At 61.2% G+C, this 57,671-nt stretch carries 48 protein-coding genes and 1 tRNA gene; 25 read left to right on the top strand and 24 right to left on the bottom strand.

Going from position 1 to position 57,671, the window contains the following annotated elements:
- Positions 1-10: 10 nt before the first annotated feature.
- From lpdA to BI343_RS10710, 11 genes are all read right to left on the bottom strand, one after another.
- Positions 11-1,444: a dihydrolipoyl dehydrogenase gene (gene lpdA / locus BI343_RS10760; protein ID WP_071109689.1), complete on the bottom strand. Its 1,434-nt coding sequence runs from the start codon at positions 1,442-1,444 to the stop codon at positions 11-13.
- Positions 1,445-1,460: 16 nt separating this feature from the next.
- On the bottom strand, positions 1,461-1,646 hold the full coding sequence (locus BI343_RS10755; RefSeq protein WP_071109688.1) for a hypothetical protein: 186 nt from the start codon (positions 1,644-1,646) through the stop codon (positions 1,461-1,463).
- A gap of 53 nt (positions 1,647-1,699) precedes the next feature.
- Positions 1,700-2,956 (bottom strand): 2-oxoglutarate dehydrogenase complex dihydrolipoyllysine-residue succinyltransferase, encoded by a 1,257-nt coding sequence (gene odhB / locus BI343_RS10750; protein ID WP_071109716.1) that lies wholly within the window; start codon positions 2,954-2,956, stop codon positions 1,700-1,702.
- Between the two features lie 52 nt (positions 2,957-3,008).
- Positions 3,009-5,837 (bottom strand): 2-oxoglutarate dehydrogenase E1 component, encoded by a 2,829-nt coding sequence (locus BI343_RS10745; RefSeq protein WP_071109687.1) that lies wholly within the window; start codon positions 5,835-5,837, stop codon positions 3,009-3,011.
- Positions 5,838-5,983: 146 nt separating this feature from the next.
- Positions 5,984-7,273, bottom strand: a complete 1,290-nt coding sequence (gene gltA, locus BI343_RS10740) for a citrate synthase (RefSeq protein ID WP_043624892.1) — start codon at positions 7,271-7,273, stop codon at positions 5,984-5,986.
- A 52-nt stretch (positions 7,274-7,325) separates the two neighbouring features.
- Complete coding sequence (locus BI343_RS10735) at positions 7,326-7,574, bottom strand: FAD assembly factor SdhE (protein ID WP_043624895.1); 249 nt, start codon at positions 7,572-7,574, stop codon at positions 7,326-7,328.
- Positions 7,571-8,281 (bottom strand): succinate dehydrogenase iron-sulfur subunit, encoded by a 711-nt coding sequence (locus BI343_RS10730; RefSeq protein ID WP_071109686.1) that lies wholly within the window; start codon positions 8,279-8,281, stop codon positions 7,571-7,573. Before BI343_RS10730 ends, BI343_RS10735 begins: the two co-directional genes overlap by 4 nt.
- Positions 8,282-8,294: 13 nt before the next feature.
- Positions 8,295-10,070 (bottom strand): succinate dehydrogenase flavoprotein subunit, encoded by a 1,776-nt coding sequence (gene sdhA, locus BI343_RS10725; RefSeq protein ID WP_071109685.1) that lies wholly within the window; start codon positions 10,068-10,070, stop codon positions 8,295-8,297.
- The gene (gene sdhD, locus BI343_RS10720; RefSeq protein ID WP_043624902.1) at positions 10,070-10,414 is read right to left on the bottom strand and encodes a succinate dehydrogenase, hydrophobic membrane anchor protein; all 345 of its coding nucleotides are present in this window, start codon (positions 10,412-10,414) and stop codon (positions 10,070-10,072) included. Before sdhD ends, sdhA begins: the two co-directional genes overlap by 1 nt.
- Entirely contained in the window at positions 10,408-10,785 is a 378-nt protein-coding gene (gene sdhC / locus BI343_RS10715) for a succinate dehydrogenase, cytochrome b556 subunit (RefSeq protein ID WP_043624903.1), read from the bottom strand. Before sdhC ends, sdhD begins: the two co-directional genes overlap by 7 nt.
- A gap of 221 nt (positions 10,786-11,006) precedes the next feature.
- Positions 11,007-11,744 (bottom strand): GntR family transcriptional regulator, encoded by a 738-nt coding sequence (locus tag BI343_RS10710; RefSeq protein ID WP_071109684.1) that lies wholly within the window; start codon positions 11,742-11,744, stop codon positions 11,007-11,009.
- Positions 11,745-11,942: 198 nt separating this feature from the next.
- On the opposite strand from BI343_RS10710, the gene BI343_RS10705 reads away from it, so the two are divergent.
- From BI343_RS10705 to BI343_RS10680, 12 genes are all read left to right on the top strand, one after another.
- Positions 11,943-12,923: a malate dehydrogenase gene (locus BI343_RS10705; protein WP_071109683.1), complete on the top strand. Its 981-nt coding sequence runs from the start codon at positions 11,943-11,945 to the stop codon at positions 12,921-12,923.
- Between the two features lie 111 nt (positions 12,924-13,034).
- Positions 13,035-14,142, top strand: a protein-coding gene (prfB, locus tag BI343_RS19680; RefSeq protein WP_106076020.1) for a peptide chain release factor 2 whose coding sequence is annotated in 2 segments (ribosomal slippage) — positions 13,035-13,118 and positions 13,120-14,142 — 1,107 coding nt in all. Because the reading frame shifts where the segments join, the coding sequence is not laid out codon by codon here.
- An 89-nt stretch (positions 14,143-14,231) separates the two neighbouring features.
- Positions 14,232-15,740 (top strand): lysine--tRNA ligase, encoded by a 1,509-nt coding sequence (gene lysS / locus BI343_RS10700; protein WP_071109682.1) that lies wholly within the window; start codon positions 14,232-14,234, stop codon positions 15,738-15,740.
- A 231-nt stretch (positions 15,741-15,971) separates the two neighbouring features.
- Positions 15,972-16,406 carry an EVE domain-containing protein gene (locus tag BI343_RS19320; RefSeq protein ID WP_083340907.1) on the top strand — a complete coding sequence of 145 codons (435 nt, stop codon included), beginning with the start codon at positions 15,972-15,974 and terminating at the stop codon, positions 16,404-16,406.
- A gap of 138 nt (positions 16,407-16,544) precedes the next feature.
- The gene (locus BI343_RS19675) at positions 16,545-16,877 is read left to right on the top strand and encodes a hypothetical protein (RefSeq protein ID WP_139165708.1); all 333 of its coding nucleotides are present in this window, start codon (positions 16,545-16,547) and stop codon (positions 16,875-16,877) included.
- Positions 16,878-16,936: 59 nt separating this feature from the next.
- Positions 16,937-17,332: a hypothetical protein gene (locus BI343_RS19670; RefSeq protein WP_139165707.1), complete on the top strand. Its 396-nt coding sequence runs from the start codon at positions 16,937-16,939 to the stop codon at positions 17,330-17,332.
- Positions 17,320-18,516: a hypothetical protein gene (locus BI343_RS19665; protein ID WP_139165706.1), complete on the top strand. Its 1,197-nt coding sequence runs from the start codon at positions 17,320-17,322 to the stop codon at positions 18,514-18,516. The genes BI343_RS19670 and BI343_RS19665 overlap by 13 nt, the downstream gene beginning before the upstream one ends.
- Before the next feature lie 1,449 nt (positions 18,517-19,965).
- Positions 19,966-20,382, top strand: coding sequence for a DUF1484 domain-containing protein (locus tag BI343_RS10695; protein WP_071109681.1), 417 nt, complete (start codon positions 19,966-19,968; stop codon positions 20,380-20,382).
- Between the two features lie 445 nt (positions 20,383-20,827).
- Positions 20,828-21,253 carry a hypothetical protein gene (locus BI343_RS10690; RefSeq protein ID WP_071109680.1) on the top strand — a complete coding sequence of 142 codons (426 nt, stop codon included), beginning with the start codon at positions 20,828-20,830 and terminating at the stop codon, positions 21,251-21,253.
- 50 nt (positions 21,254-21,303) lie between these two features.
- Positions 21,304-21,429 (top strand): DUF1484 family protein, encoded by a 126-nt coding sequence (locus BI343_RS19315; RefSeq protein WP_244886625.1) that lies wholly within the window; start codon positions 21,304-21,306, stop codon positions 21,427-21,429.
- Between the two features lie 223 nt (positions 21,430-21,652).
- Positions 21,653-22,894: an ABC transporter substrate-binding protein gene (locus tag BI343_RS10685; RefSeq protein WP_083340905.1), complete on the top strand. Its 1,242-nt coding sequence runs from the start codon at positions 21,653-21,655 to the stop codon at positions 22,892-22,894.
- A 308-nt stretch (positions 22,895-23,202) separates the two neighbouring features.
- A complete protein-coding gene (locus tag BI343_RS10680) occupies positions 23,203-23,730 on the top strand; it encodes a lectin (protein WP_211269415.1) in 528 nt (175 codons plus the stop codon).
- A 6-nt stretch (positions 23,731-23,736) separates the two neighbouring features.
- Here the strand turns inward: BI343_RS10680 and BI343_RS20750 are convergent, their stop codons facing one another.
- On the bottom strand, positions 23,737-23,994 hold the full coding sequence (locus BI343_RS20750) for a double zinc ribbon domain-containing protein (protein WP_083340904.1): 258 nt from the start codon (positions 23,992-23,994) through the stop codon (positions 23,737-23,739).
- Between the two features lie 117 nt (positions 23,995-24,111).
- Positions 24,112-24,993 (bottom strand): CRP family carbapenem-hydrolyzing class A beta-lactamase, encoded by an 882-nt coding sequence (blaCRP, locus tag BI343_RS10675; RefSeq protein ID WP_071109677.1) that lies wholly within the window; start codon positions 24,991-24,993, stop codon positions 24,112-24,114.
- A 288-nt stretch (positions 24,994-25,281) separates the two neighbouring features.
- Between blaCRP and BI343_RS10670 the strand changes: the two genes are divergently transcribed.
- The 3 genes from BI343_RS10670 to BI343_RS10660 are packed head-to-tail and all read left to right on the top strand — an operon-like array spanning position 25,282 to position 28,364.
- Positions 25,282-26,400: a hypothetical protein gene (locus BI343_RS10670; RefSeq protein WP_052247043.1), complete on the top strand. Its 1,119-nt coding sequence runs from the start codon at positions 25,282-25,284 to the stop codon at positions 26,398-26,400.
- A gap of 23 nt (positions 26,401-26,423) precedes the next feature.
- Complete coding sequence (locus tag BI343_RS10665) at positions 26,424-27,509, top strand: HBL/NHE enterotoxin family protein (RefSeq protein WP_071109676.1); 1,086 nt, start codon at positions 26,424-26,426, stop codon at positions 27,507-27,509.
- Positions 27,510-27,563: 54 nt separating this feature from the next.
- Positions 27,564-28,364 carry a hypothetical protein gene (locus BI343_RS10660; protein WP_071109675.1) on the top strand — a complete coding sequence of 267 codons (801 nt, stop codon included), beginning with the start codon at positions 27,564-27,566 and terminating at the stop codon, positions 28,362-28,364.
- A gap of 82 nt (positions 28,365-28,446) precedes the next feature.
- Here BI343_RS10660 and BI343_RS10655 read toward each other — a convergent pair whose 3' ends face one another.
- The 5 genes from BI343_RS10655 to BI343_RS10630 form a co-directional block, all read right to left on the bottom strand.
- Positions 28,447-30,423, bottom strand: coding sequence for a flagellar assembly protein A (locus tag BI343_RS10655; RefSeq protein WP_169829003.1), 1,977 nt, complete (start codon positions 30,421-30,423; stop codon positions 28,447-28,449).
- Positions 30,424-30,630: 207 nt separating this feature from the next.
- Complete coding sequence (locus tag BI343_RS10650; RefSeq protein WP_071109673.1) at positions 30,631-32,241, bottom strand: methyl-accepting chemotaxis protein; 1,611 nt, start codon at positions 32,239-32,241, stop codon at positions 30,631-30,633.
- A 561-nt stretch (positions 32,242-32,802) separates the two neighbouring features.
- On the bottom strand, positions 32,803-33,039 hold the full coding sequence (locus BI343_RS10645) for a hypothetical protein (protein ID WP_071109672.1): 237 nt from the start codon (positions 33,037-33,039) through the stop codon (positions 32,803-32,805).
- Positions 33,040-33,307: 268 nt separating this feature from the next.
- A complete protein-coding gene (locus BI343_RS10640; RefSeq protein WP_071109671.1) occupies positions 33,308-34,549 on the bottom strand; it encodes an MFS transporter in 1,242 nt (413 codons plus the stop codon).
- 317 nt (positions 34,550-34,866) lie between these two features.
- A complete protein-coding gene (locus tag BI343_RS10630) occupies positions 34,867-37,092 on the bottom strand; it encodes a putative bifunctional diguanylate cyclase/phosphodiesterase (RefSeq protein ID WP_071109669.1) in 2,226 nt (741 codons plus the stop codon).
- 250 nt (positions 37,093-37,342) lie between these two features.
- On the opposite strand from BI343_RS10630, the gene BI343_RS10625 reads away from it, so the two are divergent.
- From BI343_RS10625 to BI343_RS10615, 3 genes are all read left to right on the top strand, one after another.
- Positions 37,343-38,662, top strand: coding sequence for a TRZ/ATZ family hydrolase (locus BI343_RS10625; RefSeq protein WP_071109668.1), 1,320 nt, complete (start codon positions 37,343-37,345; stop codon positions 38,660-38,662).
- A 4-nt stretch (positions 38,663-38,666) separates the two neighbouring features.
- Positions 38,667-39,368 (top strand): bifunctional 2-polyprenyl-6-hydroxyphenol methylase/3-demethylubiquinol 3-O-methyltransferase UbiG, encoded by a 702-nt coding sequence (gene ubiG / locus BI343_RS10620; RefSeq protein ID WP_071109667.1) that lies wholly within the window; start codon positions 38,667-38,669, stop codon positions 39,366-39,368.
- A 329-nt stretch (positions 39,369-39,697) separates the two neighbouring features.
- Positions 39,698-40,366, top strand: a complete 669-nt coding sequence (locus BI343_RS10615) for a GntR family transcriptional regulator (protein WP_071109666.1) — start codon at positions 39,698-39,700, stop codon at positions 40,364-40,366.
- 78 nt (positions 40,367-40,444) lie between these two features.
- Here the strand turns inward: BI343_RS10615 and BI343_RS10610 are convergent, their stop codons facing one another.
- The 5 genes from BI343_RS10610 to BI343_RS10590 all read right to left on the bottom strand — a co-directional run bounded on the left by BI343_RS10610 (position 40,445) and on the right by BI343_RS10590 (position 48,651).
- Positions 40,445-41,632, bottom strand: coding sequence for a metallophosphoesterase family protein (locus BI343_RS10610; RefSeq protein WP_071109665.1), 1,188 nt, complete (start codon positions 41,630-41,632; stop codon positions 40,445-40,447).
- A gap of 30 nt (positions 41,633-41,662) precedes the next feature.
- Positions 41,663-43,546 carry a c-type cytochrome gene (locus BI343_RS10605; protein ID WP_071109664.1) on the bottom strand — a complete coding sequence of 628 codons (1,884 nt, stop codon included), beginning with the start codon at positions 43,544-43,546 and terminating at the stop codon, positions 41,663-41,665.
- Between the two features lie 75 nt (positions 43,547-43,621).
- On the bottom strand, positions 43,622-47,074 hold the full coding sequence (locus BI343_RS10600) for an alpha/beta fold hydrolase (RefSeq protein WP_071109663.1): 3,453 nt from the start codon (positions 47,072-47,074) through the stop codon (positions 43,622-43,624).
- 288 nt (positions 47,075-47,362) lie between these two features.
- Complete coding sequence (locus BI343_RS10595; protein ID WP_071109662.1) at positions 47,363-47,860, bottom strand: dihydrofolate reductase; 498 nt, start codon at positions 47,858-47,860, stop codon at positions 47,363-47,365.
- The gene (locus tag BI343_RS10590) at positions 47,857-48,651 is read right to left on the bottom strand and encodes a thymidylate synthase (RefSeq protein WP_043623692.1); all 795 of its coding nucleotides are present in this window, start codon (positions 48,649-48,651) and stop codon (positions 47,857-47,859) included. Before BI343_RS10590 ends, BI343_RS10595 begins: the two co-directional genes overlap by 4 nt.
- 137 nt (positions 48,652-48,788) lie before the next feature.
- On the opposite strand from BI343_RS10590, the gene flhB reads away from it, so the two are divergent.
- From flhB to BI343_RS10560, 6 genes are read left to right on the top strand one after another with little or no spacing between them, the layout of a single operon-like run.
- Entirely contained in the window at positions 48,789-49,955 is a 1,167-nt protein-coding gene (flhB, locus tag BI343_RS10585) for a flagellar biosynthesis protein FlhB (protein ID WP_071109661.1), read from the top strand.
- 6 nt (positions 49,956-49,961) lie between these two features.
- Entirely contained in the window at positions 49,962-52,043 is a 2,082-nt protein-coding gene (gene flhA / locus BI343_RS10580; RefSeq protein WP_043623427.1) for a flagellar biosynthesis protein FlhA, read from the top strand.
- Positions 52,044-52,056: 13 nt separating this feature from the next.
- The gene (gene flhF / locus BI343_RS10575; RefSeq protein ID WP_071109660.1) at positions 52,057-53,541 is read left to right on the top strand and encodes a flagellar biosynthesis GTPase FlhF; all 1,485 of its coding nucleotides are present in this window, start codon (positions 52,057-52,059) and stop codon (positions 53,539-53,541) included.
- Positions 53,542-53,544: 3 nt separating this feature from the next.
- On the top strand, positions 53,545-54,414 hold the full coding sequence (locus BI343_RS10570) for a MinD/ParA family ATP-binding protein (protein ID WP_043623432.1): 870 nt from the start codon (positions 53,545-53,547) through the stop codon (positions 54,412-54,414).
- A complete protein-coding gene (locus tag BI343_RS10565; protein WP_071109659.1) occupies positions 54,411-55,154 on the top strand; it encodes an RNA polymerase sigma factor FliA in 744 nt (247 codons plus the stop codon). The genes BI343_RS10570 and BI343_RS10565 overlap by 4 nt, the downstream gene beginning before the upstream one ends.
- A 57-nt stretch (positions 55,155-55,211) precedes the next feature.
- The gene (locus tag BI343_RS10560) at positions 55,212-55,961 is read left to right on the top strand and encodes a flagellar motor protein (protein WP_043623438.1); all 750 of its coding nucleotides are present in this window, start codon (positions 55,212-55,214) and stop codon (positions 55,959-55,961) included.
- A gap of 46 nt (positions 55,962-56,007) precedes the next feature.
- Here BI343_RS10560 and BI343_RS10555 read toward each other — a convergent pair whose 3' ends face one another.
- Positions 56,008-57,408 carry an exonuclease domain-containing protein gene (locus tag BI343_RS10555; protein ID WP_244886624.1) on the bottom strand — a complete coding sequence of 467 codons (1,401 nt, stop codon included), beginning with the start codon at positions 57,406-57,408 and terminating at the stop codon, positions 56,008-56,010.
- A gap of 185 nt (positions 57,409-57,593) precedes the next feature.
- On the opposite strand from BI343_RS10555, the gene BI343_RS10550 reads away from it, so the two are divergent.
- A tRNA-Arg gene (locus BI343_RS10550) sits at positions 57,594-57,670 on the top strand.
- Position 57,671: the final 1 nt, after the last annotated feature.

Below are 57,671 nucleotides of genomic sequence, written 5' to 3'. Positions count from 1 at the left end.
CCGTGTTCACTCAACCGTGCAACGCGCGCTTGTCGGCGGCGAGCGCGGCTTCGTGGATCACTTCGGACAAAGACGGGTGGGCGTGGATGATGCGCGCCAGGTCTTCGCTGGCGGCCTTGAACTCCATCGACACCACGCCCTCGCTCACCAGCTCGGACACCATCGGGCCTATCATGTGCAGGCCCAGGATGCGGTCGGTCTTGGCGTCCGCCAGGATCTTGACCATGCCTTGCGCCTGGCCCAGGCCCAGTGCGCGGCCGTTGGCGCCGAAACCGGAAGTGCCCTTCTTGTACTCGATGCCCTCGGCCTTCAGCTGCTCCTCGGTCTTGCCGACCCAGGCGATTTCCGGCGAGGTGTAGATCACCCACGGAATCACGCCGAAATCGACATGCGGCTTCTGGCCGGCGATGCGCTCGGCCACGGCCACGCCCTCTTCCGACGCCTTGTGCGCCAGCATCGGGCCGCGCACCACGTCGCCGATCGCCCACACATTGGGCAGATTGCTATGGCAGTGCTCGTCCACGGCGACGAAGCCGCGCTCGTCCAGTTGCAGCCCCACCACCTCGGCGCCCAGACCCTGGGTGTTCGGCACGCGGCCGATGGACACGATCAGCTTGTCGAACTCGGCCTTCACCGCTTCGCCGTTCAGTTCGTAATTGACGGTGACGCTCTTCTTGCCGGTCTTGATCTCGCCGATCTTCACGCCCAGCTTGATGTCCAGGCCGGTGTCGCGGGTCAGCGTCTTGAACGCTTCCTTGGCGATCTGTTGGTCGGCAGCAGCCAGGAAGGTCGGCATCGCTTCCAGAATGGTCACTTCGGCGCCCAGGCGCTTCCAGACGCTACCCATTTCCAGGCCGATCACGCCGGCGCCGATCACGCCCAGGCGCTTGGGCACCGCCGTCAGCGCCAGCGCGCCTTCGTTGTCCAGCACCAGCTGGTTGTCGGTGGCCAGGCCCGGCAGCGCGCGCGGGCTGGAGCCGGTGGCCACGATCACGTGGACGGCTTCCAGGGTATCCACCACCGCGCCATTGTCGGTGACTTCGATCAGCCACTTGTCGCCCTGGCGGCCCTTGAAGCTGGCCAGGCCATGGATGTTGGCGACCTTGTTCTTCTTGAACAGGAAGCTGATGCCGGCGGCGTTCTTGGTGATGATCTCGGTCTTGCGGGCCAGCATCTGGCCCACGTCCATCTTGGCGCCGGACACGCTGATGCCGTGCTTGGCGAAATCATGCTGCACGGCGTGGAAGTTTTCCGACGACTGCAGCAGCGCCTTGGACGGAATGCAACCGACGTTCAGGCAGGTGCCGCCGAGGGAAGGCTTGCCTTCCGGGTTCTTGAACAGGTCCACGCAAGCGGTGTTGAAGCCCAGCTGGGCCGCGCGGATGGCCGCGACATAACCGCCGGGACCGCCGCCGATCACTACCACATCAAACTGTTGGCTCATGGGATTTCCCTTGGGGTCAGGCCTTGCCGACTTTGAACAGCAAGGCCCCGAAAGCAATCATGAACAGCGCGATGACGATCTTGCCGAACAGGTTGTAATAGCTCTCCCGCACGCCTTGCTGGCGCTTTTTCCAGGTCAGGAAAAGCAGCGCCACGCCAGCCAGTACCGAGGCGAGTGCGTAAAGCCAATCCGGCAGATTCATGTTTGCTCCGTTCGTGAAATATCAGACAGGCCGGCTTGCGCCGGCCCGGTTCATCACAGGTCGAGCAGCAGACGCGCCGGATCCTCGATGGCGTCCTTGATGGCCACCAGGCTCAGCACCGCTTCGCGACCGTCGATGATGCGGTGGTCGTAGGATTGGGCAAGATACATCATCGGGCGCACCACCACTTGACCGTTCTCAACCACGGCGCGCTCCTTGGTGGCATGCATGCCCAGGATCGCCGATTGCGGCGGGTTGATGATGGGGGTGGACATCATCGAACCGAAGGTGCCGCCGTTGGAGATGGTGTAAGTGCCGCCGGTCAGCTCTTCCACGGTCAGCTTGCCTTCCTGGGCGCGCTTGCCGAAGTCGGCGATCTGCTTCTCGATCTCGGCCAGGGACAGCTGGTCGGCGTTGCGGATCACCGGCACCACCAGGCCGCGCGGGCTGCCCACGGCCACGCCCACGTCGAAGTAGCCGTGGTAGACGATGTCGTTGCCATCCACCGAAGCGTTGACGATGGGGTATTTCTTCAGCGCGGCGACCACGGCCTTGACGAAGAAGCCCATGAAGCCCAGCTTGATGCCGTGCTCTTTCTCGAACTTCTCTTTGTACTTGTTGCGCAGGTCCATCACCGGCTTCATGTTCACTTCATTGAAGGTGGTGAGGATGGCGTTGGTCTGTTGGCTCATGACCAGACGCTCGGCCACGCGCTGGCGCAGGCGGGACATCGGCACGCGCTGCTCCGGACGGCCGGACAGGATGCCGGCGACGTTGACGGCGGACGGCGTGGAAGCCAGGGCGACGCCGGCGCTGGCGGCCGGGGCGATCACCGGGCCGGCCTGCGACGGCGCGGCGGATTTGGCGGCGGCTTGCACGTCTTCCTTCAGCACGCGGCCATCGCGGCCGGAGCCGGCCACTTTGGACAGATCGACGCCGGTTTCGGCGGCCAGCTTGGCGGCGGACGGCATGGCGGCGGCGCCGGCAACCGGGGCGGCGGCCTGAACCGGAGCCGGCGCGGCGGCGGGCGCCGGGGCGGCGGCTGCGGCCGGAGCGGCTGCGCCTGCCTTGGCGGCGGTGTCGATCTTGGCGATCAGCTGGCCAGAGGTCACGGTCGCGCCGTCCTGCTGGACGATTTCCACCAGCACGCCGGCTTGCGGCGCCGGCAGTTCCAGCACCACTTTGTCGGTTTCCAGGTCGATCAGGTTTTCGTCGCGGTTGACGAATTCGCCGACCTTCTTGTGCCAGCTCATCAGCGTGGCTTCGGATACGGATTCCGGCAGTTGCGGAACTTGGACTTCAATCAGCATGTTCTTCTCCATGGAGGAGCGGCCGCGATGCCGCCCCTTTTCTCTCATTGGCTCAGCGGGAAACCGTCATCGCTTCTTCGACGAAGGCCTTCAACTGGGCGACGTGCTTGCTCATATAACCTACGGCCGGCGAGGCGGACGACGGACGGCCGGCGAACGACAGCTGCTGCTTGGCGTTCAGCAGGCCTTCCAGGCGATGGCGGATCTGGTACCAGGCGCCCTGGTTGCGCGGCTCTTCCTGCACCCACATCACTTCCTTGGCCTGGGTGAAGCGCGCCAGCTCGGCGGCCACCTGCTCGGTCGGGAACGGATACAGCTGCTCGATGCGCACGATGGCCACTTCATCCTCCAGCCCGCGTTCCTTGCGGCCGGCGGCGAGGTCGTAATACACCTGGCCGGCGCACAGCACCACGCGCTTGACCTTCTTCGGATCCTTGGCCACGGCATCGCCGATCACCGGGCGGAAGCTGCCGTTGGTCAGGTCCTCGATCGGACTCATGGAGTCCTTGAAGCGCAGCAGGCGCTTGGACAGGAAGATCACCAGCGGCTTGCGGTACGGACGCAGCACCTGGCGGCGCAGCATGTGGAACATCTGCGCGGCTTCGGACGGCATCACCACCTGCATATTGTGCTCGGCGCACAGCTGCAGCCAGCGCTCGACGCGGGCGGACGAGTGTTCCGGGCCCTGGCCGTCGTAGCCGTGCGGCAGGATGGTGGTCAGGCCGCACAGACGGCCCCACTTGGTCTCGCCGGAGGAGATGAACTGGTCGATGGCCACCTGGGCGCCGTTGGCGAAGTCGCCGAACTGCGCTTCCCAGATCACCAGCTGATCCGGCGCGGAGCAGGCGTAGCCGTATTCATAGGCCAGCACCGCTTCTTCGTTCAGGATGGAGTCGATCACCAGGAAATCAGCCTGGTTGTCAGACATATTGCGCAGCGGCACATAGGCGCCCTGGTCCCAGCGCTCGCGGTTCTGGTCGTGCAGCACGGCGTGGCGGTGGCTGAAGGTGCCGCGGCCGGAGTCTTCGCCGGAGATGCGCACGCCGAAGCCATTGGTGACCAGCGAGGCGTAGGCCAGCGTCTCGGCCATGCCCCAGTCCACGTTCTGCTCGCCTGCAGCCATCGCCTTGCGCGCGGCCAGCACCTTCTGCACCGTCGGGTGGAGCTTGAAGCCGTCCGGCAGGGTGGTGAACTTGTCGGTCAGACGCTGGATGTCGGCCAGCGGCAAGGAGGTGTCGGTCGGATGCGCCCAGTGGGTGCCCAGGTACTGGCTGAAGTCCAGCGCATGCTCGCGCTTGTAATTGGACAGCGTGGTCTGCTCCACGTGCTCGCCCTTGTCCAGCGCGTCGCGGTAGGCCTGGATCAGCGCGTCGGCCTCCTCGGCCTTCAGCACGCCTTCCTGCACCAGACGCTCGGCATACATGGCGCGCACGCCCTGATGCTTGGCGATCTTCTTGTACATCATCGGCTGGGTCAGGAACGGGTCGTCGCCCTCGTTGTGGCCGAGCTTGCGGTAGCACACCAAGTCGATGACCACGTCCTTCTTGAAGGTCATGCGGTAGTCCAGCGCGGCCTGCATCACGTAGCACACGGCTTCCGGATCGTCGCCGTTCACGTGCAGGATGGGCGCCTCGATCATCTTGGCCACGTCGGTACAGTACATCGTGGAGCGGATGTCGCGGGTGTCCGAGGTGGTGAAGCCCACCTGGTTGTTGATGACGATGTGGATGGTGCCGCCGGTGCCGTAGCCGCGGGTCTGGGACAGGTTGAAGGTGCCCTGGTTGACGCCCAGGCCGCCGAAGGCGGAGTCGCCGTGAATCAGCACCGGCACCACGGTCTTGCGCTCATTGTCCTTGCGGCGCTGCTGGCGCGCGCGCACCGAGCCTTCCACCACCGGGTTGACGATTTCCAGGTGCGAGGGGTTGAACGCCAGCGATACGTGCATCGGGCCGTTGGCGGTCGGGATGTCGGACGAGAAGCCCATGTGGTACTTCACGTCGCCGGAAGCCATCTGCTGGGCGGCCTTGCCTTCGAATTCCGCGAACAGGTCGCGCGGCTGCTTGCCCAGGGTGTTGACCAGCACGTTCAGGCGGCCGCGGTGGGCCATGCCGATGATCAGCTCCTGCACGCCCTGCTCGGTGGCGTTCTGGATCAGGTGGTCCAGCGCGGCGATGGCGGATTCGCCGCCTTCCAGCGAGAAGCGCTTCTGGCCGACGTACTTGGTGTGCAGATAGCGTTCCAGCGTCTCGGCCGCGGTGATCTGCTTCAGGATGCGCTGCTTCTTGGCCGCGTCGTAGCGCGGCGTGGACAGATCGCCCTCGAAGCGCTTTTGCACCCAGTGCTTCTCGTCGGACTGGGTGATGTGCATATACTCCACGCCGATATTGCCGCAGTAGGTCTGCTTCAGGCGGGACAGGATGTCGGACAGCGGCAGCTTCTGCGCGCCCACCAGCGAACCGGCGTTGAACTGCACCGCCATGTCGGCGTCGGTCAAGCCGTGGGTGGCCGGGTCCAGTTCGCGCACGATGGCCTGGTCCATCCGCTTCAGCGGGTCCAGATTGGCCTGGCGCGAACCCAGCACGCGGTAAGCCGAAATCAGCTTCAGCACGCCCACCTGCTTCTGCATCGCCTCCCAGTCGGCGGCGGCGGCGGTGCGCTGGCCGGTCAAGGGCTTCTTGGCCAGCTGGATGAACGACTCCTGGATCGGCAGGTGCGGCACGTCGCGCTCGGCGGCGCCCGGCGCTTGCGCCAGCTTGTCGAAGTAATCGCGCCATTCGTGCGGCACGGACGTGGCGTCAGCGAGGTACTGTTCGTACAGCTCCTCGATGAACGGGGCATTCCCGCCGAACAGGTAGGAATGGCTGTACATGGATTGCATCATGGTCTGGCTACCCTTTGTCTGGATGTTGCAGCATTTGCGCAAAGCGCTATGGCAAGACGGTCTTGCCGCAGCGCTCTGAGAGCCTTCAGCGGCTCAAAAAAGGGCTGGTCGAAGCCCCCGCTTCAACCAACCCCGATTCAGTCAAATCAACGCTTGGCGATGTCCACGAAATCGCGACGCTCGGCGCCGGTGTACAGCTGGCGCGGACGGCCGATCTTCATGCCCGGATCGCCGATCATTTCGTTCCAGTGCGCGATCCAGCCCACGGTGCGGGCCAGCGCGAAGATCGGCGTGAACATGGAAACCGGAATGCCGATGGCGGACAGCACGATGCCGGAGTAGAAGTCCACGTTCGGGTACAGCTTGCGCTCGATGAAGTACGGGTCGGACAGCGCGATCTTTTCCAGCTCCATGGCCAGCTTGAACTTCGGGCTATCCTGCAGGCCCAGCTCCTTCAGCACTTCGTCGCAGGTCTGCTTCATGATGGCGGCGCGCGGGTCCATGTTCTTGTACACGCGGTGGCCGAAGCCCATCAGCTTGTAGCGCTTGTCCTTCACGCCTTGCATGAAGTCGGCCACGTTGTCCACGGAGCCGATCTCGTCCAGCATCTTCAGCACGGCCTCGTTGGCGCCGCCGTGGGAGGGGCCCCACAGGCAGGCGATGCCGGCGGCGATACATGCGAACGGGTTGGCGCCGGAGGAGCCGGCCAGACGCACGGTGGAGGTGGAGGCGTTCTGCTCGTGGTCGGCGTGCAGGGTGAAGATGCGATCCAGCGCGCGGGCCAGCACCGGGTTCACCTTGTACTCTTCGCACGGGGTGGAGAACATCATGTGCAGGAAGTTTTCCGCGTAGGTCAGGCCGTTTTTCGGATACGAGAACGGCAGGCCCTTGTTGTAGCGGTAAGCCTGGGCGGCGATGGTCGGCAGCTTGGCGATCAGGCGGTGGGCCGAGATGCGGCGGTGTTCCGGATTGGAGATGTCCAGCGAGTCATGGTAGAAGGCGGACAGCGCGCCCACCACGCCCACCATCACGGCCATCGGGTGCGCGTCGCGGCGGAAGCCCTTGAACAGGCTCATCAGCTGGTCGTGCAGCATGTTGTGGCGCATGATGCCGCGCTCGAATTCCTTGCGCTGGGCGGCGGTCGGCAGTTCGCCGTTCAGCAGCAGGTAGCAGACTTCCAGGTAGTCGCTCTTCTCCGCCAGTTGTTCGATCGGGTAGCCACGGTAATACAGCTGGCCCAGATCGCCGTCGATGAAGGTGATCTTGGATTCGCAGCTGGCGGTGGCCAGGAAGCCGGGGTCAAACGTGAACATGCCGGTCTTGCCAAAGGCGCGGATGTCGACGACGTCCGGACCCAGGGTGCCCTCGAGGACCGGCAGGTCCAGCGTTTCCTTACCCTCGTTGTAGCTGAGCGTTACTTTGCGATTCGTTTCCACAGCAATACTCCCAGTCGTTATTTCGTTGTTGTTAGTGTGGTCGTGGCGGCCGTCACAGCGATCGCAGGATCGCGACAATGGCCATTTGTTCCGGATCGTCGAGATCGGCCTTGCCGTTTACGACATCCAGGAAGTCCGTGTCGGGCAGATCAAGCAGGCTCCGGTAGGCGTCGATCTCGGCCGGGGACAGCCGCTCGAACGGGCCGGCGAAGAATTTCTCCAGCACCAGGTCGAGTTCGAGCAGGCCCCGGCGCGAACGCCAGCGGATCCGTTTCAGTTCGATCGGATCGTATCCGGTCATACCGCGCGCCTAACCATCAGATCCTTGATCTTGCCGATGGCCTTGGTCGGGTTCAGACCCTTCGGGCAGACGTCGACACAATTCATGATGGTGTGGCAGCGGAACAGGCGGTACGGGTCTTCCAGATTGTCCAGACGCTCGTTGGTGGCTTCGTCGCGGGTATCGGCGATGAAGCGGTAGGCCGCCAACAGGCCGGCCGGGCCGACGAACTTGTCCGGATTCCACCAGAACGACGGGCAGGACGTGGAGCAGCACGCGCACAGAATGCACTCGTACAGGCCGTCCAGCTCCTTGCGGTCTTCCGGCGACTGGCGGCGCTCGCGTTCCGGCGGCGGCGTGTCGTTGATCACGTACGGCTTGATCGAGTGGTACTGCTTGAAGAACTGCGCCATGTCCACGATCAGGTCGCGCACCACCGGCAGGCCCGGCAGCGGACGCAGCTCGATCGGCTGCTTCAGCGTGCGGAAGTCGGTCAGGCAGGCCAGGCCGTTCTTGCCGTTGATGTTCATGGCGTCGGAGCCGCAGACGCCTTCGCGACAGGAGCGGCGGAAGGACAGCGTGTCGTCCTTGGTCTTCAGCTTGACCAGGGCGTCCAGGAGCTTGTGCTCGGTGGCGTCCATCTCGATGCTGATTTCCTGCATGTACGGCTTGGCATCCTTGTCCGGGTCGTAGCGGTAGATGCTGAATTTGACGGTTTCGGTAGTCATCTCTGTTCAACCCTTAGTAGGAGCGGGCCTTCAACTTGATCGTTTCGACAGTCAGCGGCTGCAGGTTCACCGGCTTGTATTCCAGGCGGTTGCCGTCGCGGAACCACAGGGTGTGCTTCAGCCAGTTCTTGTCGTCGCGGCCGTTCGGGGTGTCCGGGGTGTCCGGCGCGTCGTCGCGCACGTGGGCGCCGCGGCTCTCGGTGCGGGCATTGGCGCTGATCATGGTGGCCTTGGCCACTTCGATCAGGTTTTCCAGCTCCAGCGCCTCGATGCGGGCGGTGTTGAATACCTTCGACTTGTCGCCGATCTCGGTTTTCGCCACCATCTTTTCCACTTCCAGAATCTTGTCCACGCCTTCGGCCAGCATGTCCTTGAAGCGGAACACGCCGCAGTGCGCCTGCATCACGCGTTGCATCTCGGCGCGCGCCTCATGCACCTGCACGCCGTTGGTTTGACCGTCCAGACGCGCCACGCGGGCGACGGAGCGCTCCACGTCGGCCATCGCCAGTTCCGGCAGGTCTTCCGGCTGCTTCTTGATGAAGTCGATCATCGAGTTGGCCGAGCTCTTGCCGAATACCAGCAAGTCCAGCAGCGAGTTGGTGCCCAGGCGGTTGGCGCCGTGCACCGACGCGCAGGCCACTTCGCCGGCGGCATAGAAGCCGTGCACCGGCCGGCCCTGGATCACCACTTCGCCGTGGTAGTTGGTGGGGATGCCGCCCATCTGGTAGTGGCAGGTCGGCACCACCGGGATCGGAGCCTTGATCGGATCCACGCCGGCGAACTTGATGGAGATTTCGCGGATGCCCGGCAGCTTGGACATGATCACCTCGGGGTCGAGGTGGGTGATGTCCAGCAGCACGTGATCCTTGTTCGGGCCGCAGCCGCGGCCTTCGTTGATCTCGGACACCATGGCGCGCGACACCACGTCGCGGGAGGCCAGGTCCTTGGCGTTCGGGGCGTAACGCTCCATGAAGCGCTCGCCGGAGCTGTTGCGCAGAATGCCGCCTTCGCCGCGCACGCCTTCGGTGATCAGCACGCCCGCGCCGGCCACGCCGGTCGGGTGGAACTGCCAGAACTCCATGTCTTCCAGCGGGATGCCGGCGCGGGCGGCCATGCCCAGGCCGTCGCCGGTATTGATGAAGGCGTTGGTGGACGAGGCGAAGATGCGGCCGGCGCCGCCGGTGGCGAACAGGGTGGCCTTGGCCTGGAACACGACGATTTCAGACGTCTCCATTTCCATGGCCACCACGCCCTGCACGCGGCCTTCGGCGTCGCGGATCAGGTCCAGCGCCATCCACTCCACGAAGAAGTGGGTGTTGGCGCGCACATTGCGCTGGTACAGCGCGTGCAGCATCGCGTGGCCGGTGCGGTCGGCGGCGGCGCAGGCGCGGCGGACCGGCTTGCCTTCGCCGAATTCCGACATGTGGCCGCCGAACGGACGCTGGTAGATGGTGCCGTCCGGGTTGCGGTCGAACGGCATGCCGAAGTGTTCCAGCTCCACCACCACCTTCGGCGCTTCGCGGCACATGAATTCGATGGCGTCCTGGTCGCCCAGCCAGTCCGAACCCTTCACGGTGTCGTACATATGCCAGTGCCAGTTGTCCGGCTCGGAGTTGCCGAGCGAAGCGGATACGCCGCCCTGTGCGGCCACGGTGTGGGAGCGGGTCGGGAATACCTTGGACAGCACGGCGGTCTTCAGGCCGGCTTCCGATAGTTGCAGCGCGGCGCGCATGCCGGCGCCGCCGGCGCCCACGACAACCGCATCAAAATGACGAATGGCGATACCCATTACAGCCCCCAAACCACTTTAACGGAATAGATGAAACAGGAAACCAGCCAGACGATGGTGAACACGTGCAGCGCCAGGCGGATGCCCACCGGCTTCACGTAGTCCATCCATACGTCGCGGATGCCTACCCATACGTGCAGGAACAGCGCCAGCAGCGAAACCTGGGTGAACAATTGCACCCAGGTGTGGCTGAACAACTCTTTCCAGCTGTCAAAACCGGACGGCAGCGACAACAGGAACAAGGCCATCGCCACGGTGTAGACCACCATGATCACGGCGGTGACGCGCTGCATCACCCAATCGCGCAGGCCATAGCCGGCGCCGACAACAATGCGGTTTACCATAGAGCGATGCCTCCCAGAACCAAGGTCAGCAACAGGCTGACGGCCAGCACGGTTTTCGCGGTGGCGCGGGCGGTCTCCAGCTCGAGACCCTTGTGAACGTCAAGGAACAGAAAACGGATGCCGGCGCAGAAGTGGTGCATGTACGCCCAGATCAGGCCCAGCAATACCAGTTTCATCAGCGGGTGGGAAACTACGGCGCGGTAAGTTTCGAACGACTCGGCGGAGCTGAGCGAACCGTGCAGCAGATAGATCAACAGCGGGAGGGAAAAGAACAACGCCACACCACTGACCCGGTGCAGGATGGAGACGAAGCCCGGCACGGGCAGTCTGATCCTGGCCAAGTCCAGATGCTTCGGTCTTTGCTTCTGCATAAGGCTTTCCTTGGATGTTTTTGTGACCAAGTGGGTTATCAAACGCCGCGCCCACCCGGACGCGCCGCCAGGCAGACTCGAACCTTTATCTCTGGCCCGATGCCTGCCCTTACCAGGCATGCCGCAAACCATGCGTTTGCGATATGCGCGGGGGATTCTAACAAATGTCGGCCTGGCCCGCTGGCCGCTCGCCGTTTAATCCAAATCAAAAAGCCGGCGCCTCAGCCGTGCTTTACTGTATAAGCCAGCTGGTGCGTCAGGCAGTAACGCTGCCGCCACTCCAGCGGCCGGCCGTCCATGTCCGCCGACAGGCGCAGCAGGCACAGCGCCGGCACGTCGGCCACCATGCCGGTCACGCCGAGCAGGCTGGCCTCCTCGCGCGGCAGCATTTCCGCGCGAAACTGCTCGCTGACAATCTTCATGCGCACGCCGAAGCGCTGCTGCAAAGTGCCGTACAGGCCGGCCGAACCGCGCAGCCAGCGCGCGTCCATGCCTTCAAACGCTTCCGCCGGCAGCAGCACATCGTCCAGCGCCACCGGCGAGCCATGGCGACGCCACAGCTGACGAATCCTCAATAAAGGCGCCAAACGGCGCAACTGCAAGGCCTCCGCGACATCCTCGCTGGCATTCAGCCGCGACAGCCCCAGAAACTCCCGCGCCAGTTCGTCCGGCTGCTCCGTGAACAAGCCCGGCGTCACCAGCCTGGCGTCATCGCCCCAGTCGCCCGGCACCGGCGCCACATAGGTGCCCCTCCCCTGCAGGCGATACAGCAAACCGGCGTCCACCAGCTCAGACAATGCCTTTCTTACCGTGCCCTGGCTGGCCCCCAGCTCGTCGGCCAGCTCCCATTCGCTGGGCAGCGCATCGTGCGTCTGCCACTCCCCGGCGCCTATCCGCTGCTGCAGCAGCTGCTTGACCTGGGCATAAAGCGGCTGTCTTTTCAGCGCATTGACTGTCATGGTCTGTGTTTTAACACCAAACAAATCAAGCGTAAAGGCATGTCTTATATAAGACATAAGACTCAAACGACTGTTTGACGCCATATTCTTGTCTGATTAGTCCAAATCGATAAACAGCCGTGATACACTCTGGCCACATCTATACTGCAGAGCAACATCTGCAGCTCATTATCGGATACGTCAAAGGAGAGTCCGCCAATGAAAGCCCCCGTTCGCGTTGCCGTTACCGGCGCTGCCGGCCAGATCGGCTACAGCCTGCTGTTCCGCATTGCCAGTGGCGAGATGCTGGGCAAGGATCAACCGGTCATTCTGCACCTGCTGGACCTGCCGCAGGCCCAAACCGCGCTGAAGGGCGTGATGATGGAGCTGGAAGACTGTGCCTTCCCGCTGTTGGCCGGCATGGTCGCCACCGACGACCCGAACGTGGCCTTCAAGGATGTCAAGGTCGCGCTGCTGGTGGGCGCCCGCCCGCGCAGCAAGGGCATGGAGCGCAAGGACCTGCTGGAAGCCAACGGCGCCATCTTCACCGTGCAGGGCAAGGCGCTGAACGACCACGCCGCCCGCGACGTCAAGGTGCTGGTGGTGGGCAACCCGGCCAACACCAATGCCTGGATCGCCATGAAGTCCGCGCCGGACCTGGACCCGAAAAACTTTACCGCCATGTTGCGTCTTGACCACAATCGCGCGCTGTCGCAGATCTCCGCCAAGACCGGCAAGCCGGTATCGTCGATTGAAAAGCTGGCCGTGTGGGGCAACCACTCCCCCACCATGTACGCCGACTACCGCTTCGCCACCATCGATGGCCAATCGGTCAAGGCCATGATCAATGACGAAGCCTGGAACCGCGACGTATTCCTGCCCACCGTGGGCAAGCGCGGCGCCGCCATCATCGAAGCGCGCGGCCTGTCCTCCGCCGCCTCCGCCGCCAACGCCGCCATCGACCACATCCACGACTGGGTGCTGGGCAGCAATGGCAAGTGGGTGACCATGGGCGTGCCGTCCGACGGCTCCTACGGCATTCCGGAAGGCGTGATGTACGGCGTGCCGGTAGTATGCGAAAATGGCGAATACAAACGTGTTGAAGGCTTGGAAATCGACGCGTTCAGCCGCGAGCGGATGGACCTGACCCTGGCCGAACTGGAAGAAGAGCGCGCAGCCATCGCTCACCTGTTTGGCTAATTCCCGGCCTGACTGAAGAGAAGCGCACCACTCGGTGCGCTTTTTGTCTTTGGTCAAACCAGAAATTCACATTTGAATTTACTAATACAGACTGCCATTTGGAGCGAAAGCATGATTGAAGTTGAAGTTTTGAACCAAATTGCGGCCAAAATCGAAGACCTGGCCGCCCGCGCCGCCGATATTCGGGGGTATCTTTGACTACGACGGTAAAAAAGACCGTCTGGAAGAAGTCAGCCGCCTGACCGAAGACCCGGATATCTGGAACGACCCGAAAAAGGCGCAGGATCTGGGCCGCGAACGCAAGCAGCTGGAAGACGTGGTGCTGGTGCTGGACAGCATCAACGCCACCATCGCGGACAGCCGCGAACTGTTTGAAATGGGCAAGAGCGAGGAAGACGACGACACCATCCTCGCCGTGCAGGAAGATCTGGTAGGCGTGGAGGAAAAAGTGGCGAAGATGGAGTTCCGCCGCATGTTCCACGACCCGATGGACCCGGCCAACTGCTTCATCGACATCCAGGCCGGCGCCGGCGGCACCGAAGCCCAGGACTGGGCCGGCATGCTGCTGCGCATGTACACCCGCTACGCCGAACGCAAGGGCTTCAAGGTGGACGTGCTGGAAGTGTCCGAAGGCGAAGTGGCCGGCATCACCAGCGCCACGCTGAAGATCGAAGGCGAATACGCCTTTGGCCTGCTGCGCACCGAAGTGGGCGTGCACCGCCTGGTGCGCGTGTCGCCGTTCGACTCCAACGCCCGCCGCCACACCTCGTTCTCGTCCGTCTTCGTCTACCCGGAAGTGGACGACAGCTTCGAGATCGACATCAACCCGGCGGACGTGCGCACCGACACCTACCGCGCCTCCGGCGCCGGCGGCCAGCACATCAACAAAACCGACTCGGCCGTGCGTCTGACCCACGTTCCCACCGGCATCGTCGTGCAGTGCCAGAACGACCGTTCCCAGCACCGCAACCGCGACGAAGCCTGGCAGATGCTGCGCGCCAAGCTGTACGAGCTGGAACTGAAAAAGCGCAACGAAGCCAAGCAGGCGCTGGAAGACACCAAAACCGACGTGGGCTGGGGCCACCAGATCCGCTCCTACGTGTTCGACCAGTCCCGCATCAAGGATTTGCGCACCAGTTATGAAGTGGGCAACATCAAGGGCGTCATGGATGGCGACCTGGACGGCTTCATCGAAGCCAGCCTGAAACAGGGCGTGTAATCGCCATAGACCGGCCGCATGCGGCCGGTTTTTGCCGTTTTTTATAAAGTGTATTTTGCCGAAGGACCCCAACCCGGCACGGAGTCATCATGTCTGATCACGAACAAGCACAGGCGCAAAGCCAAGACGAAAACCAGATCATGGCGGAACGCCGCCTGAAACTGAAGGCGATCCGCGAAAAAGGCATCGCCTACCCCAACGACTTCAAACGCAGCCACTTTGCCAAACCGCTGCAGGACGACCACGCCGCTAAAGAAGCCGAAGCGCTGGAAGCCGAAAAAATCGAAGTCGCCGTCGCCGGCCGCATGATGCTTAAACGTGTGATGGGCAAAGCCAGCTTCGCCACCATCCAAGACGTCAGTGGCCGCATCCAGGCCTTCATCTCCCGCGACAACGTGGGCGAAGACGTCTACGCCGACTTCAAGCGCTGGGACATGGGCGACATCATCGCCGTCAAGGGCGTGCTGTTCAAAACCAAGACCGGCGAACTGACCGTGCAAGCCACGGAAGTGCGCCTGCTGTCCAAGAACATCCGTCCGCTGCCGGAAAAATTCCACGGCATGACCGATCAGGAACAAAAGTACCGCCAGCGCTACGCCGACCTGATCATGAGCGAGGAAAGCCGCGAAACCTTCATCAAGCGCTCCAAGATCATCCAGAAAGTGCGCGACGTGATGGTGGGCGAAGGCTACCTGGAAGTGGAAACCCCGATGATGCACCCGATTCCGGGCGGCGCGTCGGCCAAGCCCTTCGTCACCCACCACAACGCCCTGGACATGCCGCTGTACCTGCGCATCGCCCCTGAGCTGTACCTGAAGCGCCTGGTGGTGGGCGGCCTGGAACGCGTGTTCGAGATCAACCGCAACTTCCGCAACGAGGGGATGAGCACGCGCCACAACCCCGAGTTCACCATGATCGAGTTCTACGAAGCGTACAGCGACTACCAGCGCATGATGGACATGACCGAAACCATCATCCGCGAGTGCGCGCTGGTATCCTGCGGCTCCACCACCGTCACCTACCAAGGCAAGGAAGTGGACCTGGGCAAGCCGTTTGACCGCTTCACCATCGTGGGCGCGATCAAGCACTACAACCCGCAATACACCGACGCCCAGCTGTCCAACGCCGCCTGGGTGGCCAGCGAGATCAAGCGCCTGGGCGGCAAACTGCCCCCGGCCCCAGGTCTGGGCAGCCTGCAGCTGGCGCTGTTCGAGGAATGCGCCGAGTCGCTGCTGTGGAACCCGACCTTCATCATCGACTACCCGGTGGAAGTGTCCCCGCTGGCGCGCGGCTCCGACACCCAGCCGGGCCTGACCGAGCGTTTCGAGCTGTTCATCGTCGGCCGCGAGCACGCCAACGGCTACTCGGAGTTGAACGATCCGGAAGACCAGGCCGCGCGCTTCCAGGCGCAAGTGGCCCAGAAGGACGCCGGCGATGATGAGGCGATGCACTACGACGCCGACTACATCCGCGCGATGGAATACGGCCTGCCGCCGACCGGCGGTTGCGGCATCGGCATCGACCGTTTGGTGATGTTGTTGACGGATGCGCCTTCTATTCGGGATGTGATCTTGTTCCCGCATATGCGTCCGGAGTAAGATTTAGTCCAGACACTGGGCTGATGAGAAAGCCGCTCACTGCGAGGTGGGCGGCTTTTTCATTCCCAATATAATTCACATCAGTATTTATAAAAATTAACTATCGAATTTAATAGTATTTAAAAAATTACTATTTATTGTATTTCTAAGCATTATCAAAACACGCTCAAGCTGTACATCACCCACCCTCTATGATATAAACGTCATATAAATTTCAATCAAAGAATCGTAATGAGTACCTTTGTCTTCCAAAGTAGGCCAGACCGATATGATCTCCGGGATAAAATCATTCCTGACACAATCGCTACTTGGCACGCAACAAGATATCGGTCAGAGATGAAGCTTGGTGATTTGGTCTTGTTCTGGATGTCTGGAGACGAACGTCTACGAGGAATATATGGCTGGGGTGTCATTTCAAGTCAGCCATATGTGAAAGAAGGTTGGGAAAGCCATGGTGTAGATGTGACATACAAAGTGGCTTTTAAAAAACCAATTTTTTCCAAATCAATTCAAGCTGATTCTAGTTTATCATCACTTCTAATTTTCCGTGCCCCTCAGGCAACCAACTTCCTAATCCCATATGATCAAGCAAAAAAATTAGTTAGACTGATAAAATCAAGAGGGGAAGTTATTATTTCGCCGAGGGAATTAATAGATTATGAGTAATAATAATATTGATTCCAAATCCAACATAATAAATTCCGTTAAAACCCCTCTGGGTTTTATCGTGCTTTGCATTCTAATACTAGATGGAACTTTTTCTGCTCTTGTTGTTACTTATGAAAACTCTCGAGAGCCTCTGTTATGGGCCATGCTTGCATTAATTATTTTTTTATTATCATTGTCATTCTGACCGCGCTGTTTAGGCCTGAAGCTTTACGTGGCGAGAGACCTTTACATGAGCATCATGCAAAGCTATTAGCATCAGATATATTCATTGCACTTGATGGATCATTAAGAAATTTACCAGAATTAGAAAGAATCGAAGCTTGGATAAATGTTTCAGATATAATTAAAAGCAATAAAAATCAGGACTCAACATATTCGAAATTTTCTGAAAACTTCTCGCAAAAAATAATTGCTCTAGCTGAAATTAAAAATAAGATGCTACGCCAAAATGGACCAGGTGCACTTTAAGATTACATGCAAAAATATTTTGAATAAAATGGTCACATTATTTAATTTGGAGTTAACCCGTGCCATACACACCAAATCAGTTGCATAGAAATCCAAGTTATGCCAATAAAAAGTCTCAATGGACAATTAATTTACAAGAAGAAGAAAATTGTTACCATGTAGCTTCCTCACGGAACTGGCAGCATGCCAATTCACTGTGGGGTTTAAATATCCAAATTCAAGGCAACCCACCCATTCGCCCACTTGGATTATCTCCTTCACCAAACTGTAGTATCTTACACATAGCCAAATTTGTTAGCGATGCCATTGGAAATTGGCATGGTTATCCTGTCGCTTATTGGCTTTCCCCTTTTGACAAACCAAGCCAAAATATTCTTTCAGACTGGGAAAATCATGGCCTTATATCAAGGCCTCAGAAAGCTAAAATCTATAGGGGAAAGCAATGCAACCTGTAAAGCTTTCAATAGCAGGAAAGTTTTGGGACTCCCAAATATATTCTGGTGAGCTTTTAATCATTGATGAAAATTGCTCACTCCATAGAATTGACTGGAGAGGGGCAATTGATTCAATCGCAAAAAAAAACCAAGATATACAAACTGCATTAAGAGTGGCATTCTCAGATAGTGATTTATTTTACAATGAAAAAGTAAGAAAAATACTGAAAGATCCGCACATAGAATTTCCCATAAAAAAACAGCTTGAAGAGTTTAGCCATCGTGATATAGAAATATCAGATAGCGACTGGAAGAAATTCTGGGATGAAAATGACTCCCCTTTCAATTTTTTGCCAGTAGATACTGAGATATACTACAGTCACCTATTTGCATGTGGTGAAGAAGGCCTTTTTTCAGCACCAAGGTCTGCTAGAGAGACATCCAATAGAAATTTGGAACAAGTAACAAAGAAACACCACGATGCAAGCACCTTACAAATTAAGGCATCAGATCGAAATACAGCAATAGCTACAGCAGCTGGTGCGGATGGCCTATTCGAGTTTTCTCTCAAAAAGGACAGTGATAAAATTCTTGAGAATGAAAAGCAAGTTGCAGAAAGACCATGCAGTGCTTGTGATTGGGCATTTCAAAGTATTCTAGGTTGGACTGCTAATGATGCTTTTTTAGCTAACTATATTGAGAATAAAGATCAACAAACCAATAAGACAATAAGAGCATTTGATAAAATACTCGACCTAAACGATATACTATCCCCTGGCAATATTGGATTAGAATCATCTACGTTCACCTGGGGAAGTAGAGAAAAAGTTTACCGTCTTACTGAGACAGGTATTCTCGTAACCAATTACCAACCCAAAAGCAAGTCAGGTATTGACTCAGATCGCTTTTTGGATCGTGAATATGAGAATATCCGGTTCAAACATGAACCAGTCATTGCAACTGGAACAGCCCCTTTTGGTACAGTCATCGAATTCAATGATCATATAATAGTGCTTCGCAGTGATGGTATTATAAATGACTTCCCGGGAGAAGCCGTTCACTGGAGAATTTTTCCTAGATCAGAGCACTATAGCAATCAACTACATATCATATACGATGATAAGATAGAAATTATATCTTTCACTCATGATTACTTTGTCAATCAAAAAACAAAAAAATATGGATTCTCAAAAGGAGCAATCTAAAGTCAATATGAAGTTTCCAACAATACAAAAAAGACCGTAAGTTGGGCCGAACCATGCGAAGCCCGATGCTACAGTACGATACGGATTGGTTTTGTGTCCGCTCCGCGGACTAATAATTAAGAGCCGGTTCCGCCCGGCTGGACGGGTCCATTTCTTTTGCCTCGCCAAAAGAAATGGACAAAAGAAAAGGCGACCCAACAGCGCTGCGAAACCCCGCCTCCAAAGCCCTTTCCAAGGCGCCGCCGAACTCGCGGGGCGCTAACGTCGCCCCGCTCAAACAGGCGGCGGCTTAAAACCTTGGAAAGGGCTTCGGAGTCGGCTTGCGCTGATGGGATAGGGGCAAGTCGGTTCGACTCTACAACCAGCAAAAAGCAAAGACATTGAGATAATACAACACCAGCATCACTCATTCATCATGTCTGCAAGTTTGAAGCTCTCCATGACATGGACGAAGACAAGCCTGTAGGAATCTTGGTCAGCAGTTTTGAGATATCCACATGGTAGCTTTGACTGGCGGACGAGAAGCAAGCACGTTTGCGACGCGCCCCAATCCCTTCAAGCCTGCCGACGGGTGGCAGGCCCGAGGTTTTAAGCGGCTGCCTGTTTGAGTCCCGCGACGTTAGCGCGGGACGAGTTCAGCCGCGCCTCGGGCCTGACGGGAGCCGGCGGGAAGCCGCAGGCCAGGCTTGCAGGGTGGCCTTTAGGGGTGGAGGGGATATTTGGCCAAGCAAATATCCCCTCCCTGCCGCCGGGCAGCCCCGGCAATCCAAACCATCATCCGCGCAGCGGATTCAACATACGACTTCCAACCGTTAGCACGAGGGAATCAAGATTTTCCACCCTACGTTGCTGCTCATCGCTCACAAAGCGTAAGCACCTTTCCGACCCACCCCATCCCCTTCAAGCCTGCCGCCGGGTGGCAGGCCCGAGGTTTTAAGCGGCTGCATGTTTGAGTCCCGCGACGTTAGCGCGGGACGAGTTCAGCCGCGCCTCGGGCCTGACGGGAACCGGCGGGAAGCCGAAGGCCAGGCTTGCAGGGTAGCCTTTAGGGGTGGAGGGGATATTTGGCCAGGCAAATATCCCCTCCCTGCCGCCGGGCAGCCCCGGCAATCCGAATCATCATCCACGCAACGGATTCTACTTACTGCTTCAAAATACAGCCGGTTTTCCACCCTATTCCCTTGCCTCGCAAGCCATCCCTCCGGATAATCTCATTCGTGCTGTTCAATAGCGGCACCGGGATTGGCGTCCCGCATTCAGGCGGACTTCTGTGCAAGGCTGGGCCTTGTCGCGTCCGTACACCATTGCACGTCCTCTATGGCGGGCCATGGTGGGAGCATCTATAGATGCGCCGCTCCTGGATCGGTACGCCAATCCCGCCATGTGCCTGCCACCCCTACTTGGCGTTGGGGTTGGCAGGGTTAAGCACCTATCCAGGAGGGTTTTGCCATGCCTAGCATCACCCGCAGTTCCCCGCGCCTTGCGCTTTCCCTAAAAAACCGTCACCCCGCCCGCAGCCGTTGGCTGCTGCACAACCAAGTCCCCACGCATCCGCCCAGCCTGTTGGCCATGACCCGGCTGCACGAAGCCTTTGCCGCCTTGCAAGAGCAATTGTCCGGCAAGGACCAAGCAAAGGTCAGAGAACCGGCCGCGCGCGTGGCGCATTTGTGCCACGACATCGAGCAGGCGGTGGTGGAGTCCATCTGCCACCTCGCCCATGGCCAGCTGGGTTTGCAATCCGTGATCGATCTGCTCGCTTGCCTGGGCGACGACGTCCGCCTGCCATCCAGCCGCATCAAGGAGTTGCTGGAACCGCTGGACAAGCGCATGGGCGAATCGCTGACGCTGCTCACCCGCGTGCTGTAAGCCCCGCTCCATAAAAAACTACAGCCTGTCCGCTTCCCAGCGGCAGGCTGTTTTGATTCGGCGGGTTTTGTAGGGTGGAATCCCGGCAAAGCCGGGAGTTCCGCCGCCATGCGCCCCATCGCAATGGCGGATCGCCCCTGCGGGGCATCCGCCCTACAAGGCCACCAGTTGCACAATCATGAAACGAGCACGACGCGTCCCCCTCCCCCTTCAGCGCGCGCCGGGAAAAAAGCGTCGGGCGAGGTTTTAAGACGCCAGCTGATCAACTCCGCGCGCTTGGGCAGTCGAACGGAAAATAATGACAAACAAATTTACATGCAGGTAGAGTAGGATATATCTGCGCAGCTACCTATTCCTCGTGAAATCGTATTCTCAGCCCCTCATGCGGCTATTACATTTGTGACGCGAAATATCGATAAGCACATTTCAAAATACGGGAGAAACAATGAGCAGAAGAGAACGCACGCCACCTGAGTTGAAACTGTTCCAAGTGCTGTTCATCATTTCAGCATTATGGAACTTCGCCGGGGCCATCCCCGGCCTATTCGATAGCGCCGGCATATTCGCCCAAGAGTTTGGGCGCTCATTGACCGATCCCGTGCTAACCGCTGTCTATAGAGGCGCATGGGGCACGGCCTTCCTATATGGCTTCGGCTTCCTGATGGCCGCCTACAATCCCATACGCCACACGGGCATCGTATTGATGGGTGGCATAGGCAAGGCTCTGTTTGCGCTGAACCTCCTGTACATGCTGCTTAATGGCTGGACATCAAGCTTCGCCATACTCGTAATCATTGGCGACGCGCTCTTTGTGGCAGCTTTTGTCGCATACTTCGCCAACTTGAGAAAGCTTGGCCATTCCGCTCTTTAACCGCATTCCAATAAAGCGGCCAAGGACCGTAGGTTGGATTGGATGGGTCGGTGATCCACTTGCTCGCCTGCCTGGGCGACGATGTCCGCCAGCCATCCAGCCGCCTCAAGGAATTGCTGGAGCCGCTGGACAAACGCATGGGCGAATCGCTGACGCTGCTCACCCGCGTGCTGTAAGCCCTGCCCCATAAACGCCAACAGCCAGCCCGCTTCAGCGGACTGGCTGTTTTCGACTTGGCGGATTTTGTAGGGTGGAATCCCGGCCAAGCCGGGAGTTCCACCGCCATGCGCCCATGGCAATGGCAAATCGCCCCTACCCTGCTGGCCTATAGTGAAGCAAACCATTCATCAGGCCGCCCCAGCCCTTGTCCATGCGGCCGGCAATCTGAGAGCTACGCCCATGCGCCTATTTGCCCTCTGCCTAATCCTGTCTGGCCTGCTTGGGCCAGCGGCATCGGCTGCGGAGCTGACAGCCGTGGTGTTATCGGTCAATCCGCAGCAGTACCTGGCTTTTCACAACGCCGCCCAGGAATTTGCCGCCGCCCATCCAGCCATCAAGCTCACGCTGCGCGTGGTCGAAAATGAGCAGTACAAGCGCGAGCTGCCGGCCATGCTGAGCAGCGCCAGCCCGCCCGACGTGCTGTTCATGTTTGGCGGCGTGGCGCTGACCGATGCCGCGCAAAAAGGCCAGCTGGCGATGTTGGACGCATCCGGCCAGGGCAGCGACTGGCCGCGGCACATGCCGCCGGCGCTGCTGCGCTTGGTGACGGTTGACGGCAAGCTGTATGGCCTGCCGCTCAGCTATTACCCTTGGGCCATCTATTACAACAAGCGCGCCCTGGCCAAGGCCGGCGTTGCGCCGCCCGCAAGCTTTGCCGAGCTGCTGGCCAGTTGTGACAAATTGCAGGCCGCCGGCGTGGCGCCCATTGTCATGGCCGCCAAGGATTTATGGCCATTGGCGGGCTGGTTTGACTATCTGGATTTGCGGATCAATGGCCTGGCGTTCCATCAGCAATTATTGCAAGGCAAGCTGTCCTGGCTGCACCCGCAGCTCGCCCAGGTATTCACCGCCTGGCAGCAGCTGCGCGATCATCATTGCTATGGCCATGACAGCGCCGCTCTGGATTGGCGCGCGTCGCTGCCCATGCTCTATAACCAGCGCGCCGGCATGATGTTGATGGGCAGCTTCTGGACCGGGCTGCTGCCCAGCCGGAAAGTGAACGACATAGGCATGATCGCCTTTCCCAAGATTGCCGCCGCGGAAAGCCCCTATGAAGAAGCGCCCGCCGATGTGCTGGCGATAACGGCCAAAGCCGCCCATCGCCAAGAGGCGGAGCAACTTCTGCGCTTTTTTGCCACGCCCGCGGTGCAGGCGGCATTGGCCAGCGCCACTGGGGTTTTGCCGGCCCGGCAGGACGCGTCGGCGGAAAATGCGCCGTTTTTAAAGCAGGAACGGGCCTTGCTCAACCACGCCAGCGGTTTTTCCCAATTTTTTGACCGCGACAGCCATGTCGAATTTGCCGTCCGCGCCATGCCGATCTTGCGCGAGTTTGCCTACGGCCAGCTTCACGCCGCGGAGGCTCAGCGCAAGCTGGAGGCCGAGCGCAATCGCCATTACGGCCCGTTAAGCGGCAAGCCATGATCCGCGGCTAACGTCTTCGCACACGGCGGCCAAGCCCTGCCGCAAAGCGTCAGCCCCCTCGCTTGAGCAAACTGGGTGCTTTGACAATGACGCCCAGCATCGCCGCAGCATGCTCGCTCCCGATTGTAAGTGCCATTTACTCGCAGCCAAGCCTCAGCCTGATTGGCTCCGCGCAACTCATGCCTTTCCCATCGCAGCCAGTCAGTCAAACACGGTTACACAAACGCCAAACAGCGTGGCGGACGCTTGTCATGCCGGGTCTTACACTGCCGCACCTAAAAAATAAATCAGTTCATATGAAAACATCCGTGATCATCATTTTGGGGGCGGCACTGGCAAGCGGCGGCTGCAGCAACATTACCGCCAAAGACGTCTTGATTGGCACCGCCGTAGTCGGCACCGTCGCCGCCGCCGGTTACTACGCCAACAAGCAGAGCAAGAAGCAACGCGAGCAAGAGCAGCAGCCGCGCATGCTGGTGGCTGCCGGCGGCCGCTGCCTGGACCTTGCCGGCGGCGCCAACGCCAACGCGCCGTTGCAACTATGGGACTGCCACGGCAGGGAGAACCAGCGCTTCCGGCTGGACAATGGCCAGCTCAAGTCCGGCAATCTATGCCTGGACGTGGCAGGCGCCGACCCTCGCCGCGGCGCGCGCGTCATCGCCTATACCTGCCACAACGGCAGAAACCAGCAATGGGAATGGGCCAACGGCCAGCTGCGCAGCAAGCTGAATAAGCGCTGCCTGGATGCGGAAGGCGGCAATACCCGCAACGGCACCCGCCTGCTGTTATGGGATTGCCATGGCGGCGCCAACCAGCAATTCATTTGGCGCGCGTAGACACCCTCAGCCCAGGCCAGCCCCGCATTGGCCGCAAAACCTTGCGCCAGGGGCGGACTGTTGCCCGCACTGGCCGCAACGCGGCGGCTGCAGACTGATGCCGCAATGCTGGCAAAACCGCGCATGCGCTGCGTTGCCCTGACGGCAAGAGGGACAGCCCTGCAAGGCCAGGGATGGCGGAGACCCCGCCGACGCTTGGCGATCATGGTGTGTGGATTCGTGATGTCCGTGGCGGCGTCCAAACCATTTGCCAAAATGCCCCATTGCTCATCTCCTTGTTGATTGAAGCCTGGGCACATTGCACAGCCTGTAGCGGCTACAGGGTCAAGCTCCGTTTGGCAGTTTGATGCGTTCAAAGCCTGCCCTGCTGGTCGCCTCGCCTTACCGCGTCATCACCCCTAGCGCTTCCAGCGCGGCCTTGGCCGCATCGGCAATGACGGCATCGCTGTGCTTGATGTCTTTCTTGGACGCGCGGGTATAAACCGCCATCACGATGGGCGCGCGGCCAGTGGGCCAGATCACCGCGTAATCATTGGCCGTGCCGTACACGCCGCAAGTGCCGGTTTTGTCGCCCACCGACCAGCCGGCCGGCACGGCGGCGCGAATGCGCTGGTTGCCGGTAGTGTTCCCCTTGAGCCAATCCACCAGCTGCTGGCGCTGATGCGCCGCCAGCGCCGTGCCAAGGGTCAGTTTTTGCAGGCTTTCCGCCACGGCGCGCGGGGTCGAGGTATCGCGCGCGTCGCCGGGTATGGCCGTGTTCAACTCCGGCTCCCAGCGGTCAAGGCGGAAGGTGCTGTCGCCGATGGCGCGCATGAAGGCCGTCAGCCCGGCCGGGCCATCCAGCTGCTTCATCAAGACATTGGCGGCTGCATTATCGCTGTACTGCACAGTGGCCGCACACAGGCCGGCTACCGTCATGCCGCTGGACTGGTGCTTCTCCGAGATGGGGGACCAGGCTATCAGCTCTTCCTTGCCGTAATGGAGGATTTGATCCAGAAAGCCCGGTTTGCTCTGGCTATGCGCCAGCGCGGAAGCGGCCAGAAAACCCTTGAACGAGCTGCACAGCGGGAAGCGCTCGTCCGCGCGGTAACTCACGGCAGCGCCTGAGCCGGTATCCAGCGCATACACCCCGATCTGGCCGCCAAAAACGCGCTCCAGCCTGGCTATTTTCTGGTCGGCAAGATTGGCAGGCATGGCTGCGGAAAAGCCTGCCTGCGGCAATAGCAGGCAAGACAGCAAAACGAGGCGGCGGGACAGTCTCATCAGGAACACTCCTTCTTGAAGGTGGAAGCGTGATTCTGGCCCCGCAACAAACCGCTTTCACCCCATAAAAGTGTAACTGCCGTAACAGGCTTGTTCTTGCCTCTCCCCCTGTCCGGACTAGCCGCTGCTGTCGGCGCTGGAGTCCTCATGGCAACGGCGATCTTCGAGTATAGGCAGCGAAACCAGTTTCTAAACGGTCCAAACGGCCAAATGCCTCCAGCCCGATTTTTCCCTAGTGTGATGGGGCCGCCAGCCCGTAGCGGCCCACTTCACTCTCAGGGAGCCATCATGCTCAAAACCATCACGCAAGGGGACGCCTCCCAATCGATTGATCTTGGCGATCAGGACATGCTGGTTGCCGTGCTGAGCAGCAGCAACAACGCCCTGCTGACCGAGTCCTACGGCAATCTGTTGCGGCAGCAGCAAGCCCTGGCCGGCACCGGCATTGACAGCGGACTGGCCATCAAAATAGCCGCCTACCAGGGGCAGATGAACCACCAGGCCCAATATTTCCAGCAAAAAAATCTGTCCGGCCTGATCAATCTGATCACCTACGCCTCCAACTTTGCGGCCCTGGTCAGCGCCTTCAACAATGGTTTGTCCGCCGACGATCAACAGCTCTACGCGCTGCGTCAAACTTATGCCCAGCAACTCAACGGCTTGGCCGATCTGGCCGAGGACTACCAAGTGGGCGCCAAGGCAACCAACACCCAGTATCAGGTGACGGTGGATAGCCTGAACCAGCTGATGGCGTCTTATGACCAATCCATGGTTCAACTGATCAATAGCTTGTCCGACGAAGCCAAACAGCTGAACAAGGACATCGACGCGCTGATCCAGGCCATTGCCGCCAATATCCAGGCCATTGTGGATCAGGGCGAAAAGGCCGGCGCCGGCGTGCGCGAGCTGGGCCTGGCGATTTTGTCCAGCCTGACCCTGAAAGAAGAGAAAGACAAAGACGGCAAGCCTGCGGCAAGCAAACCCGGCGACCAGGTGGAGTACATGGTGTCCGGCATCACCGCCCTGACCGGAGGCATTGCCGGCTCCAGCCAGGCCGCCAAGGATCTGCGCAGCAATAACGACAAGCTTGCCACCGCCTACCAGGCGCTGGCGCAGGCCAATGCGATGATCACCGTCGCCAAGTCGGTGCAGGCGCAAACCCAGTTGTTTGTTGAAGCCTATCGCAACACGCAGCAAAAAATCGTCCTGCTGCCCCAATCCTGGGGACAAGTCGCCAGCGCTTTCCGCAAGTCCGCCTTCGTCTGGCAAAACCTCACCCCGGACGACGATCTGGCGCGCATCCGCCGCAATGTATCGCTGTGCAATACCGAATGGCAATTGCTGGCCGGCCAGGTGGCCGACATCAAAGAAAGCTACGCCGGCAACGGCTCGCTTCCGCTTGCTTGACCCTTTATCCAAGGAGAACCAACATGATTCGAGAGAACCTTCCCGTCGACATGGGCCAAGGGATGGCCGGCCAATCTTCGCAATCGCTGCAAATCCAAACTTACTGCAACAGCGTCAAGCAACAGGTGCCGGTGGATTTCAGCCAGTTTCCCAACCTGAAAGACAACCAGGAGCAGATCAATGCCGGCCTGGCCACCGCCAAAGGCCATGCCGATCAATATCTGACGCAAATCCAGCCGCAGATCATCGCCAACATCGCCAATATCGGCAATTACTACGCGCTGCAAAACGCCATCCCGACCGTGCTGCCTCCGGGCACCAGCAAGGCGGAATGGCTCAATACCCTGGCCGCCCTGCGCGACCAGGCCCAGTCATACCAAGCTTTGTCAAACAGCACCCGTCTGATCATCATCAAGCTCAACGACAACCTGATCGTCGACTCTCAGGCCTTCATGAGCATCGTCGCCAATCTCAACACCAAGGTACAGGGCGATAACGGCGTGCTGGCGCAGCTGAACAAGGAAATCGATCAGATCAATTCGGCCATCACCGGCGCCATCGCCGGCATCGTGGCCGGCGGCCTGCTGGTGATTGGCGGCGCTTTCGTCACCGCCGTGGGCGCCGTGGCGGACTTTGTCACTGCCGGCACCTCCACCCCGGTGGTGATAGGCGGCGTGGCCATGATGGTGGCCGGGGCCGGCGGCATCACGGCAGGCGCCATCGTGCTGCACAACTCCTTGAACACCCGTCAGGATCTGTACCAGAAACAAAGCAGCCTGAAGAGCGAAGTCCTCACCGCGACCCAGATTGGCAATGGCTACCAAGGCCTGCAGGTGCAAGCGCAAAACGCCGTGACAGCCGCCACCCAGATGAGCAACGCCTGGGATGCGCTCACGGCTGACCTGGGCAGCCTGATCACCGACATCGACAAGGGCATCACCAGCCCGGATGCGTTGCGCCAACTGTGGCTGACCGCGGCCAACACCACAGTGAAAACCGTCCTGACCGACGTGAACACCATCAAGAGCCAGATGGCCGGCATCACCCCGCTGCCGGTGCCCAAAACCACCACCATCTCCGACTACATCGGCGCGCTGGCCGCCGCCTAAGTCCCCTCGCAGCCGGGCACGTCCCGGCTGTTTTCTCATTTGGAGACCCCTCGCATGGCAAACGGCATTCTCACTCAGGCGCTGAACAACCTGCTGCAAACCGAAGCCACCATCCGCTCTTTCCAAGGCTTGCCGGACAGCGCAGTCAGCATCCAGCGCAACGCGGAACAAGTGGTGGACCAATTGGTGCCGCAAATCAGGACGCTGCAAACCGACACCCAAAGCGTGGGCCAGCGGCTGCAGTCGCAAATCCAGGGCTTGCTGGCCAACTTCGATCAAGCCAGCCCGCAACAGATCAAAGACAGCGTCAGCCAGATGCAGGCTGAGGCGGGTCCGTTGTCGCAACAGCTGCAAACGGTACAGCAAGCCTGCTTTTCCTCCAACAACCAGCTGGCTAACGATAGCCAGCAGCTGCAAGCCATCACCGCTCAACTACAGGCCAACATCGCCGGCTTGCAGTCCAACCTGGCCGGGGCGCAGCAAGAGCTGGACGCGCTGAACAAGAAAAAGCTGTATCTGATCGGCTTGGGCATACTCGGCCTGCCTGGCCTGATCGCCATGGCGGTCTTGTTGAGCCAGGCGCAGGACAAGGTGAATGACCTAGAAGGACAAGTCAAGTCGCTGCAAAGCCAGATCAACCAGCAGCAGAGCTTCCGCGACCAAACCAGCCACTTCAGCGGCGATATGTCGGACCTGATCGACAAAGTCGGCAAGATCAACAACAGCCTGCAGTTTGTATCCAGCGATTTGGTCAATGCGCTCAATGATCTGGACCAAAACAACAAGGCTGCCGCCAAGGTTTTCCTTACCGCCGCATCCATGGAAATCAACACCATGTTGCAGGATGCTTCCTGATGCGGATAGACCGAATGCCACATTAGACGAGGATGGAATGACAGGGCCTGCCCCCATGCCAGCCCTTTGTTGGCTCCATGGCTTAAAGGGGCGTAAAACGGATTGAGTATTGCCAGGAGAAACAGCCGTTCTGATCGGAAAACAAGGTTTTGGTTTGGGCATCCGACGTGCGCAGGCGGGTCCGCAACGCCTCCACGCTCAAGGTAGACAAGCCAGGAGCGCCGCTGGGCAGCGTCAAGGCGCGGACCACGGTTTCGCCGGTGATTTCCTCCAGTTTGCACTGTATCCCGGTAGCGGCCGCTTCGCGCGCCTTGGCAAGCTCCTCAGCCTGGGCGCGGACAAAGGACTGGGCGTCCTGCATCGTCCTCATGCCGGCATTGAGTTGGCTGATTTGTTTGATTTTCGGCGCCAGCTGTTCCGACTTGCGCTTCAAACTGGCTTGCTGCTCCGGCGAAAGCTGCAATTCGCCTTTTTTGACGCGCGCGACGATGCCGAAATAACGCTTGAGTTCGTCTTCTTGGGTCAATAGCGCCAGCGCCTTTTTCACGGTTTCGAGCTTGTGCAGCCCTTCCTGTTCTTGCTGTTGTATCGCCTCCAGACGACGGCCAAAGCCGGACAAATCCGGCAGCAACATGCAAATCGCCGTTTCCTGATCCGCCCGCGCCCCGGCCTTGCCAATATGCACCTGCTTGGCTGCGATGGCGCAGCCGCTTGCCTGCTGGATATCCACTTCATCCGCCAGGATGATGCAGCTCTTGGCTTCGACGATGTTCACGCGCTGGCCAATCACAATCGCGTTTTCCGCGCGCGCGATGGTGACCTCGCCCTGCTCGGCCCGAACCTGGGCGTTGGAAACTAGCCCCTCCACGCAGATCGGTCCGGCGTCATTGTGGGCGGCGCCGCCCACCAGATTCTGCTTCAACAGGATGCGTCCGCCGGTGGAGCGGACCGTGCCGTAAACATTGTTGAGCATGGTCAGATTCTTGCCGGTGACGGTGCGCCGCTCCTGCACCTCGCCATGCTCTTCGTATTCGTCGCCCTGCAAGGCCAAATCGCCGGTCGTACGCACGCTGACGCCTTCGCGGCCGATGATTTTGTCGACAATCGATATCTGATTGGTTTCGCCATCGATATTGAGGAAGCCATCGCGGATGGCAACAATCAGCTCATGCCCCTCTTTGTCTATCTGCACTTCCGTCCCGCTGCCGGCCAAAGTGCCCAGATCGAAGTCAAACGGTTCCGGCACATGGATGATGCCGCCGCTGAGCGTGCGGCCGGGACGGCCGGGACGACAGGGCGTTTTCATCAGCAACACGGTGCGGGCCTTGATCTGCGGATAGCGGTTTTGGAATTGCGTCAGATCGACGCGGCCGCCGGCAAGCTTACGCGGGTGATCGTCGCGATGAATCTCCGCTGTCTGCTCCTGCACGCCTGCGTCCACGCCAGGCACCGGCGCGCGGGGCGTGGCGATCAAATAGCGGCCCGTCTTGTGTTGTTCCAAGATGCTCTTGATCACCGCCTGGTGCAGGCCAAAGCGCACGCCCTGCCGCCACATGAAGGCAACCAGTTCGTCAAATTCCAGCTGGGTGACGATGGTTTGAATTTCTTCACGCCGGCCAACGACGACGGCTTGCCCTGAGGCGTCCCTGCCATAAACCGGCACCTCAACAGTTTGCGTCAGATAGAGCTGCTCAAACAGATACTCGATGCCGGCTTCGGCCCTGATCAGGCCGCGGTAAAGCACTTGCCGCTCGGCAAGAAAAGGCAGGACGCACTGGGCGATGCAATGCGGTTGCGTCACCGCGGGGTGCGCGGGGTCAAAGTCGTATAAGTAATAGCAGAGCAGGTCGTAATCCAGGCCATATAGATAATAGCCTGCGCTGAACAGGTGATCGATCGCCTGGCGGAAGTTAGAGGCCGACCCCACCGCATCCGGCAAAACAAAAAAGCCGTCAGACCGTATCTGCAGAAAATGCGGCAGGGTCAAAGGCTGGCTGTGGTCGGCAGCTTGGCCAGACTCGGCAGGCAAGATGGTCGAGGGCTCTGTGGTATTGGGCATGATCGCTTCTTTTTGAACGTTCGCCGAGTATCCATCGCGGCCTTTGGTGGACACTCTGCTGGCCGCAACCATTTGGGGGCTTTTTGACAGTCCCACACTTGCAAACTAGCAAACTCCCGCCCGATTTGCCGGCTTTACGGCGGCATGCGGCTACAGCCGGCGTGGTGGCAACCCCTCAGTTTCATGCCGCTCCTGCCGCCCCATCGCTCACAAGCGGTATTGCTTGAGCGTGATGATCTGCTGGTTAGCCAAATCATCCAGGCGCACGGCATTGTTGGCCGCCTCCTGCGCGGCGGCGGACGACTCCTCGGTCATCTGCGCGATATCCTCCACCCCTTTGGTGGCGTCGCCCTGCTCTTTGATCGCGCCGGAAATCTCGGCCACCATGTGCACGGTATCGTTCGTCGCCTGGCCTATCTGAGTGATCGCCTTGTCGGCATTGTCCGCCCGCTCCACGCCGTTGCGGACCAACTCTTCCGCGGTATTCATGTGCTCGGTGGCGGTGGCGGAACGGTCCAGCATGGCGGTAATCGTGGAGGAAATTTCCTGGGTGGACAGCGAAGTGCGCTCCGCCAGCTTTCTCACCTCATCCGCCACCACGGCAAAGCCGCGGCCCATCTCTCCGGCCCGCGCCGCTTCGATGGCGGCGTTCAGCGCCAGCAGATTGGTCTGATCGGCGATATCCTTGATCACGCCCACCACGGTATTGACCTGAGTGCTGAAGTTTTCCAGATCGCGGATGCTGCTGCCGGCGCTGGCCACGGCGCGCGAGATTTCGCGGATATCCTGTATCGTCTGGGCGATGGTGCTCGACCCTTGCTGCGCCAGCTCGCCGGCATTCTGCGCCAGCTTGCGCGATTCCTCCGCCCGCTCCGCCACATGATTGACGCTGACTGTCATCTGCTCGATGGTGGCCGCCATATTGGCGGCGGATTCGCTTTGCGCCTCCGCGGCCGACGATACCTGAGTGGCGGTTTGCGACAGGTTTTGCGAGGCGCCCGCCACATCATTGGCGCCTGCCAGAATCGACCGCAGGCTGCTTTGCAGATTCTCCAGCAGGGCGTTGAAGGCGATCGAGGTCTTGGCGATCTCGTCATTGCCGCGCACCGGCGCCCGCTGCGTGAAATCATGGCTGCGGCTCACCGACTCCAACGTGCTTTGGATATCGCTCAAACCGCGGCTGATGGTGGCGTACAGCGACCAAGACAATATCAGCATCACGGCGACCACGACGGCTATCAACAAGCCCATCTGCACCATGACGCCATGGTAAGCCTTGTTATTGGTTTCCAGGGTGTCGAAGGAAAGCTTGATATTGTATTCGATATGGTCGGCCAGGCTTTGGCGCAAGGCGAGAGCGGCGTCCTTGATCGGGCCATTGGTGATCATTTTTGCCGCTTCCGCGCTGCCGCCGGGGGTGCGGTTCATGGCGAAGAAGCTATGCATCGCCGTTACATAGGCGGCCAGATTATTGCGATCAGTAGCCAGCAACTGCCGGTCCTTGTCGTCCGAAATGTCGTTTTTCTCATAGGTGGCAAAAGCATCTTGTGCTTTTTTCACCGCGGCCTCCGCCTCGGCCTCCACCGCCTGCTTGGCGGCCTGATCCGTCAACACCGCATGCTTGGTGACGGCGGACCGCACATCCATGAAGGCATAAGTGGCGGCATTCAGGTCGCGCACGCTGGGGGCCAGATTGCTTACCACATCGTCGAAACGCTGCTTCGACTGCCCCAGCTGGTATACCCCCATCGCGCCCAACGCGCCCAATGCAATCAAGGCCACCAGAATCGTCAGCAGCAATTTACGGATGATGGTCATAGTGCTCTCCACGTCATCATGCCTCGCGCCGGCGAACGCGTGGCGGGGTATGGTTACTCTTAGGTTGCGTTCAATTTATAGAGCATTGTCAATGCCGGCACTAAGCAAATATACGAGGAGGGAGCAGGCGGCCACGCTGGGAAACCGCCCTGCCGCAGATTGAAAATCAATGAATGGCCGGCTAGGTGAGTCGCTTCAGGCTGGCGCGCAGCCAGTTGTTCGATATCATATCCAAGCGCTGCTCGGCTTGCGAAGCCAGCGCCTCGCCCACGCCCGCGAGCAATGCGAGCACTCCAGATTGCGTTTCAGCGTGGCCAACAGTTGCAGCTCGACAGCGCGCCGAAAATGGGCGGTTCGGCGCCTGCCTTCAGAGGGCAGGAATCATGAAAGCGAATAAGCGCGGCCATTACGGAAGAGGCGGTCATATCGATGATCCGGTTGGTGAGGCCGGACTTCTTGCGCCTGGCCAGCCGCTCATCTTTAAGATCTGCGCCAACGTCCTCAGCGTCATATGACAAGTTGCAACTGTATTTTCGGGCTAAGCCGATATGCCAAGGCGGCTCACTGAAACTGCTCGCCATGGTTCTGCAGCGTCTTGCGCCCGCACGACTGGCAAATCACGTAGCGATCCACCAGATCGATGGCGGCCGCGCCGCCTCCGCCCCAGCCGGAAAAGAAGCCATCCAGAAAAGCCTTGAGCTTCTCCTTGCGGCTCGTGCCATACATGGACGGCTTTTGCTGGATCCACTCCCTATGCTCGGTTTGTTTGCCGCATGTCTCGCAAAACTGCTTGGCCATCTCTGCCGCTCCTTATGTGACCCGGACTCGATGCGCGGAAATCGGCAGCGCGCCATCGCCCGGCTGCGACAATGGCTATTCCTGTCCTGCCTTTCCACATAGGCGCGATTACGATTCTTTTGTCATAAAGAATCAATGTAATCGCTTTTGGCATACTGAAACGACAACATCGCCCGTCTCCTCTTTCCATGACGGCGCCGCGCCGCTCAGGCCCCTGTCACTGTGAGCAAACACGCTGCCAAGAAAGCGGTTCAGCTTCCAGATGAAACTAGAGCCTGGCCCCGATGCGGCGCAGGTAGTCGATGAAAGGCAGCCGCCCCTGGCGCTGCTGCAGCGTCCATACGGCCAGCCCCAAGAGCGCGGCTGCCATGGCTGTGGATATGGCGAAATAGCCCGCGGCGCCCAGCGCGCCCATCGCCAGCGAGCACAACAGCGGCCCCAGCGTGCCGCCCAGCGCGTACAGCGTCAGCAAGGCCGCGCTGGTTTCCAGCCGGCGCTCGGCCGGCATGGCATCGTTGGCGATGCCGCTCAAGGTGCCATAGAAAGTAAAAGCCACGCAGACATATACCAGCGCCAAGGGCAGCAGCAGCACCGTGTCCAGCAGCTGGGTCAGCAACAGCGAGGCCACCACCACAGTCAACGCCGTGCGCGACAACAGCAGGCAGCGGTCGCTGCGGTCCGCCCATTTGCCCATGGGCCACTGCAACAGCGGCGCGGCCAGCAGCGCCAGGCCCATGAAATTGCCGATCTGGTGCGGCAGATAACTCAACTGGCTCAGCACCACCGGCAACATGCTGTAAAAAGCGCTGTTGAAACAGCCCGCGATCAACACGCCGTACAGCGCCAACGGCGCCAGCCGCCGCAACTCGCCCACGGTGCGCAATGTCAGCAACACCACGCTGCCGGCCGGCGCGGCCACCAAGGTCAGCGGCCGCTGGCTGGTCAGCGTCACAGGGATGATGGCCAGCGCGAACAACATGGCCACCACGATGAAGGGCCAGCCTGGCTGGGTCAGCGGCAGCTTGAGCAGCCATTGGCCGGCGCTGGCGCCGAGGTAGCTGACCATCATGTACAGCGAGAACAACTGGCCGCGCTGCGCATTGCCGACGCAGCCGTTGAGCCAGCTCTCCACCACCATGAAGATGCCGACGATGGCCAGGCCGTTGACGAAGCGCACCAGCGCCCACAGCAGGGGCGAATGCACCAGCGCCTGCGCCAGCACCACGATGCAGATGATGGCCGCCAGGGCGGCAAAGGCGCGGTGGTGGCCATAGCGGTGCACAATGGCGCTGCAGAAGAAACCGCCGATGAAGAAACCGGCGTAATAGGCCGACTGCACCAGCCCGGCCACCGTCACCGGAACGCCCTGCTGCAGCAAGGCGAGCGAGGTCTGGGTATTGCTCAGCGCATTGCCCACCATCAGCAAGGCATAGCCCAGCAACAGGCTCGCCACCACGCGCAGCAGCCTGCTCCATTTATGCACCTCTACGACTTCGCCATCCCCGGCCATGCTATCCCCTCGTCCGCTCTGCTGTATGGTTACGCCATCCGGATGCTAAGCAATACAGGCCGCCAGCTGGCGGACGGCCTGGATCAGCGGACCGGAATACGCGCGTATCTGGGCGTCGCTGAGCGACTCCGCTCCAATACAGATGCTGACGGCAGCTACGGGTTCCCCGCGCAGGTCCGCCACCGGCAACCGGTTCGGCTGTCTAGCGCGCCGCGGGTGACGACATAACCGTTCCGGCGCGCGCATTTCATTCTGACCGCGCGACAAGAAAAAGGCCCGCGTCTTCTGCGCGGGCCTTGAGCATGCCTGAACGCCTGTCACCCATCCTGCGGCAGCAGGCTGCCCTGGGTCAGCAGCGCGGCGAACTCCTCCGCCGGCAGCGGCTTGGCGATCAAATAGCCCTGGACGAAATCGCAGCCTTCCTGCTCCAGGAACTGCCATTGCTCCATCGTCTCCACCCCTTCCGCCACTACCTGCATGTTCAGGTTCTTGGCCATATTGATGATGGCGCGGGCGATGGCGCTGTCGTCGGCGTCCTGCGGGATGTCGCGCACAAAGGAGCGGTCGATCTTCAGCTTGTCCGCCTTGAAGCGCTTGAGGTAGGACAGGCTGGAGTAGCCGGTGCCGAAGTCGTCGATGGACAGCCGCAGCCCCATGCTCTTCATGGTGTCTATCGCCTGGATCGTGGCCTGCGCGTCCTCCATGATGACGCTCTCGGTCACTTCGATGTCCAGGGCGTGGCCAGGCAGATCATGCGACAACAAGGCCTGCTGCACCTGTTCGGCCAAGTCGGGCTGGCGGAACTGCAAGGCCGACAGGTTGATGGCCAGGGTCACCTCCGGCAAGCCGGCCTGGCGCCACGCCACCATCTGCCGCGTGGCCTCGGCGATCACCCAATTGCCGATCTGCACGATGAAGCCGCGCTCCTCGGCCACCTGGATGAAGCGCACCGGGCCGAGCAGGCCCAGCGACGGGTGGTTCCAGCGGATCAGCGCTTCGGCGCCGATGATGCAGCCGGTTTTCATGTCTACTTGCGGCTGATAGTGCAGCACGAACTCGTCGCGCTCCAGCGCGAAGCGCAGCTGGCTCTCGATGGCCAGGATCTCGCGGGCGCGGGCGTTCAGGTCGGCGGTGTAGAACTTGTAGCTGTTGCGGCCGGAGGATTTGGCGTGGTACATCGCCGCGTCGGCGTTGCGGACCAGGGTTTCGTAGTCGCGGCCGTCGTCCGGGTAGACGCTGATGCCGATGGACGGCGTGATGGTGATCACGTGGTTGTGCAGCTCGATCGGGCTGGCGAACACCTCGCGCACCCGCTCCGCCGCCAGCGCCGCCTCGCCTGGATCGGAAATCAGGGGCAAGAGGATGATGAATTCGTCGCCGCCCTGGCGCGCCAGCATCTCGCCCGGCGCCAGCACCGAGCGGATGCGGTCCGCCGCCACCTGCAGCAGGGTATCGCCGGCCGAGTGGCCCAGCGACTCGTTGACGGTCTTGAAGCGGTCCAGGTCCAGCAGCAGCAGGGCCAGCCGCTGGTTGTCGCGCACCGCGTTGTGAATGGCCAGCTCCACCCGGTCCTGCATGTGCACGCGGTTGGGCAGGCTGGTCAGCACGTCGAAGTGGGCCAGGAACTGGATGCGGTCGTCGGCGGCCTTGCGCTCGGTCAGGTCGCTGAAAATCGCCACATAGTGGGTGATCTCGCCCAGACTGTTGCGCACCGCGTTGATCGCAAGCCACTCCGGATAAACCTCGCCGTTCTTGCGGCGGTTCCACAACTCGCCCTGCCATGAGCCCTGCTCGGAAATGGACTGCCACATCTGCTCGTAGAACGGCTCGTCATGGCGGCCGGAGGACAGAATGCTGGTCTTCTGCCCCAGCACTTCGTGCTGGGTATAGCCGGTGATTTCGGTGAAGGCGCGGTTGACGCTGCGGATGCGCTTGTCGGCATCGGTGATCATGATGCCTTCTACGGTGTTCTCGAACACCTTGGCGGCCAAGCGCATCGGCCGCAGGAAACGCGAGTGCAGGATGCTCATGATCAGCATGATGGACAGCACCAGCTGCGCCGCCAGAATCGTCAGGATGTTCTTGACCTGATTGCTCAACGCGATGGCCAGATTCTCGTTGTCGAATTCCATCGTCACCTGGCCGATGGCCTCGCCGCGATAGATCACCGGCTTTTCCACGTAGGACACGCTGCCTATGCGGCGCTCGCTGTGCACCGCCGACAGAAACACCTGGTTGGATTGGGTGTCGGTGACGCGGATGGAGATCACGCGCGGGTCTTCCATCACCGACGCGATCAAGGGATTGCCTGCCTGGCGGCTGAGGTTCCACAGCGGCTCCTGCATCCCCAGCGCGACGATGTCGAGCAGACGGCGCTGGTCGGTGTCCAGCTGCGCGGTCAGATTGTCTTTCTGGATGTTGAAACTGAGATAGCTGATGATGGAGGCAGGGATCAGCAAGCCGAGTATCACGGCGATGAGAAACACGTCCCTCAGATTCAGGCCAGTGCTGGCAGTGGTTTTATCGTCTGCTTGTTGAGCCATGTCGCGCTAGTCTTTGCTTCGCCGAAGTGTTGGAGTTCGTGCCCGGAGTAGATTTTATATGTGCAATCAGCAGTATACACCGGCGTCGGCCGGCATTTCCTCTATATATCCACAAGTCATCTGCAATTGTCATTTTCACGCATGAGAGCGCCAATACCGCTTGAGATAAAAGAGCGGCGCATTGCCTTGCCGGGCCCGCAGGGCCTAAAATCCACGACACTTTATTGACAACGCGTTCAGGATTCACACCATGCCGCAGTCACGTTATGAAAAGATTATCTCCGCCCGCTGGATCATCACCGTGGAAACGGATGGCGAAATCCTGGAAAACCACGCGCTGGCGATCAAGGATGGCAGGATTGCCGCCATTCTGCCAGCGGCCGACGCCGCCGCGCTGGAAGCCGACGAACGGCTGGACCTGCCCGACCACGTGCTGATGCCCGGCCTGGTCAACCTGCACGGCCACTCCGCCATGACGCTGCTGCGCGGCCTGGCCGACGACAAGGCGCTGATGGACTGGCTGCAAAACCACATCTGGCCGGCCGAAGGCAAGCACGTGCGCGACGATTTCGTGTTCGACGGCGCGCTGCTAGCCATGGGCGAAATGATCCGCGGCGGCACCACCACCATCAACGACATGTATTTCTACAACGCCGCGATGGCGCGCGCCGGCCTGGCTTCCGGCATGCGCACCTTCGTCGGCTGTTCCATCCTGGAATTTCCCACCAACTACGCCACCAACGCCGACGATTACATCGCCAAGGGCATGGCCGAGCGCAGCCAGTTCCTGGGCGAAGAGCTGGTGACCTTCACCCTGGCACCGCACGCGCCCTATACCGTATCGGACGACACTTTCCGCAAGGTTGTGACGCTGGCCGAGCAGGAAGACATGCTAATCCACTGCCACATCCACGAAACCGCCGACGAGGTGAACAACAGCGTCAAGGAGCACGGCCAACGCCCGCTGGCTCGCCTGCAGCAGCTGGGCATGCTGTCGCCGCGGCTGGTGGCCGCGCACATGGTGCATCTGAACGACGCCGAAATCGAGCTGGCGGCGAAATACGGCGTGTCCACCGCCCACAATCCGGCCTCGAATATGAAGCTGGCCTCCGGCATCGCGCCCATCGGCAAGATGCTGGACGCCGGCATCGCCGTGGGCATCGGCACCGACGGCGCCGCCTCCAACAACAAGCTGGACATGCTGGCGGAAACCCGCCTGGCCGCACTGCTGGCCAAGGTGGGCACGCTGGACCCGACCACCGTGCCAGCCGCCGCCGCCATCCGCATGGCCACGCTTAACGGCGCGCGCGCGCTGGGCATCGCCGACAAGACCGGCTCGGTCAAGGTGGGCAAGGATGCCGACCTGATCGCCATCGATCTGTCCGAACTGGAAACCGCGCCGGCCTTCGACCCGATCTCGCACGTGGTGTACGCCGCAGGCCGCGAGCAAGTCAGCCACGTCTGGGTCAAGGGGCGCGCGCTGATGGCCGGCCGCAAGCTGAAGACGCTGGACGAGGCCACTCTGAAAGCCCGCGCCGACGACTGGCGCAACCGCATCCTGGCAAAGTAAAAGCATGAGCAACGTAGACGAACTCGAAATCGACAAATTCAGCCAGCTGGCGCACAAATGGTGGGACAAGGACAGCGAATTCAAGCCGCTGCACGAAATCAACCCGCTGCGTCTGGATTACATCGACCGCCACGCCTCCCTCGCCGGCAAGAAGGTGCTGGACGTGGGCTGCGGCGGCGGCATCCTGGCCGAGAGCATGGCGCTAAAAGGTGCCCAGGTGACCGGCATCGACCTGGCCAAAAAATCGCTGAAGGTCGCCCAGCTACACAGCCTGGAATCCGGCGTGCCCATCGATTACCGCTGCGTGCCGGTGGAAGAGCTGGCGGCGGAGATGCCGGCCAGCTTCGACGTGGTCACCTGCATGGAAATGCTGGAGCACGTGCCGGACCCGCAAAGCGTGGTGCGCGCCTGCGCCACGCTGGTGAAGCCGGGCGGCTGGGTGTTCTTCTCCACGCTGAACCGCAACGCCAAGGCCTATATGCTCGCCGTCGTCGGCGCGGAGTATGTGCTGAACATGCTGCCGCGCGGCACCCATGAATATGCCCGCTTCATCAAACCGTCCGAACTGGGACGCATGGCGCGGCACGCCGGGCTGAATCTGCACGGTCTCAGCGGCATGGGCTACAACCCGCTCACCCGCATCTACGCCTTGAACGACGATACCGACGTCAACTATCTGATGGCCACCCGCCGCTCGGCGGAGTAAGCCCCCCGCGCGCCGCTCCCGCAGTCTTGGGCGGCGCGCATCCCCCTAAGCGCAAGCACTCCGCCCTTCCGCGCTCTTGGCGACAGATAATTCCACGTCTGACTGTCAACAGAAACACAAAACATGCGTTTTAATCGTCTGATTGATATCATGGCCGCCCTCTCTGAAGCAGATGCATGATAATGCGCCGCCGCTGGGTTGCGTCGTTAGGCTAGGCGCCCCGCGCCGGATACAAACCGGCAAACCGACAGGATATTGCCGGACAATCTGGCATCATCATGCCTTACAATACGAACGAGAACGATAACATTCCATTCCGGAGATGACGCATGACATTCAAGGCCAACGACCTGTTGACCGAACAGATCGCCCAATATCTCGGCAGACAGATCATCCAAGGCGAGATGAAACCGGGGGAACGGATACAGGAGCTGCGCATCGCATCCGAGCTGGAAGTCAGCCGCGGCTCGGTGCGCGAGGCCTTGCTGATTCTGCAGCGCCGCCACCTGGTAGACATTTTTCCGCGCCGCGGCGCGGTGGTGGCCAGCATCAGCGCGCGCGACGTGCGCGACTTCTTTGATCTATGGTTTCTGCTGCTGGAGCGAGTGGTGCAAAATCTGGCCGCCGGCTGGCAGAACGACGACCTGGCGCGCTTCATCGAGCTGATGGCGCAGCTGGAAGAAGCCAAACGCCGCGATGACCTGCAAGCCTTCTACGATTACGGCATCGAATTCCTGTCCGCGCTGTACCGCCATGCCGACAACCGTTACCTGACCGACACCCTGAACGACATGCTGCCGCTGACCCAGCGCTGCCTGTACGCCATTCTGCGCGCTGGCCAGAGCCAGATGGAGCGCACCCACCTGTTCCTGGAAAGCCTGCTGAAAACCTTGATCGCGCGCGATACCGCGCGACTGAAGCAAATGGTGGCCGATTTCGGCCGCGATTACAGCCAGCTGGCGCAAAGCGCGGCCGAGGCCTTGGAGGGCCGAGGCTGAGCATGCCAGGCGCTTGCCGAGGCATGGAATGGCAAGGGCTGCCCCAGGCAGCCCTTTGCTTTTGCCCATCGCTGGCCATCACGGCAATGGCCAGCGGCGCTGCCCGTTTTCGTCGTACAGGATTTCCGTCAGCGCCATGCCATTCAGTTCCAGCCGGATGAAGCCGTTCAGCACCCGCTGCGGGTACCGGCTGTCGTCGGCCGAGCGCGTTTCCGCCCATGCCACCTGCGGCTTGCCGTCCAGAATGCTGGCCGGGCCATAGGGAATGGCGCCATGGCCGACGCAGCGGCCCAGCATGCCGTTGCGCGGCTGATAGCAGATCACATTGTGCAGATGTCCCCAGTACCAGTAGTCCGGCGCCCGCCCCAAGGCCGCGGTCACTTCGTCGTACAGCGGGGTGGTCGCCGAACCGTCTATCGAATAGCCCTGGTGGTGCGACAGCAGCATGATCTTGCCCTGCCAGCCGGAGGCAGTGGCCTTCAGCCAAGCCGCCTGCGCGTCGCCCAAGGCGCCGTCCATATACAACTTGTACTTGTCCGACCAATAGGCGGTATCCAGGCCAAGAATCAGCCAATTGGAGTTGCGCAAGCTGAAATAACTGGTGCCTTGCTGCAGCGGGAAGCGCAGCCCCAGCTCCTGGAAATAGCCAAACGCACCGCTGTACATCTCATGGTTGGAGTTCAGCGTGAATTGCCCGCGTCCGCCGGCCGGCCAGTTGGCGAAGTCGCGGCTCTCATCCGGACTAGCGCCGGCGTAATAGACATCCCCCAGGTGGATAGTGTAATCGGTCGGCTGCTTGGCCATCGCCGCCGCCACCTTGCCGGCGATATAGTCGCCGCTGCCCCAATCCCCGGCGATATTGAAGCTGACCTGATCAGGCAGGGTCAGCGCCGCCGGCTGGCTCGCCCACGGCGCGCGGTTCGCCAAGTGCTCGAACCAGGCCACCAGCGACTCGCCCCACAGCGGGTCCAGCAGCTCCCACTTGCGGCAGCCCAGCAGCGTGCCGTCATCCATCACCCGGGTGGGCAGTTCGGCCTCGGTAGTGGGCAGCGGCTTGCCGTCCAGCACGCCCTCAAGGATGGACAGGCCATGGGCAAACTCCCACGGAATGCCGGCCGAAGAGGTGGAGCCGCTATTGATCACCTCCCACACCTGATCATGCGCCTGCTGCAAGCGCGCCAGCATCTGCCGCTTCTGCTGCAGATTCTGTTCGGTCGCCGCCAGATCGCTCTCAATCCTGCTCTTCCAGTCCGCAAACACATCCATCGTCCGCCTCCTTGTTTCGTCGCCGCTGATTTACAGCGTCTTCATGTACTCAATCAGCGCCCATTTATCGCTGTCGCTCAGATGAACGCCGTATTCATGCCCGGTGTTGTGATTGCCCGGCAAGCGCGTGTCGAACTGGAAGTAACCGCCGCCCTTGCTGTCCGGCCCGCCGCTGAGAAAACCCACATTGCGGGTGTCGAACACGCTGGAGCCGCGATAGAACATCTTGGGCCGCTTGTCCGATGGCTGCAGCAGATCCCACAAGGTCGGCACCGAACCGTTGTGCAGATAGGGCGAGCGCAGCCAGATGCCATCGGTGGGCGTATTGCTGTAGCTCTGCGTCTTCCGATAGGCGCCAAAGTCGAACGGCGGTTTCTTGAACTGATGGAATTTGTCCACCAGGCCGACGGTGAAGGAGTTGACGCGGTAAGGATCGGTGCCCAGCTCATCCAGCCCCACCGTCACTTGGCCGGTGTCGGCTTTGCCAAAATCATGGCACTGGGCGCAGTTCTGCCCCCACAGCGTGCGCCCGCGCGCCACCCGCACCTGATCGAGACCGCCGAACGGCCACTTGGGCGGCTCATGCGTCAGCAGCCAGTCGGTCACGCGCTGGAATTCGGCCGGCAGCACCGACTGCGGCGTCGCGCCCACGGCCATGGCCGCGGCATAGTTGCGTTCGTGGATGTCGTTGTTATTTCCGTCCCAGTGCAGGTACATTGATTCGCGCGGCTTCTGGTTCCAGATTTGCGGCAAGTCCACCGTGCCTATGGTGGAGTCGTCCGGGAAGCCGAAGATCGCCATCTTGGTGGGATTGAAGGTGTCGGTGCGCCCCGGCCCCTGCAGCGGCCGCAGCTTTTGCCAGGCGTACTGTTTCTCCTGCTTGAGAAAAGCCTGCTGGGTGGCCGGCACGATCAGGAAACGGTAGAACAGTTTTTCGATAGGCCCCAGATCGTAATGCTGCTCGATGGCGTCCATCACCTTGGGCTTGAAGTCCGGATCGCTGGCGCAGTCGTAGAGGAACCACTGGAACGACTCCAGATCCAGCAGCGCCGCCGGCGCGGTGGGCACCGGCACCGGCACGTCATCCGCGCTCTTGCGGTACTGGCCGGTATGGCACAGGGCGCAATTGGGCTCCACCGACGGGTAACCTATCTGCCGCTTGGCCAGGCCTATCGGCAAATCATGTCCGCCTTCATAGATGAAGCCGAACGCCTGCCAGCCCGTCCCCATTCTCGGCATGCGTTGCGCGCACACCTTCGGCAGCACCGAAAACACATACAAGGGGATGCGGGCATCAGCCCCCAGGCCGATGGCGGCATATTTGAAATGCTCGACATCGGACTGGATGGGCGGCTGCGGCACCTCTCGCAGCAGATTGGCCCAAGCCTCGTAGCCGACGAAAGCCAACACCAGCACCGCGGCGATGGCGATCTTGCGGCGGGCGCCGGAAAAACACTTGGCCGCGCAGCGCCACAAGCCGCACAAACCGGCGCGGATCAGCGGCCATGGGCGCTGGTCCGGCAGGCCGATGTACAACAAGGCGCCCAGGATGACGAACATCGCGGCGTCGGAATACAGCAGCGGCTTGAAGGCGTCCGGATAGCCCGAGGTCTGGATCAGGTAGATCCAGAACACCACCGCGATCAGCCGGGACAGCACGCACAGCCAGGCATACACCGGATAGCGCGTGGCGCAGACGCCGGCCGGCGCATAGAACAGGCTGATCCCCACCAGCAGCATGCCGGCGTTTTGCAGCCAAGGGTAAACCGCCTGGCTTGGCAGGCCGAAGCTACTGTTCAGGAAGTCCGGCCAGAACAGCGCCGGTATCGCGAATACCATGTTCATGGCGATGCCAATCCAGATGAAACGCTGGAACCAGCGCACGCCACACTCCGCGCAACGAGTCTTGTCCATGAAGATGTCCTTGTGAAGACGGTGTCGAATGGTCAGTCGCGGCCGGGACCTGACAGCGGCCCCGGCGCTTCCGCCTCAGCCGCCTGCGGTCTTGTCCAGATGCGCGACGATGGCCGGATAGACATCGGCCGCTGCATCCTTGCCGAACATGCAGTCGATGTGGCCGTAGCCCGGCACCACCAGCCGGCTGTAGCGCTCCGGCCCATAGCGCTGCACCAATTTTTCGTAGGTGCGCTGGGTACTCTCCGGCAGGTAGCACTCGTTATGTTCGCCGCTGATGAACAGAATGGGCAGCTGCAACCGGTCGAAGTGCGGCATGTAGAGGTCGTCGCCGTCGAAGGACACCAGCCGCCCCTCGCGGCACATCCGCGCCAGATGCTCCATGGTGCGCATGTTCGCCACGCCGAACAGTTCGTGCAGATTGTCGTGCAGCGTCTCGTTCAGGGTTTCATGGCGGTACAGCGATGCGTACATGAAGGTGATGCGGTGGCAGACCGGGTTGTTGCAATAGCCCTGCGCCTCCGCCAGCGCGTAACCCTTCAACGCGGTGTCGTACAATTTTTCGAACCAGTTGGAGTCCGACGCGGTGTAGGCGGTCAACGACGACACGCCCAGCTTGTCCAGCACCGTCGGCAGGTGCAGGCCGGTCTTAACCTGGGTGGCGGTCGGCACCACGATGTCGGCGGCGATCTGCGAGCACACCACCGATCTCACGCCCTCCAGGCCGGCCAGCATGGACATGAAGAAGGTGGTGGCACCATAGCAGTGCACCACGCACTGCACCTCGGCCGCGCCGGTGGCCTCGCGTATGCGACGGATCGCCGCCGGATAGTCGTAGCGCGCCACCTGGTCGCCGTCCCACTGCTGCTGGCTGGCCGGCAGCAGGATGCTGACGCGGAAGTCCAGCAGCCATACGTCGTAGCCGTGCTGGTACAGGTACTCCAGCAGATTGGTGGAGATGGTGTCGGTGGAGAAGATGTTCGATCCCACGCCCAGGCCGTGCACCAGCATCACCGGGCCCTTGCCGCCGCCGTTGTAGCGGGTGAGCCGCAGGTTGACGCCGTCCTCGGTCGGAAAGAACACCACCTCGGGCGCGCAGACGTTGAGCGGGCGCTTCTTGCGCGGCGGCGCGTCCGGATTGAAGTAGACATTGGGCGCCAGCACGCCGCCGTAGCTCTCCCACAGCACGCCGGCGAAGTACTCGCCGAAGCGGGCAAGCTGCTTCAGCCGCTCGGCTTCGTTCTCCACATTGAGCACCTTCATCGTGGTCATCTGCCGCGCGAAGTCGGCCGGCTCGATGTGCAGCACGCCGCTGCCTACCACCTCGCCGCCCTCGTCCACGCCCCGGTACACCGTCACGTACAGCGTGCTGGTATCGGCCCAGACCTGGAGCGGACCGTGGTCGCTGGGCACCGACTTGAACGCGCTGAAGAAATACTCGACGCCATCCTCCGCCGTCAGCCGCATCTTGTAGTTCATGTGGCGCTCGCCCACCTGTTGCGGATACGCCTCGAACAGATTGAACACGCCGTGGGTCACCGTCAGCGGCAACGGCGACAGCGCCGGCGCATTCAGCGTGCCGACAATGGTGGCGGGATGGCTGGGATCGGCAATCAGCCTGTCCAGATCGTCCGAGGCCACGGTGACGGTGAAGCCCATCGCCGAGCCTGCGTCCTTGCCGGCCTGATACGCCGCCTGGTAGGCCGCCAGATCGGTGCCGGCCGGCTGGCGGTGGGCGGTGGAGAAGAAGCCCTTCATCGTCTCGGTGAATTCGATGCCGGGTTTGGCGGGCGACTGGCGCCGGCGCGGCGCCGACGGCAAGGCATAGTCTATGGTCCAGCCGCGATCGGCCGCCAACAAGGCCATCGCGCGCTCGCTGACCGCGGAGATGGTGAGCAAGGGATTGACCGCCAATGAGGTGGGGATCACGGAGCCATCGGTGACGTACAGTCCGGGATACACTGCGTCGCCGGCGGCGCCGCTGAACACCTGGCCCTTGTGGTTGACCACGCCCTGGCCCGCATCCTCGCCCATCACGCAGCCGCCCAGCGGGTGCACGGTGATCAGGCTGTGGCGGAACAGGTCGGTCCAGATCGGGTTGCGCACGTAGATGCCGCCCAGCGCGCGGGTCGCCTCCAACAGCCGCGCGTTGCCGATCTCGAAATTGGGCTGCTCGCCCACGCCCGGCCATTCCAGCTTCAGCTGTCCATGCTCGTCCAGCGCCATCACGCCGGCACCGTCGTCGTGGCTCATGATCAGATACGTCTGCAGCCGATTCATCGCGCCGTGATAGGGCCCGCGCAAGGCGCTTTCCGCCTCTCGCGCAACGTATTTGAGCTTGGCCAGCGGCCCGCTCTCCGCCGCTTGCCCCAGCTCCGCCGATGCCGCCGCCATCGCCGGCACCATGGCCCCGCCTATCGCGCCCGGAACGGAGCCCTCCTCTATCACCATGCGCTTGCGCCAGTCGGTCTCGTCGCGCATGTCGATGATGGAGGTAATACAGGGCCCCACTGGACCGATGTCCTTGCCCGAATGACTGCCGAAGCCGATGCCGTTGATTTTGTCGTCGTTGTTGTAGCCGAAGCCGAGGATATCGCCGTTGCCGCTCATGTGCTTGCCGAGCTCGCCGGACAGCGCGAGGCCTTGATCGCGCGAACGCAGCAGGATCTCGGTGGAACCCAGGGTGCCGGCGGACAGGATGACGATGTCGGCCTTGACGAACAGCGTCGGCGCATCGAATTGTTCCCGGCCGGTGCCCACGTACTGGTAATGCACGATCCAGCCGTCGCCGTCGCGCTGCAGATAGCGCACCGAGGCCTGGCAGAAGATTTCCGCGCCATGATTGCAGGCGTCGGGCAGATAGTTCATCAGCGTGGTGTTCTTGGCCTTGTTGTTGCAGCCGGAAACGCAGTCGCCGCAGTAGTTGCAAGGCTGTTGCTCCACGCCGACGTGATTGAGATTGTCCGGCAGCGGCTCGAAAGTGACGTTGATCGGCGGCCGATAAAAGCTGTGCTTGGCCTTGAGCCGTTCCGAGGATTTCTGATTGGCCTGCAGCTTGGGCAAGGGCGGAGCCGTGTCCGGATAGGGATTGGGCCGCAGCATCTCCTGCGCCCGCGCGAAGCCGTCTTTCAGCAGGGTGTCGGCGTGCTCCCGCACCTTGCGCGGCCAACGCGGATCTTCGAATACCTGCGGCTCCGGCTGCAGCGAGACATTGGCGTTGATCAGCGAGGTGCCGCCCAGGCCGCATCCCACCATCACGTTCTGCTGCGGATTGACGTGCAGATCATACAGGCCGGTGCGCGAGCCGAGATGGCCGTCCGGATGGTGCACCTGGAATTCCGGCGTGGCTTCGGCCAGCGTGGCCGGGTATTCGCCGGGAACGATCTCGCGCCCGCGCTCCAGCAGACAGACGCTGCGGCCCGCCCGCGCCATGCGGGAAGCGGCAATGCCGCCGCCGTAGCCGGAACCGATCACCACGACTTCGTAATGCTCTTTGATCTCGCTGATGGGGGTGGAGATGCGCGCCATTCTCGTGCTCCTGTATCGGATAGGATTTCAGGCCACGAATACCATGCAGAAGGCGCGGCGCAGTCAGGCTGCGGGCGCGAGGCCGGCCAGGCCGGCGCTGTTATTGATTTGAGCGTTTGAACATGCGCTAAACGCTTTTCATCAGGTCTAGATCAAAAAAATAACATTATCAATGATAAATGATTATAGCTGATCATAAAGACATTCCGCTTCTGCAAATGACAAAGCCGGAAGCAAACGCTTCCGGCCAGATAATCCACATGCTCGGCGTCTCACGAATGCGCTGAGTCAGCGGCGCAGGTACTCGACAAAGGCGTAAGCCAGACCGTTGGCGCCCACTGCCGGCTCGCGCGCGGTCTCGCGCCAGTCAGCGGCGGAAAACGCCGGAAAATGCGCGTCGCCGTCGAAAGCCTGGCCGATTTCGGTCAGGCACAGCTTGTCGGCGATGGGCAGCGCCTGGCGGTACAACTCGGCGCCGCCGATCAGGCAGGCCTCGTCCACCGCGCCGGCCAAGGCCAGCGCATCCTCCAGGGAATGGGCCACTTCCGCGCCGTCCGCGCGCCAGTCCGCCTGCCGCGTCACCACGATATTGCGGCGCCCCGGCAGCGGCCGGCCTATCGAATCCCAGGTCTTGCGGCCCATGATCACCGGCTTGCCCAAGGTCGCCGCCTTGAAATGCTTCAGGTCTTCCGGCAGATGCCAGGGCAGCGTGTTGTTGATGCCTATGGTGCGGTTGGCGGCCATCGCCGCCACCAGCGTCAGCATCGGTTTGCTTGCCTCGCTCATACCGCCACCGGCGCCTTGATGTGCGGATGCGGATCATAGCCTTCCAGCGCGAAGTCCTCGAACGTGAAGGCGAACAGGTCTTTGACTGCCGGATTCAGCTTCATGGTCGGCAGCGGGCGCGGCTCGCGCGTCAATTGCAGCCTGGCCTGTTCCAGATGGTTGCTGTACAGGTGGGCGTCGCCCAAGGTGTGGACAAAATCGCCGGGCTGCAAGCCGCAGACCTGCGCCACCATCATGGTCAGCAAGGCATAGCTGGCGATGTTGAACGGCACGCCGAGGAAAATATCGGCCGAGCGCTGATAAAGCTGGCAGGACAGCTTGCCGTCGGCGACGTAAAACTGAAACAGGCTGTGGCACGGGGGCAGCGCCATCTGGTCCACCAGCGCCGGATTCCACGCCGATACGATCAGCCGGCGCGAGTCCGGATTCTTCTTGATCATGTCCAAGAGCTGGCTGATCTGGTCTATGCTGCGGCCATCCGGAGCCGGCCAGCTGCGCCATTGATAGCCGTACACCGGGCCAAGGTCGCCGTTCTCGTCGGCCCACTCGTCCCAGATCGATACGCCGTTTTCCTTCAGATAACGGATATTAGTGTCGCCGGACAGGAACCACAGCAGCTCATGGATGATCGATTTCAGATGCAGCTTCTTGGTGGTGACCAGCGGAAAGCCGTCCTGCAGATTGAAACGCATCTGGTAGCCGAACACCGAACGGGTGCCGGTGCCGGTGCGGTCGGCCTTGTCATGGCCGTGTTCCAGCACATGGCGCATCAGGTCGAGGTACTGTTGCATGTCGATGTTCCCCACTCCGCCAAGGCGGCAAAACCAAAGGCCCAGATTGTAACACTGGCCGGAGCGGCCCGGCATACGCTAACATTCATTTTAAAATCAAGACAAAAGCATTATTAAAGCAAAACTGAAACGAGCCCATGGCAGAAGACTCAGACCTCGAACGCACCGAACCCGCGTCAGCCAAACGACTGTCAACGGCTCGAGAAGACGGCAATATTCCCCGATCGCGGGAATTGTCGACGTTCGCCATCACCATGGCCGGCGTTTCCCTGCTGATGGTGCTGGGCGGCAAGATGGCCGTATTCCTGCGCGAAACCATGCGGCAGCTGCTCACCTTCAATCAAAGCACCGTGCAGAACACCGAGCCGGCGCTGCGTCAATTCAAGGAAGCGATCTTCGGCGCGCTGTGGCAATTGGCGCCGTTTTTCGGCGGGCTGGTGCTGGTAGCTCTGTTCATCCCCACCCTGGTGGGCGGCTGGAATCTCACCACCAAGGCGCTGGAGCCGAATTTCGGCAAGCTCAATCCCCTGCCCGGCGTCAAGCGCCTCTTTTCGCTGAATGCCGCCACCGAGGGCCTGAAAGCCATTCTGAAAAGCCTGCTGATCGGCGGCATCGCCACCTGGTACATCTGGAAAGAGCGGGATGAGATCATCGGTCTGATCGCCATGCCGCTGGAAGCCGCCATCCTGAAGATGACCGACATGATCATCCACACTTTCTTCATCGTCACCGCGGCGATGATACTGCTGGTGGCGATCGACGTTCCCTATCAACTGTGGAGCTACTACAAGAAACTCAGGATGACCAAGGAAGAGGTCAAGCAGGAATATAAGGAGGTGGAAGGCTCGCCGGAAGTGAAGGGCCGCATCCGCCAGATGCAGCGCGAAGCCGCGCGCAAGCGCATGATGCAGGAAGTGCCCAAGGCCAATGTCATCGTCACCAACCCGACCCACTTCGCGGTGGCGCTGAAGTACGAAGACGGCATGCGCGCGCCGCAGGTGGTGGCCAAGGGCTCGCTGAAGCTGGCGGAGAAGATCATAGACACCGGCAAGGACAGCCGGGTGCCGGTGATGCGCTCGCCGCGCTTTGCCCGGGCGCTGTATTTCAATGCCGAACTGGGCGAAGACATCCCGGCCGCGCTGTACGCGGCGGCGGCCCAGGTGCTGGCCTATGTGTTCCAGCTGCAGCAATACCAATCAGTCGGCGGCGCGGCTCCGGTGTTCCCTGACCAGTTGGATGTGCCCGAGGAGCTTGACCCGTACAGCAAACGTCCGCAAGATTCGGCGCCAGAAGAAAGCCGATAAGCCAGCATGGACGCCATCCTCCAAATACTGCGAAACATGAAGATCGCCCAGCTTGCCGGGCCGCTGCTGATCATCCTCATCCTGACGATGATGATCCTGCCGTTGCCGCCGGTGCTGCTCGACATCTTCTTTACCTTCAACATCGCGGTGTCGGTAATCGTGCTGCTGGTGGGCATCAATGTCCGCAAGCCGCTGGACTTCTCGTCCTTCCCGTCGGTGCTCTTGATCACCACCATGCTGCGGCTGTCGCTGAACGTGGCCTCCAGCCGCGTGGTGCTGCTGGAGGGCCATACCGGCCCGGACGCCGCCGGCAAGGTGATCGAATCGTTTTCCCACTTCCTGGTGGGCGGCAATGTCGCCATCGGCATCGTGGTGTTCATCATCATCACCATCATCAACTTCGTGGTGATCACCAAGGGCGCCGGCCGGATCGCCGAAGTGTCCGCCCGCTTCACCCTGGACGCCATGCCAGGCAAGCAGATGGCCATCGACGCCGACCTCAACGCCGGCCTGATCGGCGAGGATGAGGCGCGCAAGCGCCGCTCCACCATCGCCGAGGAGGCCAACTTCTTCGGCGCCATGGACGGTGCCTCCAAATATGTGCGCGGCGATGCCATGGCCGGCATCCTGATCATCCTGATCAACGTGATAGGCGGTCTGATCGTCGGCGTGGTGCAGCACGACCTGCCGGTGGGCCAGGCGGCGGAAACCTACACCCTGCTGAGCATAGGCGACGGCTTGGTGGCGCAGATTCCGGCGCTGATCATCTCCACCGCCGCCGGCATCGTGGTGACGCGCGTCGGCACCGATCAGGACATGTCGGAACAGTTCCTGACCCAGCTGTTCACCAAGCCGCAGGTGCTGTACATCACCTCGGCGGTGATCGGCATGATAGGCCTGGTTCCCAATATGCCCCACCTGTCCTTCCTGCTGATCGCCGGCTGTCTGCTGGCGCTGGCGCGGGCGATGGAGAACCGCAACAAACAGCAACGGGCCAGGGAACTGCAGGCCGCCCAGCCGGCGCCGGCTCCGGAACAACAAGCGGCGGAGGTCGGTTGGAACGATGTGCAGCATGTAGACCAATTGGGCATGGAAGTCGGCTACCGGCTGATCCCGCTGGTGGACCGCTCGCAGGATGGCGAGTTGCTGCGCCGCATCCGCGGCATCCGCAAGAAGATCGCCCAGGACCTGGGTTTCCTGGTGCCGCCGGTCCACATCCGCGACAACCTCGAAATCAAGCCCAGCGCCTACCGCATCCTGCTCAAGGGCGTGGAAGTGGGCCAAGGAGAGGCCTTCATCGGACAATTCCTGGCGATCAATCCCGGCCGCGTCAGCAGCGAGATCGGCGGCACGCCGACCACCGACCCCGCCTTTGGCCTGCCGGCGGTGTGGATAGACGCCGGCAAGCGCGAGGAAGCGCAAAGCCTGGGCTACACCGTGGTGGACGCCAGCACCGTGGTGGCCACCCACATCTCCAACCTGCTGCAGACCCATGCCGCGGAATTGCTGGGCCGCGAAGAGGTGCAGGCGCTGATCGACCATCAGGCCAAGGAATCGCCGAAGCTGATTGAAGACCTGGTGCCCAAGGTGGTGCCGGTGGGCACCTTGCAGAAAGTGCTGCAGCAATTGCTGACCGACGGCATCCACATCCGCGACTTCCGCACCATCATTGAAACGCTGGCCGATCATATCCCGCAGAATCAGGACATAGACGAATTGACCAGCGCGGTGCGCACCGCGCTGTCGCGCGTCATCGTGCAGCAGCTGTTCCCCGGCGAGAACGAGTTGCCGCTGATGACGCTGGAGCCGCAGCTGGAAAACGTGCTGATGCAGGCGGTTCAGTCCAAAGCCGGCGGCGGCCTGGAGCCGGGCTTGGCGGAAAATCTGTTGTCCAGCGCGGCACAACAGACCGAACAAGTGGAGATTCAAGGGTACAATCCGGTATTGCTGACGGCCCCGGGCTTGCGCCCGCTGCTGGCCCGCTTCTTGCGTCGGGCATTGCCGCAGCTGCGTGTGATTTCGCATAATGAGATTCCAGACAATAAATCCATTCGTATAATTGCGGTAATAGGCGGCAGCAAGGGCTAGGGGCTAATCGACAATGGTGGTGAAAAAGTTCTTCGGGAAGACCACTCGAGACGCACTCAGGCAAGTTCGCGAAGAACTGGGGGCGGACGCCCTCATTTTGTCCAATCGCCCCACCATGGGCGGCGGCGTGGAAATCATGGCGGTGGCCGATTCCGACGTCGCCAATCTGGCCAGCACCCTATCCACGTCCAGCAGCAAGCATCCGCCGCGCAACGCCCCGCCGGCGGTCAATCGGCCGCAACAACCGGCCCCCATTCCCCCCGCCGTCAACGGCAACGCCATGAACCGGGCCATCGCCCGCACTTACGCCATGCCGGTGGAGCCGCTGGAAAGCCCGGCCCCGCCGCGCGTAGACGCCGTCCAGCCGCGGCTGGAGCCGGTTTATGCGCCGCAGCAGCCAGCCCCCGTCATGGCGCCGCCATATCAAGCCCCAGCCATGCCCGCGCAACCGGCGCCGGCCGCGGTCCAAGCGCCCCGCGCCGCGCCCGCCTCCCCGCCGCCGCGGCTGGACATCGCGCCGCCAACGCATGCCAATGGCGAGGAGCCGGAGCAGATGGCGCAGGAACTGAAACTGATCGGCGACGAGATCAAGCTGCTCCGCAGCCTGCTGCAAAGCCAGCTGGCCAGCTTCGCCTGGTCCGATATGGAAGGCAAGGCGCCCAACCGCATCGAATTGTTCAAGCACCTGCTGGCGATGGGCTTCTCCGCCCAGTTGATCCGACAGCTGATCGAAAAGATGCCGGCGCAGTATCAGGGCGAAGTGGCGGTGAAATGGGCGCGCTCCGCCCTGGTGCATAACCTGAAGTGCGCCGACGCCGACCGCGAAGTGATGGACCGCGGCGGCATCTTCGCGCTGGTCGGCCCGACAGGCGTCGGCAAGACCACCACGGTGGCCAAGCTGGCGGCGCGGGCGACCATGCGCTTCGGCGCCCAGCACGTCGCGCTGATCACCACCGACAGCTACCGGATCGGCGCGCAGGACCAGCTGCGCATCTACGGCAAGATTCTGGGCGTGCCGGTGTTTTCCATCCAGAACGAGGGCGATCTGCAGCTGACGCTGGCCGACCTGTCCAATCGCCACATCGTCTTCATCGACACCGTGGGCATGGGGCAGCGCGACGCCCGGGTGCTGGCGCAGATCGACATGCTGCGCACCGCCGGCCGGCCCATCGAACGGCTGCTGCTTCTGGCCGCCAACACCGATGGCCACACGCTGGAAGACGTGGTGCGGCGTTACCGCGGCGAGGGCCTGACCGGCTGCATCCTGTCCAAGATAGACGAAGCGGTGGCGCAGGGCCCCAGCCTGGACGTGATCATCCGCAATCGCCTGAAGCTGTTTTACATCACCAACGGCCAGCGCGTGCCGGAGGACTTGCACTCCGCCAATGCCGCCTTCCTGGTGGACCGCGCGATGCGGGCGCAACAGATCGGCTCGCCGTTCTCGCTGCAGGGGGACGAACTGCCCATCATGAACGCCGCCCAATCAGGTTGGTTGTAAGAGATGCAGGACCAGGCCGCCAGTCTCCGCTTGCTCGCCGCGCAACAGAAGCGCGCCCCCAGCTTCGCCTTCATCGGCTCGCCGCATGCCGGCACCACCACGGTGGTGACCGAGCTGTCGCTGGGGCTCGCCTACGCCGGGCTGCGGCCGCTGGTGGTAGACTGCTGCCTGGGCCAGGTGCAGACGCGCCGGCTGGGCGTGCCCGCCACCGCCACCCTGGAAAGCCAGGTGACCAGCGTGGGCGGGCTGGACGAAATGATGGTTCTGTCGCGCCAGGGCGTGCAGCTGATCAATCTGTACGCGCGGCCGGAACAGCGCGCGCTGTTTTCCGCCCAATTGTGGCTGAGGCTGGGCAGCGAGTTCGGCGCGCTGGAGCGCGACGCGTCGGCGCTGCTGGTGGATGCGCCGAACCCAAGCCAGGACGCGATCCCGGCCAGCGTGGCCGACAATCTGATTTTGGTATTAACACCGGATGCCGATTCGCTGACCACCGCCTACGCTAATATCAAGCGACTGGCGAGCATTTATGGCCGCCAGCGCTTCAATGTGCTGATCAACCGCGCGCGCCATCTGGACGAGGCGCGCGAGCTGTTCACCCGGCTGTCGGCGGTAGCCAGCGAGTTTCTGACCGTCTCGCTGCGCTGGGTGGGCTTCGTGCCGCACGACAATGCGGTGCGGCGCAGCCAGACGCTGCACCGGCCGCTGATGGAGGCGTTTCCGGACAGCGAGGCGGCAGCCGCGTTCTCGCAGCTGGCCGCGGTCCTGCTGCAATGGGACGCGCCGGAAACCGTGCGCGACAGCACCGGATACATGGATTTGCTGATTGCCGCCTCGCGCGATTGGGCCGAGGCGGATGGAGCCAAACTATTATGAACCCGTCCTTCCGCCGATCGGGCTACGTCGCAGCCGCCCCCAGCGTCGAGATCGACGTGGAGGCTTACACGCCCTTGGTGCGCAAGCTGGCCAGCATCATGATCGCCCGCCTGCCCGCCTCGGTTGAGCTGGGCGACCTGATCCAAGTGGGCATGATCGGCCTGATCGAGGCCTCGCGCCAGTTCGACCCGGCCCAGGGCGTAATGTTTGAAACCTTCGCCAGCCAACGCATCCGCGGGGCCATGCTGGATGAGCTGCGCCGCGAAGACTGGCTGCCGCGCCAGGCGCGGCGCAACTCGCGGCAGATCGAGGAAGCCATTAGCAAGCTGGAACAACAGCAGGGGCGCGCGCCGCTGGAATCGGAAATCGCCGCCGAACTGGGCATGGAGCTGGAGCAATACCAGGAGATGCTGGGCGAATGCAAAGGCACCACGCTGCTGCATTTCGAAGACTTCGGCAACGACGACGACGAACACGGCCACAATCCTGTAGCCAATGTCGCCGATGATGACTCGCCGGACCCGCTGGCCGCGCTATCGGACGACAGCTTCCGCCGACAGCTGATCTCCGCCATCAAGCTGCTGCCGGAACGCGACCAACTGGTGATGGCGCTGTATTACGAGCAGGAACTGAACCTGAAGGAAATCGGCGCGGTGCTCGGCGTCACCGAGTCCCGCGTCTGCCAATTGCACAGCCAGGCCATCGCCCGGCTGCGCGCCAAACTGAAAGACTGGCTGTAAGGGAGAGTTCGGTGATTAAGGCGCCGGATTTCAGACCAGATCAATAACGGAAAACATGTGGACAAGATCAGTTTAATCGCGGTGGTGATGGGCTTGACGGCCATTATTGCGGGGCAAGCCATCGAAGGAGGCAGCGTCGGCTCGCTGATGCAGTTGACCGCCTTCATGATCGTCATCGGCGGCACCACCAGCGCGGTGATGCTGCAAAGCACGCCCAAGCAATTCATGGCCGGCCTGCGCATGCTGCGCTGGGTATTCCGCCCGCCCAACTTCGATCATGAGCGAATGATCCGCGAAGTGGTCAGCTGGAGCCAGGGCTCGCGCAAGGGCGGCCTGCTGTCGCTGGAAGGCATCATCGCCCAGCAGCGCGACCCCTTCACCAAGAAGGCGCTGCAGATGCTGGTGGACGGCACCGAGCCGGAAACCCTGCGCGCGGTGATGGAAGTGGAAATCAGCATGTTCGAGCATGCACGCAAGCAGGCCGCGCGCATCTGGGAATCGGCCGGCGGCTATGCGCCGACGATGGGCATTCTGGGCGCCGTGCTGGGCCTGATCCACGTGATGGAAAACCTGTCGGACCCGTCCAAGCTCGGCGGCGGCATAGCCGTCGCCTTCGTCGCCACCGTATACGGCGTCGGCTCGGCCAACCTGTTTTTCCTGCCCATGGGCAACAAGCTCAAACACTTGGTGGCCGCCGAGATCGCCATGAAGGAGCTGGTGGTGGAAGGCGTGGTCGCCATCGCCAACGGCGAAAACCCGCGCATCATAGAAAGCCGGCTGCGCGGCTATTTGGCGATGCATGAGTAAACATCGGGCATGAGAAAGGCAAGCTGCGCAGCTTGCCTTTTTTCCTTTACAGCATCCGCAACTCCCGATCCGGCTTGCGCAGCTCGCTCTCCAGCAACTTGTAGTAATCGAGATCGAAAGCCGGCTCGCCTTCCAGCGCGCCGCCATTGCGGCGGCTGCCCAGATAGCACCAGCGGTCGAATAAATGTTCCACCACGTCGCCGCAGACGATGTCACGCTCTTGCACCGCGATGGCGCCCTCGAACGGCCACGGCCTGACCTTCAGCCGCTGCAGCGCGGCCAACAGCCGGGCATTGTGGCTGTCCGCCGCCTCCTCGCCCACGCAGCCGCCGCGGCAGCGGCCGATCTGGTAGGCCGCGCAAGGCACGCCTTTGCGGCTGGTCACCTGCTCCACGCCCAACACGGACTGGCACAAGCCCTGCGCCAAGGCGATCTGCGCCAGCGCCTTGCGGCCCTCGCGCGCATTGCGGAACAGGCCGTACAAATCCGCCGTACGGCTGAAATCGATGTCGCGCGCAGAAACCGTAAGCGGACGGATAAAACCATCGCTGGCGGTCTGCAGCTGCAAGGTGCACACCTCGCCCATCATCCTCGCCCGCGGATTGTGCGCCGGCTGCAGACGCCCCAGCCACTGCAGCTCCAGCAACTGCGCGCCAAACTCGCTCAAGCATTCGCGCCATTCCACCCGGGCCACCGGCTCGTCTATACGCACTTCGTGGCGGCTGGGCTTGCGCTCGGCGAAATGCCCCAGCGTCTTGCGGTACAGATTGGGCGCGCGGCCCACATACAAGGCCCGGCCATCCTCGCCGAACAAGGCGTACACCCCGGCCGAATCCGGCATGTCCTCGATCTGCCGCTGCAGTTCCGCCGGCAGGCTGGAAACTTCGGCCGGCTGCGACAACAATTGCGCCGCCTCATGCGCCACTTTATCCGCGCCCAGCTCCTGGCTGGCGATGCCGATGAAACGGTATACCGCCTCGGCGTCGGCCAGAGCGCGATGGCGCTCCGGCATGTCTATGCCGTGGCGGGCGATCAGGCTATCCAGGCTATGTTTGAAATGCTGCGGATACAGCCGGCGCGACAGCTTGACCGTGCACAGCGCGCGCGCCTGAAAACGGCGGCCCAGGCGGCGGAATTCGTTGCGCAGGAAGCCGTAATCGAAGCGGGCATTGTGCGCCAGCAGCAGCCGCCCTTGCAGGCGGGCCAGCAATTCGTCGGCCAGTTCGGCAAACGGCGGCGCGGCGGCAACCATTTGATTGCTGATGCCGGTCATGTTTTCGATGAAGGGCGGAATCGGTTGGCCGGGATTGACCAGCCAGGACAGGCGCTCGACGCGCTCTCCGTCCACCAGCACCAGGCCGACTTCGGTGATGCGGTCGCGGGCGATGTCGCCGCCGGTGGTTTCCAGATCGACAATGGCGCAAGGCTGTTCAAACAGGGTATTCAATCTCGCTTCGCTTTCCTTGGCGCAGCCATGAATCATGACGTTTAGTTCAAAATGTTGGCCTGCCGCGACAGGAACAGGCGGCCAGTTTACCGGCTTTATAAAAAAAATCCTACGTTGTGTTGACACCCATATTTCACCTCTGTATTATCCGGTCTCTCGCAAGACACAACGTCTCGCGACACAGCGCACCCGTAGCTCAGTTGGATAGAGTATCTGGCTACGAACCAGAGGGTCGGGCGTTCGAATCGCTCCGGGTGCGCCAG

The organism is Chromobacterium amazonense (genome assembly GCF_001855565.1).
Lineage (GTDB): Bacteria > Pseudomonadota > Gammaproteobacteria > Burkholderiales > Chromobacteriaceae > Chromobacterium > Chromobacterium amazonense.
This window is presented reverse-complemented; position numbering and strand designations above follow the sequence as displayed.

Excerpts from the sequence above, each read along its gene's own strand:
- lpdA (WP_071109689.1), bottom strand. The coding sequence starts at position 1,444 with ATGAGCCAACAGTTTGATGTGGTAGTGATCGGCGGCGGTCCCGGCGGT.
- BI343_RS10755 (WP_071109688.1), bottom strand. The coding sequence starts at position 1,646 with ATGAATCTGCCGGATTGGCTTTACGCACTCGCCTCGGTACTGGCTGGC.
- odhB (WP_071109716.1), bottom strand. The coding sequence starts at position 2,956 with ATGCTGATTGAAGTCCAAGTTCCGCAACTGCCGGAATCCGTATCCGAA.
- BI343_RS10745 (WP_071109687.1), bottom strand. The coding sequence starts at position 5,837 with ATGATGCAATCCATGTACAGCCATTCCTACCTGTTCGGCGGGAATGCC.
- BI343_RS10735 (WP_043624895.1), bottom strand. The coding sequence starts at position 7,574 with ATGACCGGATACGATCCGATCGAACTGAAACGGATCCGCTGGCGTTCG.
- BI343_RS10730 (WP_071109686.1), bottom strand. The coding sequence starts at position 8,281 with ATGACTACCGAAACCGTCAAATTCAGCATCTACCGCTACGACCCGGAC.
- sdhA (WP_071109685.1), bottom strand. The coding sequence starts at position 10,070 with ATGGGTATCGCCATTCGTCATTTTGATGCGGTTGTCGTGGGCGCCGGC.
- sdhD (WP_043624902.1), bottom strand. The coding sequence starts at position 10,414 with ATGGTAAACCGCATTGTTGTCGGCGCCGGCTATGGCCTGCGCGATTGG.
- sdhC (WP_043624903.1), bottom strand. The coding sequence starts at position 10,785 with ATGCAGAAGCAAAGACCGAAGCATCTGGACTTGGCCAGGATCAGACTG.
- BI343_RS10710 (WP_071109684.1), bottom strand. The coding sequence starts at position 11,744 with ATGACAGTCAATGCGCTGAAAAGACAGCCGCTTTATGCCCAGGTCAAG.
- BI343_RS10705 (WP_071109683.1), top strand. The coding sequence starts at position 11,943 with ATGAAAGCCCCCGTTCGCGTTGCCGTTACCGGCGCTGCCGGCCAGATC.
- lysS (WP_071109682.1), top strand. The coding sequence starts at position 14,232 with ATGTCTGATCACGAACAAGCACAGGCGCAAAGCCAAGACGAAAACCAG.
- BI343_RS19320 (WP_083340907.1), top strand. The coding sequence starts at position 15,972 with ATGAGTACCTTTGTCTTCCAAAGTAGGCCAGACCGATATGATCTCCGG.
- BI343_RS19675 (WP_139165708.1), top strand. The coding sequence starts at position 16,545 with ATGGGCCATGCTTGCATTAATTATTTTTTTATTATCATTGTCATTCTG.
- BI343_RS19665 (WP_139165706.1), top strand. The coding sequence starts at position 17,320 with ATGCAACCTGTAAAGCTTTCAATAGCAGGAAAGTTTTGGGACTCCCAA.
- BI343_RS10695 (WP_071109681.1), top strand. The coding sequence starts at position 19,966 with ATGCCTAGCATCACCCGCAGTTCCCCGCGCCTTGCGCTTTCCCTAAAA.
- BI343_RS10690 (WP_071109680.1), top strand. The coding sequence starts at position 20,828 with ATGAGCAGAAGAGAACGCACGCCACCTGAGTTGAAACTGTTCCAAGTG.
- BI343_RS10685 (WP_083340905.1), top strand. The coding sequence starts at position 21,653 with ATGCGCCTATTTGCCCTCTGCCTAATCCTGTCTGGCCTGCTTGGGCCA.
- BI343_RS20750 (WP_083340904.1), bottom strand. The coding sequence starts at position 23,994 with ATGGGGCATTTTGGCAAATGGTTTGGACGCCGCCACGGACATCACGAA.
- blaCRP (WP_071109677.1), bottom strand. The coding sequence starts at position 24,993 with ATGAGACTGTCCCGCCGCCTCGTTTTGCTGTCTTGCCTGCTATTGCCG.
- BI343_RS10670 (WP_052247043.1), top strand. The coding sequence starts at position 25,282 with ATGCTCAAAACCATCACGCAAGGGGACGCCTCCCAATCGATTGATCTT.
- BI343_RS10665 (WP_071109676.1), top strand. The coding sequence starts at position 26,424 with ATGATTCGAGAGAACCTTCCCGTCGACATGGGCCAAGGGATGGCCGGC.
- BI343_RS10660 (WP_071109675.1), top strand. The coding sequence starts at position 27,564 with ATGGCAAACGGCATTCTCACTCAGGCGCTGAACAACCTGCTGCAAACC.
- BI343_RS10655 (WP_169829003.1), bottom strand. The coding sequence starts at position 30,423 with ATGCCCAATACCACAGAGCCCTCGACCATCTTGCCTGCCGAGTCTGGC.
- BI343_RS10650 (WP_071109673.1), bottom strand. The coding sequence starts at position 32,241 with ATGACCATCATCCGTAAATTGCTGCTGACGATTCTGGTGGCCTTGATT.
- BI343_RS10645 (WP_071109672.1), bottom strand. The coding sequence starts at position 33,039 with ATGGCCAAGCAGTTTTGCGAGACATGCGGCAAACAAACCGAGCATAGG.
- BI343_RS10640 (WP_071109671.1), bottom strand. The coding sequence starts at position 34,549 with ATGGCCGGGGATGGCGAAGTCGTAGAGGTGCATAAATGGAGCAGGCTG.
- BI343_RS10630 (WP_071109669.1), bottom strand. The coding sequence starts at position 37,092 with ATGGCTCAACAAGCAGACGATAAAACCACTGCCAGCACTGGCCTGAAT.
- BI343_RS10625 (WP_071109668.1), top strand. The coding sequence starts at position 37,343 with ATGCCGCAGTCACGTTATGAAAAGATTATCTCCGCCCGCTGGATCATC.
- ubiG (WP_071109667.1), top strand. The coding sequence starts at position 38,667 with ATGAGCAACGTAGACGAACTCGAAATCGACAAATTCAGCCAGCTGGCG.
- BI343_RS10615 (WP_071109666.1), top strand. The coding sequence starts at position 39,698 with ATGACATTCAAGGCCAACGACCTGTTGACCGAACAGATCGCCCAATAT.
- BI343_RS10610 (WP_071109665.1), bottom strand. The coding sequence starts at position 41,632 with ATGGATGTGTTTGCGGACTGGAAGAGCAGGATTGAGAGCGATCTGGCG.
- BI343_RS10605 (WP_071109664.1), bottom strand. The coding sequence starts at position 43,546 with ATGGACAAGACTCGTTGCGCGGAGTGTGGCGTGCGCTGGTTCCAGCGT.
- BI343_RS10600 (WP_071109663.1), bottom strand. The coding sequence starts at position 47,074 with ATGGCGCGCATCTCCACCCCCATCAGCGAGATCAAAGAGCATTACGAA.
- BI343_RS10595 (WP_071109662.1), bottom strand. The coding sequence starts at position 47,860 with ATGAGCGAGGCAAGCAAACCGATGCTGACGCTGGTGGCGGCGATGGCC.
- BI343_RS10590 (WP_043623692.1), bottom strand. The coding sequence starts at position 48,651 with ATGCAACAGTACCTCGACCTGATGCGCCATGTGCTGGAACACGGCCAT.
- flhB (WP_071109661.1), top strand. The coding sequence starts at position 48,789 with ATGGCAGAAGACTCAGACCTCGAACGCACCGAACCCGCGTCAGCCAAA.
- flhA (WP_043623427.1), top strand. The coding sequence starts at position 49,962 with ATGGACGCCATCCTCCAAATACTGCGAAACATGAAGATCGCCCAGCTT.
- flhF (WP_071109660.1), top strand. The coding sequence starts at position 52,057 with ATGGTGGTGAAAAAGTTCTTCGGGAAGACCACTCGAGACGCACTCAGG.
- BI343_RS10570 (WP_043623432.1), top strand. The coding sequence starts at position 53,545 with ATGCAGGACCAGGCCGCCAGTCTCCGCTTGCTCGCCGCGCAACAGAAG.
- BI343_RS10565 (WP_071109659.1), top strand. The coding sequence starts at position 54,411 with ATGAACCCGTCCTTCCGCCGATCGGGCTACGTCGCAGCCGCCCCCAGC.